Genomic DNA, 42,890 nt, shown 5'->3' on the forward strand with positions numbered 1-42,890 from the left:
ACGGCGACGGCTCCGGTGAGGTCGTGCAGGGGCAGGGCGTGTCGCAGGAGTCGGCCCTGGGTGATGGCGGCGAGGAGGACCACCCGGGCACCGGTCCCGAGGAGCCGGATTCGGAGGCCGACGAGGAGGACGACGAGGAGTACGAGGCCTTCTACCACGAGTCGGAGGACGGCGACGGCTCCGGTGAGGTCGAGCAGGAGCACGGCGCGTCGCAGCAGTCGGCCGGGGAGGCCGACGGTGGTGGCCTCCAGCAGCACGGCTCGGATCCGGCCGAAGGGGTGGACCGCAGCAGGGTGCTCGACCTCCTGCGGCTTGCGCGCCTCGGTGCTCCGGCCGACGAGCAGGCCCGGCCGACACAGGCCGGTGACGCTCCGGGGGCCGAGCAGGACCTGTTCGTGAAGCTGGCGGCGCTCGACCGGTCGAAGTCGGCGTTGGAGGCCCTCGCCGGCGGGCCGGTGTCCTGGCAGTCCGGGCCGTTCTCCCTTGATCCGGCCGTGGCCGTCCGGCTCGGCGTCACCGAGATGCCCGCGGAGCCGCAGTCCGCCGTCGGGCTGACACCCATCGTCGGCGCTTCCGCCTTCGGCCCGTCGGGACCGGTCCCGGCCACCGCGCACGCGGTGACCGCGGTCGCGGACCGCGTCGAGGAGATGGTGGCGGCGCTTGCGGTCAGCAGCCGGGTTTCGGGGATCGAACTGGTGGACCCGTCGACGGACGCGCTGTTGCGGGAGCGCCTGGAGCAGGCGACGGCGCTGCTTCCCGAGGACCACCGGTTCTTCAGGGTGGTGGCGCACTCCGACCGTCCGGATGGCGTGCCGACCTGGCAGGGCACGCGGCTCGCTCCGGAGGAGATGGCCCACCTCCTGGTCCGGCTGCGGCCGAGCACGGGATGGGAGGACAGGAGGGCCGTCCAGCTCGCGATCTGCGGTTCGGGCGGCACCGAGGCCACCGCTGAGCGGGCGGCGGCCGGTGCCGCCGGAACCCATCCGCCGTCCGCGGATTCCCCCGCTGAGCGGTCCGCCTCCTACGCCGGGCAGGTGCTGCGGGCGCTGAGCGGGCTGCTGCCCGGGCGGGAGCTCCATGTCCTCGCCCCCGCCGGAACCCTCTGGGTGGTACCGGAGGTGACCGGGCCGCACACCGTCGATCTCGCCGCGCGCGGGGACCTGCTGGTGACCGAGACGGTCGGCTTCGACGCGCAGGGCGTGCCGCGCTTCGTGTCCGGCGGGTCCTGGCAGCACCTGTGGATCCCCGCCGGTGCGGAGGAGACGCTCTGCGCCACGTACTCCGGTCACCTGCCCACCGACGGCAGTTGGCCCCCGAACGCCGTGACCGCGCCGGAGGGTTTCCGCCCGCTGCCCGGCGATGGCGGCGCGGTCGAACAAGGCGGGCCGGGCCTGCCCGCGGGGCTGGTGCTCCACCGTGGCGACGCGTGGCAGCCGCCCGTGGCGGAGGAGGGCGGGGCGAGCTGCAGCGTCAGTTTCACGGTGTCCGACGACGGCCGGATCGAGCTGCCGGTCGTGGACGGGCAGCAGGCGCACTGGTCGTTCGACGCGACCTCGCCCGACGCGGCCCGGTTCGTCGGGCAGCTCGTCGACGACGTGCTGGGTCCGGCGGTTGCAACGGGGGGCGGGGAGGTGGTGCTGGGGGTGACGGCGCCACCGGACGGCTACGGCTATCAGGAGTTCCGGGACGCGGTGGAGCGCCTGTCACTGTTGTGGGGCCGGGCGATCCGCCACCCCGGGCCGGGGGCGACCACCCACCGAGACGAGGAGGGCAGGCTCTCCGCCTGGCGGGACGGGGAGGAGCCACTCGTCCGCACCGTCCACGCGTCCTCGCGGTCGACCCCGCAGGACGAGCCGGCGTTCGGCGCCCAGCTGCTGGAGCTGCTGCGGACGAACCAGCGGATCCGCCGTGACACCGGTGAGGACCGCCTGTCCGTCCTGCTGCGGCAGGTCCGGGACCTGGAGGCGGTCAGTGCCGTCCGGGTACTGACGCACCTGTCCCACCTGACCGACCAGGAGGCGAATGCCTTGGTGCGCAAACGGGACGCGGACCGTCGGTGGGAGCGGCGGCTGCGGCGGCCGGCGGCCCCGTCGATCAGTCCCGGTGAGAGCGCAGACGCGCTGGCGCCGCTCCGCTCGCTGCCGGTCGCCGACTGGGAGACGGCGTTCGCGGACGGCGGCACCGACGGCGAGGCCTGAGCCTGAACCCGCCGGGCCGGCGGGCCCGTTGCCAACGGGGAACGCCCGGGCAGCCGGGCGCACCTGCGAACGCCTGGGAGGCGATGCTGTCATGGCCGACGAGATGGAGCCCGACGCCGAGGCGGAGCCGTTCCGGCTCGCCGCGGTCTTCGACCTGGTCGACCCGGTCACCGGTCCGGCCTTCGCCGCCGACCACCCGGTCATCGTGGACCCGCGGGCCCGCGACCCGCTGCTCGCCTACTTGCGGGCCGGTGCGCCGGTGCTGATGACTCCGGCCCTGATGGTCGACGTGGTCGACCCGTCCCGCACGGCCGCCGTCCCGATGAACTTCCGTACTGACGGGCAGTGGATCTGGACCGACACCATCACGTACTACCTGGCGGAGCACGGGCTCGCCCCCGAGCCGGCACTCCTGGCACACCTGCTGGCGGTGGGCTCGTTCGGGTGGACACCGGACGCGCGGACCGTCGAGCGGGCCGCGGCCTTCGTGCTCACCCCGCCCCGGACCGAGGACGAACCGGTCTGGCACGCCTGACCGCCACGCCTGCGGACGACGTGAACTCCGAACTCCCCGCCGTCCGTCGAACGCGTTGTCAGAACAACGGGTCGGGCCAGGGGGCCATGGTGGAGACGGATCGGTACGGCAATGCGGGCGAGCCGCCCAGGGCGGTGGCCGTGGGATACCAACTGCCGACGGTGGCCTGGGCGCAGGAGAGCCTGGAGGCGACCGGCGACCGCCCGGTACCCGGGCCGGTCCGGTCCGCACCGGCCGCCCGGATCCGTCCGGGCGGCTTCGAGGCGCCGGACGCGGCGGGTTCCGGCGCGAGCGGGGCACCGGCACCGCCGGCCGTGATCGTGACGGCCGGCGCGACGGACGCGGGCACCGCACGGCGCCTGCGCTCCGGCGCCGTGGCAGCCCGGGTGGCACCAGCGCCCGCACGAGGAGTGTCCGCACCTGGCCGGCTCTCCCGATCCGTGACCGCCGCCGCGGTGATCTGCGGCCTGGTGCTCATCGGACTGGCCCTGCTGCTCGCGCGTCTCTGCGTGGACCCCGGCCAGCAGCGCGGCCCGATGGGTCCGCCGCACCCGGCCGCCGCGACCGGGCCGACCGCCGCGGGTGCCGCGTGCGCCGCCGACCCGGGTGCCCCGGCCACCTGTGCCTGACCACACGAGCTGAACGACGAAGGGGAAGCGGGCATGACGCGCCATCTGTTGACGGTGTGCGGGGACCGGTTGGACGGTGCCCACCGAACGATCGGCGAGGCCCTACGGGTGGCGCGCAACGGAGCGGTGATCACCGTGCGCCCCGGCCGGTACGAGGAGAACCTCGTGATCACCAAGATGGTGACCATCACCGCCGAGGACGGCCGTGGCAGCGTCCGGATCACGCCCAGGCGCGGTTCCGCGATCCAGGTGGCGGCCGACGCGGTGCAACTGACCGGTCTGGTCCTGCACGGCCAGGACGAGGAACTGCCGGCCGTTGACGTCTCGCGCGGCCAGGCGGCCGTGCAGGACTGCGAAGTGGTCGGCAACGCCTGGACGGCCATGTTGACGCGCCGCCAGGGAACTCTGGCGATGCGTGGCTGCCGGGTCGTCAACCCGGCCGGCGCGGGCATCGTGGAGACCTCCGGCGGAACCAGCGTGGTCGAGGACTGCGTGATCGAGCACCTCGGCACCTCCGCCGTGGTGATCGGGGAGCGGGCCGACCCGGTGGTGCGCAACTGCGTGCTGCGGGACGCCCGCGGCAACGGGGTGTGCGTCAACGGCGAAGGACGGGGGGTGATCGAGGACTGTGAGATCTCGGGCACCGACAAGCCCGCCGTCGCGCTGGAAGAGCACAGCTCCACCCGGCTGCTGCGGACCGCCGTCCGGGACACCGCGGTCGGGGTCTACATCAGCTCCGCGTCCCGAGTGGTGCTGGAGGAGGTCACCGTCACCGGCACCACCGGGCACGCCATCGCGCTGGCCGGCGGCACCGACCCGCTGCTCAGGCGCTGCCGTACGTCCCGGACGGGCGGCAACGGGTTGCACGTCACGGGCCGTTCGCGCGGCACTTTCGAGGAGTGCGAAGTGCGTGGCGCCGACCTCGCGGGCATATGGGTCGGCGAGTGGGCCAGTCCCTCGTTCGTCCGTACGTCGGTGGCGGACTGCAAGCAGGCCGGCGTCGAGCTGGTCGACGAGAGCGCGGCCGAGTTCGACCGGCTGGATGTCCGGGACGTGGCCGGCGCCGGGGTGAGCGTGCGCGACGGTGCCAACCCGCTGCTGCGGCGGCTGAGCCTGGTCGACACCCGTGGCCACGGGGTGGAGGTGCTGCGCGACGGGCGGGGCCGGATCGAGGCCTCCGAGGTGTCCTCGCCCGGCAAGGCGGGCGTACGGGTGGCCGAGGGCGCCAACACCTATGTCGGCGACACCCGGGTGCGGGGCGCCGGTTCGGCCGGGATCTCGGTGGGTGCGACCGGAACCGTCGCGCTGCGCGACTGTGACCTGCTGGAATCCGCGCAGGACGGGGTGGTCGTCGAGGACGGCGGAGAACTGGCGATGACCCGCTCGCGGATGCGCGGCAACCGGCGGCACGGCATCCTGATCGCGGACGGCGCTCGGGCCAGCCTGAGCGGATGCGAGGCGGCGGACAACACCGCCGACGGCATCCGGATCGATTCAGCCGAGCCGGTGCGGGTCACCGACTGCACGGTCGCCGGGAACCGCGGCAGCGGCCTGCGGCAGACCAGGCCCAGTACCCGGCTGTCGGTGGAGAACCTCACCAGCCGGGACAACCGGGTCGCGGACGCGCACGGTACGGCCGACGCCGGCAGCTGGCCCGCCGGTCCGGGCCACGACCCGGGTTCCGCGGCGGCCGCCGTCGGGGAGCCCGCGGCTGGGGAACCGGACCGGGTGGACCCGGAGAGCCCACTGGCGGCCCTGCAGTCCCTGGTCGGCCTGGACGGAGTCAAGGAGCAGGTCGCGACCCTCGTCAATCTCAACAAGCTCGCCCGGCGCCGCGAGCAGGCCGGCCTGCCGAGCCTGCCGATGAGCCGCCACCTGATCTTCGCCGGGCCGCCCGGCACCGGAAAGACCACAGTGGCGCGGCTGTACGGCAGCATCCTGGCGGACCTGGGCGTGCTGCCCAGCGGACACCTGGTGGAGGTGGCCCGGGCGGACCTGGTCGCCTCGATCGTCGGTGGTACCGCGATCAAGACCACCGAGGTGTTCAACCGGGCGCTGGGCGGTGTGCTGTTCATCGACGAGGCCTACACACTGTCGGCGGGCTCCGGCGGCACCGGCCCGGACTTCGGCCGCGAGGCCATCGACACGCTGGTGAAGCTGATGGAGGATCACCGCGACGAGGTCGTGGTGATCGTGGCGGGCTACTCGGCGCAGATGGGCGACTTCCTGGCCTCCAATCCCGGCCTGGCCTCCCGCTTCAGCCGCACCGTCGAGTTCCTGAACTACTCGGTGGAGGAACTGGTCACCATCGTGGAGCGCAGCGCCACCGGCCACGGCTACGCACTGGCCGACGGCACCCGTCAGGCCCTAGCCGCCCACTTCGAGCGGATGCCCAAGGGAGCCGACTTCGGCAACGGACGGGCCGCCCGCAAGGTGTTCGAGGAACTGGTCGACCGCCAGGCAACCAGGCTGGCGACGTCGACCGAGGTCGGCGACGTCGACCTCGCGCAGCTCGTCCCCGCCGATGTCGGCGTCGAGGCGGCCGCGGCGGCGGCCCGGGCCCCCGCCCCCGACGCGGAGGAGGCCAGCACGGTGCTGCTCGACCGACTGCGCGCCATGATCGGCCTGTCCGCCGCCAAGCAGCAGGTCGAGGACCTGGTCAACCTGATCCGGCAGGTCCGGCGCCGGGAGCGCGTCGGCCTGCCGACCGCCACCATCAGCCACCACCTGGTGTTCGCCGGTCCACCCGGCACCGGCAAGACCACGGTGGCCCGGCTGTACGGCGAACTCCTGGCCGAGCTGGGCGTGCTGCCCGGCGGCCAGCTGGTGGAGACGGCCCGGGCCGACCTGGTGGGCCGCTACATCGGCCACACCGCCCAGCTCACCCGGGAGGCGTTCGAACGTGCCCGCGGTGGTGTGCTGTTCATCGACGAGGCGTACACCCTCACGCCCCGCAACGGCGGCAGCGACTTCGGCCAAGAGGCGGTGGACACCCTGATGAAGCTGATGGAGGACCACCGCGACGAGGTGGTGGTGATCGTGGCGGGCTACCAGGAGGAGATGCAGGGCTTCCTGGCCTCCAACCCCGGACTGGCTTCGCGGTTCTCCCGCCGGATCGACTTCGAGCACTACACCGACGAGGAAATGGTCGCGATCGTCCGGGCCCAGGCCGAGGCGGCCGGCTACACCTGCGCGCCGCAGACCCTGACCGCGCTCGGAGAACTGTTCGCCGCCGTGCCGCGCGACCGCAGCTTCGGCAACGGCCGGTTCGCCCGGCAGACGCTGGAGGAGATGATCACGAGGCAGGCCGGCCGGCTCAGCCGGCTGGACATCGGCGACCTGGCCGAACTGAGCCTGCTGCTGCCGCAGGACCTCGCGGCGCAGCGGATCGGTGGTACGGCATGACCGGGTGCCGCGCGTTCGCCGCGCTGCTCGCGGTGGGACTGCTGCTCGCGGCGTCGGCGCCGGCCGGCGCGGATCCGACGGCCCCCGCCGCCTCGACGGCCCCCACCGCCTCGACGGCGCTGCCCCACATCTCGCAGACTCTTGATCCCGCGCAGCACGGGTGCCTCGCGCCCTCGGACGCCCGGGACGGCGGCGTGCCCTGGCCGCAGACCTTCCTGCGCCCGGACCGGGCCTGGCCGTTGAGCGAGGGTGCGGGCGTGACGGTGGCCGTGCTCGGGTCCGGAGTGGACGACTCGGCGGGGCTCCTCGGCGGGCGGCTCGCGCTCGGCCCGCGGCTGCCCGGGACGGGAGACGCCGGGCGGGACTGCGTTGGCCACGGCACGTTCGTCGCCGGACTGATCGCGGCCGGCCACCGGACGGGCACGGCCGCCGTGGGCGTTGCGCCGCGGGTCCGGATCCTCGCGGTGGCGGTCACCGACGGCAGCGGGGCCACCACCGCCGACCTGCTGGCGGCCGGCATCCGGGCCGCGGCTGACGGCGGCGCCCGGGTGATCGACGTGGCCGTACCGGCGGCGACCGGGAGCGACGGCCTGAGCACCGCCGTGCGGTACGCGGTCGGCAAGGGCGCACTGATCGTGGCACCGGCCGGCGCCGACGGCGGGCCGGATGCCGGGGCGCCGGTGTACCCGGCCGCCGATCCGGAGGTGCTTGCGGTGTCCGACCTCGGGCCGGACGGCAGGCCGCGTGGCATGGGCCGGTCCGTCGGCACCTCCCAGGCCCGGGTCGACCTGCTGGCGCCCGGCGACGCGGTGACCGGTCCGGGGCCGGGCGGCACCGGGGAGTTCACGGCCACCGGTCCGAGTTACGCCACCGCCTTCGTCGCGGGTACGGCCGCCCTCGTCCTCGGCTACCATCCCTCGCTCGGCGAGGCGCAGCTCGCCCACCGGCTGGAGGCCACCGCCTACGCTCCCGGCACGCAACTGCCGGATCCGCGCCTGGGCTACGGCACCGTCGACCCTCCTGTGGCGGTCGGTGCCGTCCTGCCCGAGGAGTCCGGCTCGGCCGCGCGGCCGGCGCCGGCACCGGCGGGGCTGACCATGCCGCAGCCGCGGGCGGAACGCTCCGGACGGCAGGCGCTCGCGGTCGCGGGTACCGCGGCCGGTGTACTGGTGCTGGTCGCCGCCGCACGTGCTGTCGTCCCCCTTGGCCGACGGCGGGGGTGGCGTCCGGGCCGGTACACCGCGCAGTCGTAGGGCGCGACTCCAGCCACCGGCCGGGCGTGCGGCCGCGTCTCACTGCGGCGGACCGTCGTGGTGCGACCCGGCGCGGGGTCGATCGGTCGACCCGTCCGGCGGGCGCCGTCTGGGCCCACCGGCCGCTGCGAGGACGGCCGTTGCGGCAGGAGCGGTGAACCGCCCCGGACACCGGGTCCGTTCGTCCACAGCAGCGGGCCGTTCGTTGGCAAGTAGCCCATTCTCCAAGGAGATTCACGTCATGAGTTGTTCGGTTGGACTCGCCCGCCGGTACGCGTCGGGTGCCGCTCTGCTGGTCGGAGCCTTCGCCCTGAGCGCCTGCTCCGGCAACCCCACGGCCGCCGCCCCGGTCGTCCTCACCCCCACGGCCGCCGCTTCGGCCGCGACCACTGCCGCGGCCACTGCCGCGGCCACCACGGCCGCAGCCACCACCGCCGCGGCCGGCGCTGCCGCTGCGGCTCCCGCGCCGGCGACGTCGCCGGCCGGTGGTTCGACGCCGGGCGGCGGCGCGTGCGCCTTCGACTCCCAGCACCCGCACACCTACGCGGTGGACGAGGTCAACCGCCAGGACGGTGGTGTGCTGGCCGTGGCCACCCCCGGACACTGGCGTTGCGACAGCCCGGTGCACGTGACCTTCGTCGCGGACGGCAGCAGCCAGCCGATGACGGTGTCCGCGGACGTGGTGATCGCGGTGACGGCGCCCTTCACCGACGATTCCCACCCCAGCGCGATGACCGTCGATCAGTTGGCCGCGGCCTTGCCGCGGTACCGGCAAGCCCTGTTCGAGTTGACGACCGACGCCCAGGGGCGGATCGTTCGGATGGAGTCCGTCTACCAGCCGTGAGGCGGGTCGGCCCAAGCCGCCGTCCGGCGCCGGAGCACACCGCCCGGCGCCGGACGGCTTTCGCTCGTCACGGGTGTACCGGGCAACGGAGTTGCCAGAAGAGCAAACGGCCCGCCGGTGACCTGGACGGTGACGGGCGGGCCGGTGCGGTGGAGGTCAGCCGTGCCGGCGGGCCCGGCGCGTGTACCAGCCGAGTGCCAGTCCTCCGGCGATGAGCGCCACAGCGCCGCCGACGAGCGGCACGGTGTCGCTCGTGCCGGTGTAGGCCAGCACGGGCGCGCTGGACGGGCTCGGCGCGTCGGCTCGGCTCGGGGTCGACGACGTGGGGCCGGGGGTCGGGCTGGTGCTGCGGACCTGGCTCGGCGTCGTGGTCGGGGTGCCGGACGGGGTGGTGCTGTGGGTCGGGCTCGGTGTCGCGGTCGGGGTGCTGGAGGGGGTCGAGCTGGGCGAGGGGCTCGGGGGCGGGGCCGGCAGACAGCCCTTCTCGGTGCCGAGAGTGACCGAGGAGGTGAGTTTCTCACCCTTGTCGGTGGTGACGGTGACGGTCCACACCGCACCGGCGCCGGTGTAGGGCACGATCTCGTCGGTGGTGCCCGCGGCCGGGACGTGGCCGGTGACGACCGGGGTCGAGGCCGGGCCGGTGAGGGTGAAGTCGGCGCCCGCGGAGTAGGCGTCCCGGACGGTCAGGGTCATCTTCCCCGGGTGGTTCCGGCACGACGCGGTCAGCGTGATGCTGCCCGGTGGCCAGGCGAAGGCGGTGGTGGTGCCGGCCGCGGTGGCGAGTGCCGCCGCGCTCAGGACGACGGCGGCTCGGAGGCGCTTCATTCTGGGTTCTTCCTGTCGGATGGCGGCGATTCCGCGCAAGGGACGGAGCGGGCGGCTTGCAGGGGCGCTCACGCGTGGTGCCGCCGGTGGTCCGGCGCCGAGACCGGGCACGCCGGGTCGGCCACCGTGGATCGTCAGCCGCCGCAACCGGTAGGACGAGCCCCGGCCGACAGGTGGTTCACCTACGGCGCGGCCGGCGCGCAGGCGGGCGCACCGAACAGCCCGACGACCCGGTGGACGGCCGCGTCGGTGCTGCCCGCCCGGTGCACCGCGGCGATCGCCGTCTCCAGGTGCGGCGAACTGCCGTGCAGCGGGCGGTGGACCACACCGGGCAGGCCGAGCGAGCGCACCTGCTCCGGCGCCAGGACCACGCAGAGGCCGGCCGCGACGTAGCTGAGCAAACCGGGCAGGTCGTCGGCCTGTCCCAGTGGCCGGGGCGTGAACCCGGCCTCGGCGCAGGCGAGCGCGACCTGCAGGGCGAGCCCCGGCAGGGCGCCGGGACGAAGGACGGCGAAGTCGTGGTCGGCGAGGTCCGCGAGTGCCAGGGAGTCCTGTGCGGCGAGCGGGTGGCGCTCCGGCAGCACGGCGATCAGCCGCTCGACACCGACCTGGCGGACCGTCAGGTCAGCGCTGCCCGCGACGGGGAGTCGGACCAGGGCGAGGTCCAGCGTCCCGGCGTGCAGCATCTCGACCAGCTCGACCGACGAATGCTGGCGCAACTGCAGCCGCAGCCCGGGGAGTTCCGTGTGAACGAGGCGCAGCAGATTCGGCACGTAGTGGTAGCCGAGGCTGCTGATGAAGCCCAGTCGCACCTCGCCCTCCTGCCCGCTGGCGACCCGTCGCGCCCGGTCCACCGCCGCGGCCTGGGCCTCCAGCAGCCGCCGCGCGTCCTCGGCGAAGGCCCGCCCGGCCGCAGTGAGCCGCACCCCGCGCGGCGCGCGCTCGAACAGGCTGACGCCGAGTACCCGTTCCAGTCGCTGGATCGCCTGGCTGAGCGGCGGCTGGCGCATGGAGAGGCGGTCGGCGGCCCGTCCGAAGTGCTGTTCCTCGGCCAGGACGACGAACTGCTCGAGGAGTCGTTGGGTCAGTTCCATATGGTGAAGCATATGGGATGCCACATCAGAAAGTATTGGACGATATGACTTCCTCGGAGTTGAGTGTCAGTCAGTCGATCGGCGACCGGCCGGTCCACGGACACCGGAGGACGGCGATGTCGCCGGAACAGGAACGGATGGCGGGCCCGGGCCCGCTCGCCGGAGTGCGCGTGGTCGAGCTGGCCAGCGTGATCATGGCGCCCTACGCATCCCAGCAGCTGGGCGACCTGGGCGCCGACGTGATCAAGGTCGAGCCGCCGGCCGGGGACATGACCCGGCACCTCCCCCCGCTGCGCCACCCCGGCATGGGAGTCGGTGCGCTCAACCTCAACCGGAACAAGCGCAGCGTCGCGATCGACCTCAAGGCCCCCCAGGGCCGCGATGCCCTGCTGTCCCTCGTCGCCACCGCGGACGTGTTCATCACCAACGTCCGCCCGCAGGCCCTGGTCCGCCTCGGTCTCGACTACAACGAGGTCGCCGCGGTCAACCAGCGGCTGGTGTACGTCAACGCGCAGGGGTTCCGCAGCGACTCGGCGCTGGGCAACCAGGCGGCCTACGACGACATCGTGCAGGCCGCCTCAGGCCTGGTGTGGCTCAACGAACAGGTGAGCGGTGAGCCCTACTACGTGCCCACGGTGCTGGTGGACAAGGTGTGCGGGCTGGTCATCGCGCAGTCCGTGCTGGCCGCGCTGCACCACCGCAACGCCACTGGCCTCGGCCAGCACGTCGAGGTGCCGATGGCCGACACCATGCTGGCCTTCAACCTGGTCGAGCACCTGGCGGCCGCCACCCTCGACCCGCCCGAGGGACCGATCGGCTACCCGCGTGCCCTCAGCTCCCAGCGCAAGGCATCCCGGACGGCGGACGGCTGGATGTGCATCCTGCCCTACAGCGACCGCAACTGGCGGGACTTCTTCGGCTTCGTCGGCCGCCCCGAGCTCGCCGACGACCCCCGCTTCCGCTCACTCGGCGACCGGGCCCGCCACGCCGACGAACTGTACGAACTGGCCGGCCAGTTCGCCGCCCGGCACAGCAACGCCGAGTGGCAGCGGTTCTGCGACTCGGTCAGCATCCCGGCCGCGCCGGTCCTCAGCCTGACCGAGGCCGCCACCAGCGCGTACGCGCAGGACGGCGGCCTGCTCCAGCGGGTCGAGCACCCCACCGAAGGCGGCTACCACCTGATCGGCCACCCCGTGCGCTTCTCGCGCACCCCGGCCGGCCTGCACCGGCACTGCCCCCGGATCGGCGAGCACACCGAGGAAGTGTTCACCGAGCTCGGCCTGCCCTGTGCCCACTGACCAGCCGTCCACCATGAATCGAGCAACCGTCATGACCGAGCAGGAACCCCTGCACGTCGAGCACCGGCCGGGCGGCGTCGTCGTGCTGACCCTCACTGACCCCGACCGCCGCAATCCGATGACCGGCCGGCTGACCGAGCAGTGGCGCACCGCCGTGCAAGCCCTGCGCGAGAGCCCCGACCTGCGGGCCGTCGTGGTGACCGGCACCGGCCCCGCGTTCTGCTCCGGCGCCGACCTCGGAGATCTGGCCGCCGGCCACGACCTCGGCCTCGCCGCCGCCAGGGCCCACCTCACGGCGTTCTACCGGACCTGGCTGTCCGTGCGCGACCTGCCCGTGCCCACCATCGCCGCCGTCAACGGCCATGCGATCGGCGCCGGCCTCGCCCTGGCACTCGCCTGCGACCTGCGGTACGCCGCCGCGGACGCCAAACTCGGCGCCCCCTTCGTCCAACTCGGCCTGCACCCCGGCATGGCCACCACCGCGCTGCTCGCCGAGGCGGTCGGCCTGCCGCGGGCCCGCGAACTGCTGTTCACCGGGCGCCTGGTGGACGGCACCGAGGCCGCCGCGCTGGGCCTGGTTCACCAGGTCCTGCCCGCGGACCGGGTGCTCGCCACCGCCCTCGCGACCGCCGACGGCATCGCCGCCGCGGCGCCGCTCGCGGTGCGGCTGACCAAGGACGGCCTCAACCGCGGCCCGCTGAACGTCGAGCAGGCCCTGGCCTGGGAGTCCCTGGCCCAGCCGGTGACGACCGCCACCACCGACTTCCGCGAGGGCGTCCGGGCCCGCCGGGAACGCCGCACCCCGCACTTCACGGGCCACTGACCCGACCCACCACCAGAGGAGCATCGCGATGACCCCGCCCAGCACCGGCGCCCGCGCCGTCCAGTTGCCGCCCGAAACCATGCAACTCCGAAGGGAAGTGAGGGACTTCCTCGTCGATGAGCGGGCCGCCGGCACCGTCCTGGGGCGCCCCGACTCCTGGCTGACCGGCTGGGACCCGGCCTTCACCCGCCGGCTCGCCGAGCGCGGCTGGGTGGGCATGGCGCTGCCCACCGAGTACGGCGGCGGCGGACGCGGCAACCTCGAACGCTACGTCGTCATCGAGGAACTGCTCGCGGCCGGCGCCCCGGTCTCGGCCCACTGGGTCGCCGATCGACAGGCCGGGCCGTCGATCCTGCGCCACGGCACCGACCGGCAACGCCGCCGCTTCCTTCCGAAGATCGCCGCCGGCCAGTGCTTCTTCTCCATCGGCATGAGCGAACAGGAGGCCGGCTCGGACCTCGCCGCGGTCCGCACCCGGGCCGAACGGACTCCCGGCGGCTGGCGATTGACCGGCACCAAGATGTGGACCGGCGGTGCCCACCTGAACGACTACGCCATCGTGCTCGCCCGGACCGGCGACGAGTCCGAGGACCGCCACGCCGGGCTCAGCCAGTTCATCGTCGACCTGCACGACCCGCGGGTGCGGATCGAGCCGATCCGGCTGCTCAGCGGCGAGCACACCTTCAACTACTTCCACCTGGAGGGCGTCGAACTCGGCGACGACGCCCTGCTCGGCCGGCCCGGTGACGGCTGGCGGCAGGTGACCGGCGAGCTGGCGCTGGAGCGCAGCGGGCCCGAACGGTTCCTGTCCACCGTGCCACTGCTCACCGCGCTCGTCGAACAGCTGCGGCGGGGCGCCTGCACCCCCGCCCAGCACGCCCGGGTCGGCCGGCTGACCGCCCGGCTGTCCTCGATCCGGCAGCTGTCGCTGGGCGTGGCCGCCACCCTCCAGGCCGGCCGCCCGGCGGACGTGCAGGCCGCCCTCGTGAAGGACCTCGGCACCCGCTTCGAGGGCGAACTCGTCAACGAGGTACGGGAGATCCTCCCGACGACCGCCCGGACCGACACCACCAAGGGCAGCTACCCCGAACTGCTCGCCACCGCGATCCTGCACTCCCCGGGCTACACCCTGCGCGGCGGCACCAACGAGATCCTTCGCGGAATCATCACCCGAGCCCTGGAGCTCTCCTCATGACGACCGACCACCTCCACACCCGCGCCGCTGCCGTGCTCGCCCAGCACCCGGGTGGCGTCCTGGACGAGCCCGTCGACGCCGCGCGCGCCCTGTGGGAGGGCCTGACCGCCGCCGATGCCCTACCCGCGCCGGACGCGGAACCGGCCGACCTGGTCGCCCTCGCCCGCGAGGCCGGCTACCACGGTTGCCCGGCACCGCTCGCCGAGACCCTGCTGGTCGCGGTCCCGCTGCTGGCGCGGGCCGGGCTGGCCGTGCCGGACGGGCCCCTGACCTTCGCCCGCGGCCCGCTCGACGTCCGGTTCGCCAACGTCGACGCGGCCAGCCGGGTCGGCCCGCTGGGAGCCACCGGCACCGACGACGCGGTGCGCGTCAGCGGCGCGCTCTCCCGGGTGCCCTGGGCACGGGCCGCGCAGGCCGTGGTGGTGCTCACCGAGGGCCCCGGAGGGCCGGCCCTGCTGGTGCTCGAACCCGACGAGTACCAGCTGCTCGCGGGTGCCAACCTCGCGGGTGAGCCCCGGGACGAGATCCTGCTGACCGATGCGGCCGTGCCCGCCGAGCGGGTCCGCCGCGTCCCGGCCGCCGTCCTGGCCGAGGCCGAATGGCGCGCGGGCCTGGCTCGGGCCGCGCTGATCGCCGGCGGAGCGCGGCGCTGCGTCGAGCTGACGGTGCAACACACCACGGCCCGTTCCCAATTCGGCCGTCCGCTCAGCCACTTCCAGGCCGTCAAGCAGGAGGAGGCGAAACTGATCGAGGAGGCTGCCCTGGTCGGCGCTGCGGTCGAGGCAGCAGCGGCCGAACTCGGCGACCCGGTCGGCGCCTCCTTCGCAGCCTGGACCGCCGCGGCGCAGGCCGCCGCCTCGGTCGGAGAAATCACCCGAATCGCCCACCAGCTGCACGGCGCGATCGGATTCACCGAGCTCAGCCCGCTGCGCCTGGCCACCACTCGGTTGTGGTCCTGGCGGGACGAGGACGGCGATGAGCAGGACTGGTCGGCACGGATCGGCCGGCACGTGGTGGAGAGCGGCGCGGGCGGCCCGTGGCCGCTGGTGACCGGACCGTTGACGGCCTGACCAGGGGTAAGACCGAGAGAGCTCGGCCGGGAGGACATCCCGGCCGAGCTCTTCGCGCGATGCCCCCGCCTGCGGCCGCAGGCGGGGATAACGCTCATCCGGCGGCCAGCGCGCCGGCCTCCAGCACCGGGCGCAGGGCCCGCACCGCGTAGAAGTTGCGCGACTTCACCGTGCCGGGCGGCACCCCGAGCACGTGGGCGACGTCCGTGAGCGACCGGCCCTTCACGTGCAACTCGACCAGCACCTCGCGGTGGTGCGGCTTGAGCCGGGTGAGCGCGACGTCTATGTCCCGGGCCGCCAGCACCTCCTCGTACGGGTCGTGCTCCGCCGTTCGCTCCTCGAGGGTCTCGTCGGAGACCTCCTGCGGGCGGGCCGCCGCCATCCGGTAGTGGTCGATCGCGATCCGGCGGGCGACCGTGAACAGCCAGGGCCGGCCCTGCTCGGCGCCCTTCGAGAACGCCTCCGGATGGCGCCAAGCCCGCAGCAAGGTCTCCTGGAGGATGTCCTCGGCCTTGCCCCGGTCACCGCTGGTCGCCCGCAGCAGGACGCGCAGCAGGTACGGGCCGTGCAGCCGGTAGAGCGCGGCGAGTGTGTCCTCGTCCAGCGTTCTGCGCACCCCGGACCCGGACTCCACCGCGACGCCGCCCTCCGTGCCGTTCGCCTGCTCGGCCTGCATGGCCACCACTTCCCGTTCATCTCACCGAGTCGTCCGCAGGCCGGCCCGTCGTTCGGGCGTGCGCCTGCGCTGTCGCAACGACGCTCCTCGGGCCTGCCAACACGTTCCCAACGGATGGCCAAACGGGACGCCCGGTGCCGCGTTGGCGCGGTTGGCGGTCGGCGCACTGGTGGTTGGCGGCGTCGCGGCGCGGGCGCGAGGAGCCGGTCAGCGCCGCTCGCGCAGGGCGGCAGCCAGCCGCAGCACGCCGTCCTCGCCGTGACGCTGGATCACGAGCGTGATCCAGTACACGGCAGAGCGACGCTGACGCGGCGTCCAGTGGGCAGCCGACGGATAGTCCTCCAGTACCATCGCTTCGGCGATCAGCCGCAGCGCCGCCGTCGGGATGGGCAGTGCCCCGGTCGCGAGGTCGCCGGACACCAGCCGGCGGGCGACCACGACGAACTCCTCGGCGGAGGCGAACGGAACGTCCTGGAAGGTGCCGACGGGCTCCGGTGGACCGTCGAGGTGCTCCGGAGCGGCGCCGGACATCCAGGAGGCGATGAGCCGGCCGACCCGCTCGGCGCCCACCGGTCCTGCGCCGCCTCGGTCGTCCGCGCTCATGAGACCTCCCGTCGGGTCGGATGTGTCGGCAGCTCTGTACCAGCAGACCCCGTCCAGGCGGCCCGTTCCACCGGGACCGCCGCGACCCGGGTGGGCGACGGGCGTGCAGCGGCACCGTCTCCGGAGCGAACGTGCGGGCCTCTCCGAACAGTTCACCACGGGCCGGCTGGGCCCCGTGAACGGAACCCGGCCGGGCACCCGTCGACCAGGTGGGACACCGCGCGCCCGCGACGGTCGTCCCGGCGGACAGCACCCGGGCGCGCAGGCACCGGACAGGCGACAGGAGGGACCACCGATGGCGGGCGGAGACGAACAGAGCGATGACACGGTCGTCGTGCGGCGACTCGCTGCGGACGGCGACTGGGACGACGCACCCGACTACACCCCCGCGGGCTGGCCGCCGCACACCGAGCACACCCCACGACGCGAACCCGCCCCCGCCGCGCCCGAGCAGCGCACCCGTCGGACCTGGGCCGAGCCACTGGACGCCCTGGGCACCGTGCTGATCCCGCCCGCCGAACGGCCGCGGCACCGCCGGGCGGACCCGCCCGCTGCACCGGACCGGGACGCACCTGCGACCGCGACCGCTCCTGATCCGGCTCCCCATGCCGCCCCCGCCGCCGAGCCGCCCCGCCCGGCACCGACCCCCGGAGCTGGCCATGACCACGCACCGCCGGCTGAACTGTCCGCGGAGCGGCTGCTGCGCCGGCACCGCCAGCTGCCGGACCTCCCGCACCTCCCGCACCTCCTGCACCTCCCGCAGCTGCCGCAGCTGCCGCACTTCGCCGACCGCCTGCACCGCCGCGGCCGGTCCCCCGACCGCGGCCTCGGACCGAACCCGATCCGCATCCCGCTGCACCGGTGCCACCGGGTCGCGGTGATCAGCCTCAAGGGCGGCGTCGGAAAGACCTCCACCACCCTCGCACTCGGCTCCATCCTCGCCGCCGAGCGCTCCGACCGGGTCATCGCCATCGACGCCAACCCCGACTCGGGAACCCTCGGCCGACGCGTCCGCCCCGAGACCACCGCGACCATCCGTGACCTGGTCGCCGCGCTGCCCACCGTCGACAGCTACATGGACGTACGCCGGTTCACCTCGGCGACTCCGACCGGCCTGGAGATCCTCGCCAACGACGTCGACCCGGCCGTGGCGAGGGCCTTCGACGACCGCGACTACCGCAGCGTCGTCAACCTGCTCAGCCGTCAGTACCCGATCGTCATCACGGACTCCGGCACCGGCCTGATGCGCAGCGCGATGCGCGGCGTGCTCGACCTGGCGGACCAGCTGATCATCGCGGCCAGCAGCAGCGTGGACGGCGCGACCAGCGCCAGCACCACCCTGGAGTGGCTCTCCGCCCACGGCTACCACGACCTCGTACAGCGCAGCGTCATGGTGATCTCCTGCGTCCGGGAGACCGGGCGGCTCATCCGCGTCGACGATCTGGTCACCCACTTCAGTACCCGCTGCCGGGACGTCGTCGTGGTGCCATTCGACGAACACCTGGCCGCAGGCGCCGAGATCGACCTGCAGAAGGTCCGGCCCCGGACCCGCAGGGCGTACCTCGAACTCGCCACTCTGGTCACCGCGGAGATGCAGCACGCCGAACGCGCCGCCGACGGCTGACCAGCGAGCACCTCCACCCCGGCGGTTCCTGACGGGCGCATGAGCCATACTTGTCCCTGCGACGGAAGGTGCAGAAGGCGAATCCCGACCCGCGTCCGGGACCGCTGCGGGCTGCCCCCGGTCATCCCGGTGCCGGGCGGGGCCGCAGGGAACTGAGGGGTACGTGTGCGGGTGACACTGCTGGGGCCGGTCGAGCTGGTGGCCGAGGACGGCGGGCCCGTCGAACTGCCTGCGGGCAAACGCCGGGCCGTGCTCGCCCTGCTCGCCGCGAACCTCAATCGCGTGGTCAGCCTGCCGCAGTTCTTCGACCTGATCTGGGGCCAGGACCCGCCACCGCAGGTCCGGGCCGCCCTTCAGGGCCACATCGCCGGTCTGCGCAAGACTCTCCAGCACACCTCCTTCCGCCTGGCCACCGAACCGGCCGGCTACGCGCTGCGCGGTGACGCCGAGTCGGTCGACCTGCTGAGATTCGCCCGACTGGTGGCCGCCGCCGACCGGACACCCGACGACGCCACCGCCTGCGAGCTGCTGCGCGAGGCGCTCGACCTGTGGCACGGCCCGGCCCTGCTGGGCGTGCCCGAGTGCGAACTGCTCGACTTCCTGGGCACCGACCTGAACGAGTCACGGCTGAGGGCACTGGAGGCACTGGGCGAGCGGAGCCTGAACCTGGGCCGCGGCGCGGACGTGCTGCGCCTCCTCGAACCCGCGGTGCGCGAGCAGGGGATACGGGAGCCGCTGGTACGCGTGCTGATTCTGTGTCTGCAACAGGACGGCCGCCAGGCGGAGGCACTGGAGGTCTACCACGCGGCCCGCCGCCGACTCTCCGAGGAGCTGGGCGTGGCACCTGGCGCAGCGCTTCAGGGAGCGCTGGCCACCGTGTTGAACAGCAGCACGCCGCTGCCGCCGGCTACCAGCCGGTCCGCGCCGCCGCCACCGGCGCGGCCGGCGCCGTCGGTGGCCCCCCGGGAACTCCCGCGCCTGCCCGGTGGCTTGATAGGCCGGAAGGAGGAACGCGAATGGCTCCGGGCGCAGTGCGGCCCGGCGGGCGAGGGCGCCCGGCTGGCCGTGGTCTCCGGACCGCCCGGCATGGGGAAGACGGCGACCGTGCTGCGCTGGGCCCACGCCGAAGCCGACGGCTTCCCGGACGGCCAGCTCTTCGCCGACCTGCACGGCTTCGATCCCGACCGGCGCACCGACGTGCGCGGGGTGCTGCGCGGATTCCTGCGGGCGCTCGGCACCGCGGAGCGGGACATCCCGTCATCCCCGGAGGAGTGCCGGCACCGCTACCAGGAGCTGACCCGGTCGCGGCGCCTGTTGGTGGTCCTCGACAACGCCGCGTCCGCCGAGGATGTCCGCCCGCTCATCCCCGCCGGCCCGGCCTGCTCCACCGTGGTCACCAGCCGGCGCATGCTGAGCGACCTCGCGGTCCTGGACGGCGCGGCCACGCTCGTCCTGCGGGCCTTTCCGGTCGCCGACGCGTTGGAACTGATGGCGCGCACGATCGGCCCGGAGCGGGTGGACGCTCAGCCGGACCTGGCGCTGCGGGTGGTCGAACTGTGCGGCCGCCTGCCGCTGGCGCTGCGGATCGCGCTGGCCCGGCTGGCCGCCCGGCCGGCCTGGTCGGTGGCCGATCTGGTCACCGAGCTGGAGGACGAGCACTCGCGGCTGGAGGCGCTGGACACCACGGGAACCGTCGGAGTGCTCGCCGCACTGTCGAACACCCGCAGCCAGCTCGGTCCCGACGCCGCCCGGTTGCTCGCCCTGGCGGCCCTGCACCCGCTGGCCGAGATCGACGCGCCAACGGCCGCCGCGCTGCTGGGGACGGCTGAGCCGCAGGCCCGTCAGGCGCTGGACGACCTCGCCACCTTCCATCTGATCACGGAGTACCGCCCCGGGCGCTACAGCCGGCACGACCTGGTCCGTCTGTACTCCCGGCGGCTGCTGCAGACCGGGACCGCCGCTACCGAGCGCGGCCAGGCTCTCGCCCGCCTGCTCGACTACTACCTCGCCGCGACCGCGCAGGCGAGCTCTTGGACCAGCATGTACCCCGAGCTCGGCTACGGCCCGCTCGACGGAGCCGAGTACGCCCTGCCGCGGATGGCGGACACCGAGCAGGCGATCGGCTGGTTCCTGCAGGACGAGCCGGCCATCCGCGCTCTGGTCGAACTCGGGGCGGACTCGGAGGAGTTCGAACGGGCCTGGCGGCTGGCCTGCAACTGCGTGTCGCTCTACTACGGGACCGGTGCGATCCCCGACTGGCTCGGCTGCCTCAGCGCCGGCGTTCGCGCCGCGGGGCAGGCCGGCGACCCATGGGCGCTGCGGCTGCGGGCCGGTGTGGGCATGGCGCTGAAGGAGTCCGGGCGCTCGGCGCAGGCCCGGCAGTACCTGGAGAGCGCGTTGGCCGGCACCGACACCGCCCGGCCGTCGGTGGGCCTGGTGCTCTGCCGGATCGCCGCGGCCCTGGTCAGGGTGGCCGACGGCGACCGGGCCGCCGGCCTGGCGCTGTTCGACGAGGCCATGGCCACGAGCCGGGAGATGACCGACCCGCGGGCCGAGGCGGTGACCCTGTCGTTCGCCGCCAATGCGCTGTTGGAGGCCGGCGACGTAGCCGCCGCCCTGGACAGCGCGCGACGGGCGCTGGGGCTTCTGACGGCGGTGCCGGTCGCGGTGAACGTCACCCTGTGGACCCTGCTGGTCCAGGCCCGTGCGCTGCAGCGGCTGGACGTGCCGGAGGCCGCGGCGGCGTGGCAGGAGACGGTGACCCGGTGCCAGGAGTTCGGCCACTCCCGGTTCTTGGCGCTCGCCGCCCGCCAGTACGCCGAGCTGCTCGAGCAGCAGGGCGATCTCGCCCGGGCCCGGCGCCAGCTCGGCACCGCCCTCGCCCTGTGCACCGAGCGCCGGGACCGGGTCTCCGTCGCCGAGATCTCCGCGGCCCTGGAACGCCTCGACGCCGCCGAGGGCGCTGCCGCCGCACCTGCGCCCTGATCCCGGGCGGGCCCGTCGCCGTCCCATGGGCCGGTCGGAGGTGGCACCACGGCCGGCGGGCCCGCGGGCGCGCCGGCCCGGGCATGCCGACGCGCCCGCGGCACCGGGTGGGGTGCGGCGGGCGCGCGGGGGAGGGGCGTCAGTCCTGGCTGAGCCAGAGGTCGGGGCCGAACACCTCGTACGCGACGGCCGAGGCGGGCAGGCCGCGATCGAGGAGCGAGCTGCGAACGGCGCGCATGAACGGCAACGGGCCGCAGAGGTAGGCTCGCGCGTCCGCGGGGACCGGCAGTCCGGTGAGGTCGACCCGGCCGGTGCGCTCGGCCGGCCAGCCGGGCTCGGGCTGCTCGTACCAGACGTGCCCGGTGGCGCCGGGCAGCGCTGCGAGGAGCTCGTCCAGCTCGGACCGCAAGGCGTGGTGGGCTGGGGAGCGGTCGGCGTGCACAACGGTGACCGGGCGGGTGGAACCGGTGGCGACCAGGTGTTCGAGCATGGCGATCATCGGGGTGCACCCGATGCCCGCCGAGGCGAGGATCAACGGCGCGGTTCCGTCGTCGAGGCTGACGTCGCCGAATGGCGCGGAGAGCGTGAGCAGGTCGCCGGCCGCCAGGTTGGCGTGCAGCCAGTTGGACACCTCGCCGGCCGGGGAGCCGCCGCCGTGCACCCGCTTGACGCTGATCCGGCGCAGGTCGCCGCCGGGTGCACCGGACAGGCTGTACTGCCGCAGCTGGGTCGTGCCGTCGTCGAGCCGGACGGAGACCGTGACGTACTGGCCGGGGCGGAACGCCGGGACGGGCTCGGCGCCCTCCGGCTTCAGGATGAACGAGACGACGTCGGCGGTCTCGACACGGCGCTCGACCACCCGCCACGGGCGCCGGGTGTCCTGGCCCGCGACGCCGGACTCGGCGTAGAGGCGGCTCTCCAGGGCGATCAGTGCGTTGGCCATCAGCCAGTACACCTCGTCCCACGCGGCGGCGACCTCGGCGGTGACGGCCTCGCCGAGCACCTCGGCTATCGCGCCGAACAGGTAGGTGTGCACGGTGCGGTACTGGTCGGCGGTGATGCCGAGGGACGCGTGCTTGTGGGCGATGCGGGCGAGCAGGGCGTCCGGGCGCTCGTCTGGACGGTCGACGAGCATGCCCGCGAAGGCGGCGATCGCGCCGGCCAGTGCCGTGCGCTGGGTGCCGTTGGCCTGGTTGGCGCGGTTGAACAGGCCGTCGAGCAGTTCGGGGTGGTCGGCGAACATCGTGTCGTAGAACCGCGCCGTGATCTCCGGCAGGGCCGCGCCGACGATCGGCAGGGTCGCCCGGATGACGGGGGCTGAGTTCGGGGACAACATGGCACACCTCTCGGTTGGTTGGAGGGAATGAACGCATCGGTGCGCGGTCGCGCGGCGGCCGAGGGCACGGGCCGACAACGGCGCACGGTGACGAGGAATTCGTGAGGAGGCCACCGCCCGTCCGGGTCGGTCGGAGCGGGGCAGGGCGGTGGGCGTCCAAGGGCCGGCCTACGGGCTTCGAAGCGGGCCGGTGGGAGCGGAACGCGGTAGTGCCGCCTGTGAGTTGGGTCCAGCCGCGGCTTCTGGCGGCTCGGCCGGTGCGGGTCCGGCTGCTATTCGGGCTGAGCGGCGGTCACCGCCGCGGGCCGGTTCAGGCGGCCAACTCCGCACCGATGGCGGCGGGTCCGGCGGCCTCGGTGCGGTCGGCCGAACGGGGCCACGGCAGTTGGGCCGACACCCTGCGGAAGAGATCCAGCTGCGCGGCGGACTGCTCGATCCGGGCGACGGCGCGGGTGCTCACGCCGAGCGCGTCGGCGATCCGCACCTCGCTCCAGCCGCGCTGGCGCAGCGACACCACGGCGGCCGGGCGGTCGTGCTCGGCCACCTCGGCCGGGCGGCCGGCCTCCAGCCGCTGGAGCAGCTCCTGCCGGGGCGTCGCCGGCAGCTGGACCAGCTGGTGGAGGAACCGCCTCTCCTGGCCGGTCAGGCCACCCCAGATGCCCTCGGCGTCGCGCAGCCGCAGCGCCTCGCGCAGGCACGCTTCGCGGACCGGGCAGTCCGCGCAGACCTCCTTGGCCGCGGCGATCTGCGCGGCGGCTGCCGGGCCCTCGCTCGCCGGGAAGAACAGCTCGGGGTCGGTGTCCCGGCAGGGCGCGTCAGCGAAGAGGTCCGCGCCGGGACGGGCCGCGGCGGTCGGAGGTCGGTCGGTGGCAGGCATGACGAAAGTCCTTCCGCGCAGAGCGGGACACGGGACCGAAGGCGCTGCTCGGGGCCTTCGTCCGTCCTCTTCCCGAGGACGCTCCCACGGTAGGCCACTCAGTCGCTAATACGCAAATAGAAATCTAATTACGTATTTGCATAATTCATGGCTCGCATGTAGGGTGCTCCCATGCCTCCGAAGAACACCCCCGACCCGTCCGTGCCGCAGGCGGCTTCCGTCGCCCCCCGCCGCCCGCACCACCGCACGGTGGACCGCGTCGCAGCCATCCTGGACGCGGTCGCCCATGCGCCCACCGGTCTGTCGCTCAGCCAGCTGGCGGCCCGCCTGGAGGCGCCGGTCAGCTCGATCCAGGGCCTGGTCAACGGGCTGGCGGCGGTGGGATACCTGACTGAGGAGGGCAAGCGGTTCCTGCTCGGGCCGGCCACCTACGTGCTCAACCTGGCGGCCGGTCGCCGGCCGGCCGCCGGGGTCACCCAGGACGACCTGGAGGACCTGTCCGCCCGGACCGGGGTCGACGTCCTGGTCGCGGTCCGGGTCGGCGACAGCGTCGTCTACACCAGCCACGCCGGGCCATGGTCGATCCAGCGGCTGGCGTACCGTGCCACCGAGTACCGGGCCAGCCCGCTGCTGTGCACCACCGCCGGCTGGGCGATCCTGGCCTTCGCCGACGACCGCGACCTGCGCGCGCACCTGGCGACCGAGGGAGAGCGGCATCCGCGCGAGACGGCCGAGTTCCTGGACCGGATCGAGCACATCCGGCGCACCCGGGTCGCCTTCAGCCACGGACTCGGCGATCCCGACGTCTCGGCCGTCGCCGTGCCGTTGGGCGGCGACGGACCGGTGGACGCCGCGATCCTGGCGATAGGACGGCATGAGCAGGTGGACGGCCGCAGTACCGAGCTGGGAGCCCTGCTGCACGCCGCAGTCGACCGTTGGCGCAGCCGCCCGAAGTCGTAGCGGCCGTGCACCGGAAGCGCGAAGACGCGCGCAGACGACCCGGAACCCGGGTCGCCTGCGCGCGTCTTCGCGCTGCGAGGTGCTCAGTGCGGCAGCCACTCGGCCGTGCTGGAGCCGCGCGGCACCAGCACCGTGCGGTACGCGCCGGGGGTGGCGCTCATCTCCACCTGGTCGGTGACGCCCTGGTAGCTGCCGCACGGCGTCTCGGCGGTGAAGGTGTCGGGAGGCAGGTAGCCGTGCTCGCTGCCCGAGCCGGCAGTCGCCCGCGCGTACTCCTGGTCGAACGTGCCCAGCGACAGGATCCACAGCGCGACCCTGGTGAGCGAGACGTGGACCCGGTAGCTGCCACCCTCGGTGGCCCGCCGGAGCAGTGCCTGCACGATTCCGGCGGTGGCGAGCCAGGAGACCAGGTAGTCGTTGACCACGGCGATCGGCGACAGCCGGGGCTGGTCCTCCGCGCCCTCCAGGGACATCATCCCGGTGACGCAGCCGGCGCTCTGGTCGAATCCGACCCGGTCCGCCCACGGTCCTTCCGTGCCGAACAACGACACGGTCGCGTGGATGATGCCGGGCCGTACCTCGGCGGCCTGATCGGGTGAGAGCCCGATCGTCTCCAGGTAGCCGGGGCGGCGGTTGGCGTAGAAGATGTCGGCGCCGCGCAGCAGGTCGCGCACCTGCTGCGCGCCGGCCGCACTGCGCGGGTCGACCAGGCTGGAGCGCACGCCGACGTTCGCGGTGCAGTACAGGATGTCGTTCTCGTGCTCGTACGGCTTCCACAGGTTGAGCACGTCGGCACCGTGCAGTGCCAGGGTGCGGCCGATGCCCGCGCCGGCGATGACGTGGCCCATGCCGAGCGCACGGATGCCGTCCAGCGGGTCGGCGCCTCCCTCGGGCAGCGGCTCCGGGGCGCTGTCCGCGATCTTCTCCACCTCGACCAGCGGCTGGTGGGCGAGGAAGTCGCGGTATTGCGGTTCCGCCAGGAACTCCTTGAGTGTGCGGAGCATCGGCATCACCACCCCGGCCTCGGCACCGGCCCGCTCCAGCTCGGCGGCCTTCCAGCCGGCCACCGCCCGGGTGACGGCGGCGGCGTTGTCAGCGCAGTCCAGCAGTTCCAGCGCCCGCTGCTTGAGCCCCGGGTAGGCGTTCAGCGGCATCACCCACCGGCCGTCACCGGCCTGGTAGAAGGACAGGGCCATCGGGTTGTGCGGGTCGCTGGGGACGCCGGGCGGGAAGCCGTTGAGCGTCTCCCAGGTGAAGTCGTAGAACGGGCAGAGCCGGTGCGGGGCCTTGCGCAGGTCAATCGTGATGTCCTGGCCCTCGCCGCCGCGGGCCCGCCAGAGCTTGGCGAGCGCCACCGACTTGGCGACCAGGCCGATGCCGGCGGCGGATGCCAGCCGCAGGGTGGAGGGGACGATCGGGTCGGCGCCGTGGAAGGTCACCGTGCCGCCCGCGTCTGCGGGACTCATGCCCACGCCGGCCAGGACCTCGGCGAGTTCGGCGTGGACGTCGATCGGGGTGTTGTCGGGAGTGCAAGCGGCGTGCAGGCGTTCGTCGAGAGACATGACTGACTCCGGTTCCGAATCGGTCAGTTGGCGTCGCGCAGGGCGGCCATCAGGGCCAGCTGGTCGCGGTCACGGGCCGCGCCGAGCTGGTCGTACGTCCGGTCGCCGTAGGCCTCGCGCTCCTGGGCGCTCAGGGTGGCGATGGTCGCCTCGTCGAAGGATGGCTTGCCGAGCAGTTGCCACAGCATCTCCATGCCGGGGCCGAGGTGCTTCAGGAAGTGCTCGAAACCGCCCGGGCCGCCGCCGAGGTTGAAGGTGAGGAACGGCCCCCCGGCCGCCCAGCGCAGGCCGATCGAGCTGGTGACGATGGTGTCCAGGTCCTTGAGGCTGACGACCCCGGTGGTGACCAGGTGGACGGCCTCGCGGAACAGCGCGGACTGCAGGCGGTTGGCGACGAAGCCCGGGATCTCGCGGCGCAGGATCAGCGGCTGCTTGCCGACCTGGCGGTAGAACGCCGCGGCCTCCTCCAGGGTGTCGATCGCCGTCTGCTCGCCGGGGACGATCTCGACCAGCGGAATCAGGTGCGGGGGGTTGAACGGGTGACCGACCGCGACCCGGCTGGGGTCGGCCATCCGCGCGGTGAAGTCGGTGGCGCGGATGCCGGAGGTGGAGGAGAGCAACAGGGCATCGGGGCGGGAGGCCGCCTCCAGTCGGGCGAAGAGCTCCTGCTTGAGGTTCAGGTCGTCCGGGCCGCTCTCCTGGACCACCTCGGCGTCGGCGACCGCCTTCTCGACGTCCGACTCGAAGACCAGCCGGGCGGTCAGGTCCCCGGTGGGCAGGCCGAGCGCCGCCAGGGTGGGGGTGAGTGCGGTCAGCTGCGCCGTGACGTACTCCTCCAGGTCCGGGCGCGGGTCGCTCACGGTGACGTGCAGGCCGTGGGCGAGGAAGAGGGCGGCCCAGGAGGCGCCGATGGTGCCGGCGCCGACGACGGCGACGCGTGAGTAGGTCTTCTCTGAGGTGCTCATGACAGTGCCTTTCGTGGCAGAGGGGAGGGGCGGTGCGCGGTGGGGCGGGTCAGGCGAGGTAGTCGTGTACCAGGGTCGCCGGGGAGAGCGTGAGGTCGGTCAGGATGTGACTGGCCGAGACGACCTCCAGCACCGGCAGATCGGCCAGCGGAGCGATGGCGTGCGCGACCAGGTCGAGCCGGGCGGGGCCGCTCCAGGCGCCCTTGACGGTCAGCTCGGTGATCCGGGTGCGGACCAGCTCGGCGATCCGCGGGTAGCCGTCGTAGCCGGGCAGCATCTTGAGCATGAAGGTCGGGACGGTGAGCTCGGCGGCGGCCTGCTCGTGGTCCAGCGGACGCTGCTTGTACCCCATGGTGGCGGTTGCGACCCGCAGGCTGCCGTAGTCGAGGGTGCCGACCAGGGTGTCTGCGTCGGTGTACAGCGCCGGTCGACCCGCCTTCTTCGGGTACGCGCTGATCTCGCGCCCGCTGGCGATGGCCGCCGGGCTGTCCACGTACATCGCGTGCAGGTACTCGCCGTGCTCGCCGTCCAGCACGACCGGGATCGCCTGGCCGGCCTCGGTGTAGCTGCCGAGGCCCGTGGTGTCGGGCATCTTCATGACCTCGAACCGGACCAGCGGCTCGACGATCTCCAACGGCTCGGGGACCAGCCGGCGCAGCGCCACCGGGTCGGTGCGGTAGACGATGTTCAGGTACTCGCGGTCGGTGAAGTGGTAGGGACCGAACGGGAAGGCTGGGGCACCCAGCGGGGTGGTCATCTGGCCCTGGAAGATCTCCGTGATGTTCACGGGTGACGCTCCTGAAGAAGTCTCGGAAGTCGGTGCGGATGGTCAGCGGGGCAGCCACTCGGGCTTGCTGGAGCCGCGCGGGATCAGCACCGGCTCGGGGTAGCGGCTCGGGGTGTGCGAGTACTGCACCGGCGGGGCGAGGTGCACCAGCTCACCCAGCGGCGTCTCGGCGGTCATCAGCTCGGGGGCGGCCAGGCGGTGCGGGGCGCCGCCGAAGTCGATCGCCTCCTTGTCGAGCAGGCCGAGGGTCGGGTACCAGGCCGAGGTGCGGGCGAGGGAGAGCTTGACGTGGTAGCTGCCGCCTTCGGTGGCCCGCCGTACCAGCGCGGCGAGCACTCCGGCGGCGGCGAAGTACCCCATGATGAAGTCGTTCAGGATGCCGGTGGGCGGGAACTGGGGCTGCTCCTCGCTGCCTTCCTTGACCATGTAGCCGGTGAAGGCCAGGCCCTCCTGGTCGAAGCCCGCGCGCTCGGCCCACGGGCCGGTGTGGCCGTAGGCGTTGAGCGAGCAGTAGACGACCCCCGGGCGCAGGGCGGCCGCGTCCTTCGGCCCGAAGCCGGCTCGCTCCATCGCCGAGCCGCGCCGGTTCTCGATGAACACATCAGCTTCGCTGAGGAGTTGACGGAAGATCTCGGCGCCGGCGGGCTCCTTGATGTCGACCCGGGCCGAGCGCATGCCGAGACCGACCTCGGCCCAGTTGATGTCCTGCTCGAACTCGTGCGGACCGTTGACGTGCAGGACGTCGGCGCCGTGCTCGGCCAGGGTGCGGCCGACCACCATGCCGGCGATCACCTTGGTGTCCTGGAGCACCCGCAGGCCGGCCAGCGGCACGTCGGCCAGGGTGAACGGCTCGGGCGCGGAGTCGGCGATCTTCTCGATCGTGATCAGCGGCTCGGCGAGCACCGCCTTGCCCTGCGGGTGGGCCCGGAACTCCTCCTCGGTGCGCACGACGCAAAGGGCGATGTTCTTCTCGGCGCAGGCCTCCTCCAGTTCGAAGGCGTCCCACTCGGCGATCGCGGCGGTGACGGCGGCCTTGTCGTGCGGGACTCCGAGCAGTTGCAGGAAGGCGTCGCGCTGGTGCGGGAAGGGGCAGGTCGGGACGACCCAACGGCCGCCGCGGGCCTGGTACATGTCGAACATCAGCGGACTGATCAACCGCTCGCCCATCATCACCTCGCTGCCGCCCTCGGTGAGGGTGACCTCGCCGAGGTTGGGCAGGTACCCGTTCAGCTTGGTCCAGCCGGTCATGAACGGACTCAGGCTGTGCACGGCCGAGTTGAGGTCCAGCGCGAGGGTCTGGCGCTCGCTGCCGCGCTGCTTGGCGATGGTGGCGATGCCGGTGCCGACGGCCAGCAGCGGGATGCCGATCGAGGCGCCGAGCCGGGCCACCGACTTCATGACCGGGTCCTCGCCGGTGACCTCCACCGCGCCGACGGCGTCCTCCCGGGACAGCCCGATGCCGTCCAGGACCTCGTCGAGGTGGGAAATCAGGTCGAACTCGGGCTCGGTGTCGGGGCGGGGTGCGTCGGACATGGCTGTCTCCTGCGAAGTACGGACGAAGAGGGAGAGTTGAGGTCGCTTCCGGGCCTCGGCCCCGGTTTCCCGGGGTGCTCTCACCGTAGACCTCAGGGAACAGTTACGCAAATAAAAATCTAGATACGCATATGCGTAATTCCCTCCTCTATCTCTGGCGTCGCCCGCCGGGGCTCAGGCGTCGAGCCGTAGGTCGACCGAGCGCCCGGTCCGCCGCCGGACCACCAGGATCGCGATGCCGACCGCCAGCCAGCAGGCGTCGCCGATTTGCGCGTGCGGGCTCGCCTTTCGGGCTGGAAGCCACCCAGCACATCCGGCACGCCCGAGCCACTGCATCCACGCGCCAACTCGAAGAGCGGCACATCAAGGCCCTGGTCGAACTGGACTACCATCGGGCTCTGTTCGTCCTGGGCGCCGAGGAGAGCGACCGGGACTGGGGGCGGGCCTACCCGGAGGACCGGCGCTCCGTGGAGTGGGCGGTCGACCACTTGGCCCTGATCGGCGACGAGGAGGCCGACCGCCGGGCCGAGGCCGCCGCGAAGCTGCACAACGGATACCACCCGAAGGACAGCCCGGACGGTGTGGAACTCTCGGACGACCCGGTCTGCTGGAGGGAGGCGTTCAGCGCTATCCGCGAGGACGGACTCGGCATGGGCCAAGGGTCGGGATTGTGCTTTGCCTGCGGCTGCGATCGCAACTCGTCCATGTCCTACCACCTCGCTACGATCGAGTACGCCAAGGCGCGCTGGGGCGACGACTGGCCCGCCGCCACCACACGCCACGAGGCGGGCTGCCACCGCTACACCGCGAGGTGTCCTTCTACCGTTGCCACTCGGCCACCCCGATCGGCCTCGCCGACCGGGCTGGTGGTCAACGGGCGCGACCCGCTGGACGACGACACCGTCCATGCCCTGAGCGGCGAGCCCACCCTCGCCCAGCTCCAGTCCGCCCTGTCCATCCCGGTCGCCGACCTGCAGCGTGCCCGCCTCACCACCGTTCAGGTCTTCGCACAGGAGCAGCAGGACGAGGTGCTTCGCACGGTGGAGAGCATCTACGGTAACCTCGCCCACTCTGCCCGGGACTTCCCACTGGACCGGGAACAGGCGGCCGTGTGCCGACTCACCGAGGCCGACGACCCGGGCATCGATCCCCTGTGGGACGACGTGCTGGATCCGCTCATCTCCCTGGCCGAACAGAACACCCTGGAGATCGGCTACTACCTCGACCACCGAAACTGACCCACACCGCGGCCGCTTCACATATGGACTGCACGTGACCACTGCAAGGGAAAGCGTCGATCTCCCTTGCCCCCGCCGCCGACCGCACTCCCGCTCCACCCGAACGGGACCTCATCATCGATACCACCGGCCTGCCCGGGCCGACATCTGTGTCCGGACCGCCGTCGGCCGGTTCGCCGGTGTCCCGTCGCAACGAGGTTTCACCGGCCTCAGCGGTGTGGATTGCGGGGCGGGCTGTCGTGGAAGCGGCAGTAGCTGGACCCCTAGCAGGCGGCGAGCGGGCCGAGGGGGATGCGCTGACCGCTTGAGGTCACCATCGTTTCCTGACGGCGCACGCGCTGCGGGTCGCCGCCCGGGGTGCCCGGACCGCGACCCGCAGCGGCCGCTCAGATGCCGAGCTTCGCGTTCAACTCCCCGGCCTCTTCGAGCTCGAGGGCGTCGTCGTAGGTGCCGATGAACGCGCCGTCGACGAAGAGCTGGGGAAGGTCCTTCTTGCCGCTGCTGGCCTTCATCTCCGCGTGCATGTCAGAGTCGGCGGCGACGTCCTTCTCGATGTAGGACACCTTCTTCTTGGCCAGCAGGAACTTGAGCGACTCCTGGTCCTTCTTGACCTTCAGCAGGCCCGTGGCACTGCTGGTGTAGATGACGACGTCTGCCATGGACAACTCCCAAAGAGGCTGTGGCTTGGTGATATCCGCGTGTTCCGGCCTACGTCATCCCACCGCATCGTGATCGCCGACCGTGGCATGTTCGCGCTCAGCTGATGACTCGTCACCTACGAGCATCCGAGCGCGTGCCTGAACGAGCGGGGCCGGCCTCCGACCTCATCGCGGTCGGGGGCCGGCTCACGGCGTCGCGGCGGAACATGACAGCGGGGACACGTTCGCACGAATGCGCCCCCGCCGTTGGGCTGATTGTTGTTCAGTGGTCGTGGCGATCGCAGTGCTCATGGCGCCTGTCGTGGCTGCGGGTGTGTCCAGTGAACGGTGTGACTCGGGTGGTGTGAGTTACTGGCGGCCGACGGAGAGACGGCCGTCGAAGGCGATGTCGAAGGCCTGCAGTGCGGGCTTCCAGCGCATGGTCCAGCGTTTGCGGCCCGCACCGGTGGGGTCCAGGCTCATGACGGCAATGTAGACGCACTTCAATGCGGCCTGCTCGTTCGGGAAGTGTCCGCGGGCGCGGACGGCCTTGCGTATGCGGACGTTGACCGACTCGACCGCGTTGGTGGTGCACACGATCCGGCGGATCTCGGCGTCGAACTGGAGGAAGGGCACGAACTCGGCCCAGGCGTGCTCCCAGAGCCGCACGATCGCCGGGTACTTGTCGCCCCATGCCTCCTGGAACTCCAGGAAGCGGTCTTCGGCGGCTTTCGCGGTCGGCGCGGTGTAGATCGGCTTGAGCGCCTTGGAGATCTTGTCCCGTCCTGGCGGGCCGCGTATCGAAAGGATGCCCGCATCAGGTGGACTACGCAGGTCTGGGTGATGGCCTGCGGCCACACGGTCTCGATGGCGTCGGGCAGGCCCTTGAGCCCGTCGCAGACGACCATGCACACGTCCGCGACGCCGCGGTTGCGGATCTCGGTCAGGACCTGGAGCCAGTACTTGGCGCCTTCGCCGCCGTCGCCGGCCCACAGGCCGAGGATGTCGCGGGCGCCGTCGACCGTGACCGCCAGGGCGACGTAGATCGGCCGGTTCGCCACTTGTCCGTCGCGGACTTTCACGTGAACGCAGTCGATGAAGATCACCGGGTAGACCGAGTCGAGCGGCCGGTTCTGCCACTCCGTCATCCCGTCGATGACCTTGTCGGTGATGGTCGAGATGGTGGTCTTGGACACGTTCGCGCCATAGACCTCGGCCAAGTGGGCGGAGATGTCACCGTGCGTCAGACCGCGCGCGGACAACGACAACACCATCTCGTCCACGCCGGTCAGGCGGCGCTGTCGCTTCTTAACGATCTGCGGCTCGAAGCTCCCCTCCCGATCGCGGGGGACCTCGATCTCGACCGGCCCTACCTCGGTCAGCACCGTCTTCGACCGCACCCCGTTGCGGGAGTTGCCGCTGCCCGCGCCGGCCGGGTCGTGCTTCTCGTAACCGAGGTGGTCGGTGATCTCGCCTTCCAGGGCGGACTCCAGCACGCGCTTGGTCAGCTGCTGGAGCAGCCCGCCCTCGCCGGTGAGTTGCAGGCCGCTCGCACGGGCCCGGTCGACCAGCTTCCCGATCAACTGATCGTCCAGCAGGTCCGTCGGCAGCTCGGCCGGCTGGACCTCTTCAACCGCCTCAACGGAGACAGTCACGTCGCTCATCAGGTGCTACTTCCATGATCGGGAGTTACACCGTTCAAAGTACAGACCCGAAACGGACTTAACGTCCTCTCAGAGCAGCGGCCGTTCGGTGGACTGCCGGCACCGCGTGAGAGTGACAGTCAGCCGACATGGAATCTCCGGGCCTTGCTGGACGGGTCGCCACTGGAGAGTGAGATCGACGCGCGCCTTCGGGTCTCACAGTTCGCAGAAAGGGGAATTGCAAGGATGGCATCGGAGATCAAGGGCCACACTCACCCAGCTGGCAAGTCAAGTACATCCTGGACTGCAGGTGGCCTTTCGGCGGTGATCGGAACCGTATTCACTGCGGTTCTCTTGGCTCCGCCAGCCGTCGCGCAGAGCAGTATCAACACGGCTGCTCGCCACAGCTCAGTCATGCTTGGCTACCAACCCAGTGGCCCCGACCATTGCACAGATGACGGCGATTGGTGGAGCAACGACCGCCATTGCCTCCGTGGTCCGACGGGGCCCACCGGCCCGAAGGGGAACACCGGGCCGCAAGGGCCCACCGGTCCGACGGGGGCCAGCGGACTTACCGGGCCCACCGGCCCGAAGGGGAACACCGGGCCGCAAGGGCCCACCGGTCCGACGGGGGCCAGCGGACTTACCGGGCCCACCGGCCCGCAAGGGCCCACCGGGCCGCAAGGGGACACCGGGCCGACGGGGGCCAGCGGACTTACCGGGCCCACCGGGCCGCAAGGGGACACCGGTCCGACGGGGGCCAGCGGACTTACCGGGCCCACCGGCCCGCAAGGGGACACCGGGCCGACGGGGGCCAGCGGACTTACCGGGCCCACCGGGCCGCAAGGGGACACCGGGCCGACGGGGGCCAGCGGACTTACCGGGCCCACCGGGCCGACGGGGGCCAGCGGACTTACCGGGCCCACCGGACCGACAGGGGACACCGGGCCCACCGGACCGACAGGGGACACCGGGCCCACCGGACCGACAGGGGACACCGGGCCCACCGGACCGACAGGGGACACCGGACCCACCGGACCGACAGGGGCCGGCCTGACTGCAACCCATGAGGAGGCGAGCGCTTCTCAGGCCCTCGGCCCGAACGGGCAGACCACGCTGACCGCTACTTGCCCAGCAGGCAGTGTCGTTCTGGGGGGTGGGTGGAACATGTCCGCAGACGGGGTGTTCATCGTGGCGTCGCAGAGAAGTGGTACCTCGAGCTGGTCCGTAACGTTCACCAACCGTTCGGCCGGTGTCGTCGTTGTCAGAGCTCTCGCCGAATGCGCCCCCTAGCCTGAATACCAGTGACTTAAGCGTCTCAGGCTCGTGGAACTTTGGTTGGAGGTTGGTCGGGGTTGTCCTGTAGTGCGGTGCGATGGTGACTGCTTCGGCGGCGTCGCGGGTGGGCTGGGGTCAGAGACGGCGAGCATCCCGGAGAACCGTCACACCAGCCCCTCTGACCAGCACGTTCGAAGATGGCGACGCTTCATTGTGTGCGGATCAGCGGGCGATCGAGATCGCGAAGGGCGCGAATCCGCTGGAGCGGATCACGTGCGGTACGAACAGTATCGCGGCCTCCGTGGCGCGGGCGGTCTGGACCCCGCCGAGATCAGTGATCCACTCCTTGCGCCAGCCGAGGTGGATGAGCAGTTCACGGACGGTCTGCTTGGCCTGCGGGTCGTCGCCGGAGAGGAAAGCGTCGGGCGCCTGGGTGAGCGTGGCCGGCGCGGTCATCACCGGGAAGAGCATGGTGTTGAGTGTCTTGACGACGCGCGTTGCCGGGAGCGCTTCCTGAAGTTGCTCGGCGAGGCTTGAGCCGGGGTAGATCAGGTCGGCGGGCAGTCCGTCCGGTCCGTCGACGGTGGCGTTGGAGACGTCGACGAGGATCTTGTCGCGCAGTTCCTCGTGCAGGGCGACGAGCCGATCCAGCGAGCCGGCGCCCGGGGTGGCGTTGATGACGATCCGGGCTGTCCGGGCAGCATCGGCGGCGGCGCCCGGCGCGCGGTCCGCCACGGTCACCTCATGCCCTGCCCGGGTGAGGGCTGTGGCCAGACTGCCGCCGACGCGGCCGTTTCCGAGAACTGCGATCGTGGTCATGATGATCTGTTCCTTCCGTGCGTGCAGGTTGTGGTGCCCGGTCAGCGGGAGAGCGTGGCGACGGCCTCGGCGTGGACGCCGGGTGCGGTGGCTAGGAAGCTCTCGCTCTGCGGGGTCCAGGGGCGGCCCTGGGCGTCGGAGATCTGTCCGCCGGCCTCGGTGACGAGCAGCGCCCCGGGCAGCAGATCCGCGCGGGCGCCAGCGAACTGCCAGAAGGCGTCGATCCGGCCGGCGGCCACGTTCAGCAGGTGCAGGGTTGCGGGCACGGCGGTGCGGACGACGAGCGCGTCGAAGAGCATCGCGGTGATCGAGGAGCCGACGCGCCGCACGACCTTCTGGTCCTCGTCCGGCCGGGCCTGGCTGGTGGCCACGATGCTCAGGCCGAGGTCCGCGGTCTTGGAGACATGCAGCGGGCGGCCGTCGAGGTAGGCGCCCGCGCCGGTGAGCGCAGTGTAGGTCTCGCCGGTCAACGGCAGGTGGACCGCGGTGAGCACCGGCTGGTTCTCACGCACGAGGGTGGCGGTCACCGCCCACTCCGGCAGGGCGTGCAGGTGGTTGACGTTGCCTTCGGCCGGATCCACGACCCACCATTCGCCGGGCGGCAGCGCCCCGCCGTCCAGCTCGTCCTCCACCCAGCCGGCGTCCGGACGCAGGTGCGTGAGGTGGGGGCGCAGGATGTCGAGGGCCGTGTCGTCGTTGACGGCGAGCGCGCGCATCAGCTCTTCGCGGGTCTGGTAGCGGACCACCTCGCCGAATCGCTCGCGCAGCGCCGAACCGGCCGCACGCACGGCGATCGCGGTCTGACCGAGGAGGTCGGCGTCGGAGGCGGCGACGTCAGTGGTCTGAAGCATTTCGGACATAGTGAACTCCCTTGTGAAATAAGAGGAATGAGGCCATTCGGGCCGAACTGTGCGCTCTGTTCAGCGCTCTGGTCTCGAAGGTATCCAGCCCCTTGATTAACTTCAAATGCATGTAAAGCACGGCTAGGATTACTCGCATGCAATTAGATTTGAACCTGCTCGCCGCGCTCGACGCGTTGCTGGAGGAGGGCAGTGTGGCCGGGGCAGCCGCACGCCTGCACGTCACCGCCCCCGCGATGAGCCGGAGCCTGGGCCGAATCCGGCGCACGACCGGGGACCAGATCCTGGTGCGCACCGGCCGCACCATGACGCCGACGCCGTATGCGATCGCCGTCCGGGAACAGGTGCACGAGCTGCTGCACCAAGTCCAGGGGGTGCTGGCCCCGAGCCGCGAACTCGATCTGGCCACACTGGAGCGCACCTTCACACTCCGCTGGCACGACTCCCTGGTCGCCATGAGCGGCCCCGCACTGCTCGCCGCCGTACGCGCACGGGCGCCGGGCGTGCGTCTGCGCTTCGTCGCGGAATCGAGCACCGACACCCCCGAGTTGCGGCGCGGCCAGGTTGATCTCGAGGCGAACGCCAACCGTCCCAGCGCACCGGACATCCGTGCCGAGAACGTGGGCGAGAGCCCCCTCGTCATCGCCGTGCGGCCAGAGCACCCTTTCGCCCGCGTCAAGACCGTCACCGCAGAGCAGTACGCCGCCGCTGAGCACGTCACGGTCTCGCGACGCGGAAACCTCAGCAATCCCCTCGACGACGCCCTCGCCCGCCTCGGCCTCACCCGCCGCGTGGTCGCGACCGCGCCCACCGAAGCGGCCGCGCTGGAGTTCGCGCGCGACTCAGATCTGGTGATCAGTGTCCCCGAAGCCACCACGCGCTCCGCGGTGACCGACCTCGGCCTGGTCGTTCTCCCCCTACCGCTGCAACTGCCGTCGGCACCGATCTACCTGTCGTGGCATCAGCGCTACGACACCGACCCCGCACACGCCTGGCTGCGCGGATTGGCACGAACCACGCTGACCGTGCTCGGCGCTTCGTAGCCGATGACCCGCGCACGCAACCACCGCGGAAGAAGCCGCCCTGGGCGGATGCGACCGCTGTGGAGAGTGCACGTGATCGACGCGGGCGCGGCCGCGGGGCCGGGGACGGTGGAGTCGGCTCAGGAGGCCGTCGCGGGAACGAGGTGGTCGAGTCCTTGCGCACTGCCCGTCGCCGCCTCGACCGAGCGGGGCAGCATGATGCCCTCGTAGGCGCGGACGGCGGCGCCGACGCTGGATTCGGTGACGAGGGCGTGGGCGAGGTCGGAGCCGTCGAGCATGGCGAGATTGGCGCCCAGCCCAACCGGGGGCATCAGGTGCGCGGCGTCGCCGAGCAGCGTGACGCCGGGAACGTGTTCCCAGGTGTGCGGGGCAGGCAGCACGAACAGAGACCGGTTGATGAACCCGTTGTCGCTGTTGCGCAGGATGTAGCGCAGGCTCTCGTCCCAGCCGTCGAACATCCTCAACAGGTGCGCCTCCACAGCTCGTTGGTCACCGAGGTCGACACCGGCGGCCGCGTGCCAGTCCTGCGGCTCGCGGAACGCGATGTAAGCGCGGATGTGGCCGTTGCTGTTGCGCTGCGCGACCAGGGTCCTGCCGACGCCCTTCGCCAGCATCGATCCGTTGCCGACCAGACGGGCGAGGCCGGGGTGGCGGGTGTCGCACTGGTCGAACCCTGTCTCGACAAAGGTGACACCGGTGTAGTGGGGTGCGGCGGGCGACAGGGCCGGGCGGACGCGTGACCAGGCACCATCGGCACCGACCACCAGGTCGAACTCCTCGGCAGTGCCGTCATTGAAGAGCGCCAGGCAGGTGCCGTCCGACTGGGGGGCGACCTCGCTGACGGCACGGTCCCACCACACCGTGCCCTCGGCGAGCGACTCCAGCAGCAGGCCGCGCAGTTGGCCCCGGTCGATCTCCGGCCGGCCGCCGCCGGGGGTCGGTCCCTGCTGCGCCAGGAGAGCGCCGGTGGCGAAGTCGAGCACGCGCCACTCGTCGCCCTCGGGGCGGGCGAGGGCGTGGAATCGGTCGAGGAGCCCCGCCGCGTCCAAGGCGGCCTGGCCGGTGTCGGCGTGCATGTCGAGGGTGCCGCCCTGCGGGCGGGCGTCTGCGGAGGCCTCGCGTTCGAAGACGGTGACGGAGCGGCCGTGTTGCTGCAGGACTCGGGCGCAGGTCAGTCCGCCGAGGCCGGCGCCGACGATCGCGATGCGGGGGTCGCGGGCAGGGGTCATGGTGTCCTTCCGGTGGTGGGTGGGCCGCCGGGAGGCCCGGCACCACCAAGAAAGCACACTCGATCAATAAGTGCAATGACTACACTTTCATAGTGGATGCACGTCGAGGTACGGTGTGTGAGTGACCGAACCAACCGGGCGCCGCGAGCGCAAGAAGGCCGAGACCCGCCAGTCCCTGGCCGACGCCGCACTCGAGCTCTTCCTCGAACGCGGCTACGACCAGGTCGGTGTCAAGGACGTCGCCGACGCCGCCGACCTCTCGGTGACCACCCTGTTCAAGCACTTCTCCGGCAAGGAGGCCCTGGTCTTCGACCAGGACGAGGACCTGGAAGCAGAACTCGTCGCCGCCGTGCGCGAGCGCACTCCGGGCCAGTCGATCCCGCAGGCGCTGCGCGAGCACCTCCTGCTGAAACAGACCCAGTTCGCCGTCCACGCCACGGACCCGCGCTTCGCCGACTTCACACGCCTGGTGCAGGAAACCCCTGCGCTGCGCGACTACGCCCACCGCATGTGGACGCGCCACGAAGCGGCCCTGACGCGAGCCATCGCGGAGGCCGTAGGTGCACCCGAGGACGACGTCAGCTGTGCCGCCCTGGCCCACTTCGCCCTCGAAGCCCGCAGCCTCATCCTGCGGCACGCCGAACCGCGCCGAGCCGCCGACGAGGCATTCGCCCTGCTCGAACACGGCTGGGCAGCCTCCCATCCGGGCAACTGACCCGGTCTGCGAGGACCCCTGAAGCTTCGCCATCTTCGAACGTGCTGTTCAGAGGGGCTGGCGTGACGGTTCTCCGGGGTGCTCGTGCTGATCGTGGGCAGGAGTCTGCGGTCTTGATCGTCCGCCGGCCGTCTGTCAGCGGTTGACTTCGAGATCGGTCAGGACGAGCAGGGCCCGCAGGAGCGCGGTGGCGCGGCCGGGGTCGGTGCGGAGCTTGGTCAAGATCCGCCACGCTTTCAGGTTCGCGAAGCCGTGTTCGACGGGGGCGCGTCCGGCGGCCAGGACCCGGTTGGCCTGCTTCTGGCCGGGGGTGAGCTTGCGGGCGCAGGTGGCCTTGAAGCCGGTGACGATGACCAGGTTACCTCCCGGAGCAGCGCAGCACCGACGATTCGGACGCAGGCGCGGCCCGCGCCCGGGTCCTGCAGCTCGGAGAGGCCGCTGTGGACTGGGCCGACACGCTTCGTCTCGGCTGTACCGAGGAGGAGCCGACCATCATTCTCGACAGGCTGACAACGGCCTGAGGCCCAGGCCGAACATAAACGGCGTTTACGTTGCGGACGCGCACGAAGACGCGATGGCCCTAGCGACCGGCGGTCTTCGAAGGCGCGAGCCACGCGAACTAAGAGGGCGTTAAGTCCGTTTTTGATAGCGGCCGCGTCCGGGTTGGTCGAGGACTCCCTGGCGGACGAGTCGTCCCAGGCGGGAGCGGGTGACGTTGATCGAGGGCTCGTCGGTGGGAAGCCCGAGGAGTTCGTGTAGCTCGCGAACTCGGAAGACCTGCCCGGGGTGCTCGTTGAAGGCGGTCACGATGCGTTGGTAGACGGTGTCCGTGTCCGAGGGAACTGGTTGCTGGTCGGGTGGGGTGAGGCCGTTGATGACCTTGCGGGTCGTGGTGAGCTCGGCCAGGCGGGCCTCGGCGTCGACGAGCTCGGTGGTCAGGCGTCGATCTGTTCGCGCAAGCCGTCGGCTCGTGTGGCCCACTGCCCGTCGGTCAAGTCCGTTGAGTACGGCATCCGTTCCATGCACCAACACCAACATGCACACGACATACGCGTCAGCCCGAACAGCTCCGTACACACGAACGGGCGACACCAGATCATCCAGAAACGGACTTAACGTCCTCTCACGACCGCGGCTTGACGAACATAGGGGCATCAAGCACAAATGCCACGGCCTGCTCGCGATCGCGCTCACCGATGACAAGGGCCGCCTGGTCTGGGTGAGCGCGGTCCGACCCGGACGCACCTCGGAGATCACCGCGTGCCGCCACGACAAACTGACCGCCATCTGCGCGCGGCCGGCCTCGGCGCGATCGCCGACCTGGGCTTCGTCGGCCTCGACGACAGCGGCCCGGACGCCGACCCGGCGGTGATCACCGGCTACAAGGCGGCCCGCAACCGGCCCCTTATCCGGGGGCAGAAGCTGTCCAACAAGGCGCTGGCCGCGGGCCGGGCCCCGGTCGAGCACGGCTTCGCGCACCTGAAGAACTGGCGCGTGCTCGGCAAGGTCCGCACCGACCCGAAGTGGGCGACCGCGCTGGTGCGGGCCCTGCTGGTCCTGACGAACCGGGAAGTCGCCCGCTGACCGACGATCTTCACCGAAGCCATCCGCCCGGAACCAGCGTGAGCGCCCCGACGCCGACGCACGCCAGGCCCTTGACCTGCCACTTCACGATGCACACCACTCAATGGCATCGGCGCCTGGTCCAGATGACCGCCGGGGCCGGTCTGTGGACCTGCCCCGGCTCGCCCATCCCGGCCGGCTTCCGCAGCGCCACCTGCCAGGCGACGGGCGCGGCGGCCAGAGCGCCCGGCTCATGCTGCGCCGCTGAACCAGCGTTGACACCGGACGGCACCAGCGCACACTCCACTGTGCGCGGTGCCGTCCGGCGCATCCGACGCCTTGCTCGACCAGCCGGGCAGGGTCGCGCCTGATCAAAACAGGTTGATCGAAATGATCTTCCTGGCTACGCTGCCCGAAGTAATTCCCTGAACCCGGAGGCTGTGCCATGGAGCTGAGCAATCGTCACACCACCCTGATCGGCGCCGCCACCGTGGCCCTCGCAGCCGCCGCGGTCGTAGGAGTGAGCACGGGCGCGCTGCCCACCTCGTCCCACGGCATCGTGGTCGAGGCACACATGGCACTCTCGGACCCCACGGTCGCGGACACCCAGCCCACGAACGCCACCGACGGCCTGGTCGTCCCGGACCACGGCTACGTCGACCGCCTGGTCGTCCCGGACCACGGCTACGTGCAGTGAGTCGCCGCCGCCCTGACTGCAACCAGCTGATCGCGGGCGGGTTGACGTGCCCCCAGGCAGGGCGGCCCCCGTGGCAGCAGATCCCGTGAACCCCACCCCCGACGGCACCGCGCTGGCCGGCCAGTCCGGTGACCGGGCCGGCGCCAAGGCGAGCGACCCCGCCGTCCGGCTCATCGCCGAAACCGCCGAGCGGCTGGTCCGGCTCTGGGCCTCCCGCCCTGAGCTGCACCACGCCGGATGGGACCGGCCGTTCCGGCCGCTCGGCGAGCTGCTGCCCGAGCAGGACGTCGAATTCGCCGCACGGAACCCCCAGATGGTCCCGCTGCTCTGGTATCCCGCGCTGCGTCACGGTACGTCCCGGGCGCCCGTGATCGACGTCTTCGACCATCTGCCCGCCGAGTTGGGCCCGCCGATCCCCCGGCGCCAGGAGCTCTCCCGCATCTACAGCTGGGCGCTGGCCTCGCGTACCGCCCTGGACTGGATCGGCGACTGCCTGGACGGGCGCGGCCTGCTGGAGGCTGGCGCCGGCAGCGGCTACTGGGCGTGGCTGCTGCGCGCCCGGGGCGTCGACGTCCTGGCCACCGACGCCGAGGCCCGCGCCGAGCGCAACGGCTGGACCGACCGATTCCAGTTCACCGAGGTCCGTCCGGGCCGGGCCTCCGAGGACGCCGCCGCACACCCCGAGCGGGTGCTGGCGCTGCTCTGGCCCCCGCACCGCGACCCGATGGCCGCCGACACCCTGCGCGCATACCAGGGCCCCGGCCTGCTCTACCTCGGCGACGGCGCCGGCGGGATCTGCGCCGACGAGTCCTTCTTCACCGAGCTTGCCGCCCGCTGGCGCCCGCTCTCCCGGTGCCCGCTGACACTGCGCTGGCTCGGCAACCGCGACACGGCCACCTTCTACGTCCGGCGCTGACCAACCGGCCCCGGGGAGACATCGGCCGCGACGGTGGTCGCGGGTGTGCGCCCCAGGAGCGAGCCCGCGCACACCGCAACCGTGATCGGCTACACCACACGGCGGGACGCCATCCTTCTTGGCCTTTCCGACATCGCCGCGCGGCCGTAGACGGGCAAGGCGACTAGCCAGACGGCAACCGATCCGATCAGGCCGGATGGGCGGCATGAGCGACGATACGCCGAACATGGCCGTGTACCGGCGCCAGCGCGAGCAGGCTGACCCGGTGGACCCACAGCAGCAGGCCGCCGCGGCGTGGGCCGCGGCAGAGAAGGCCGGCTACGAGGTTGTGGGGGTCGATGGCGTCCGCGTCGATGGGGAGTACTCGCCGACTGATCGCTGCCTGGCTACGCCCCGGCCATGGGTTGCGGTCAGGGATGTGATGTACGGGTTCCAGCGGAATCGGTGTGCGCAACGGGGGCGACGTCGAAAGGAGTAGCTGGAGAGGACTGACCAGCCCGCCGACCATTGACGGCCATGCGTCAACGGCGCTTGATCCGGATCGCTGATCGATGACTCAGAGGGGGATTCCTGAAGCTCAAGTCCGTTGTCGCTGTTGTCGGTTGGCTGGTCCTGGGTGCGGGGCTGCTGTACGTGGCGGTGCCGAGCTCGGCCGCTCCGGCGGCTGCGCCGCTGGTCCATAAGTACGGCGGTACTTCGGGGGGTCTATGGGGTTCGTCAAGGAAATCGGGCTGCGTTCGGGCGGGCCGGCAGGAGGATCCGGAACTGCGGGTGGCGGGGGCGAGGCCCGCGTAGGACGCGAGGTGGGCGGCGGTCGGGAACGCGCTGGCATCGCCGACGTCGATCAGGACCCGGGCACCGGTCCGGGTTCCGATGCCGGGCATGGAGGTCAGGACTTTCGAGAGCGGATGCTCGTCCAGCAACTCCTGGATCCGCTTCTCCAGGAGTTTGCGCTGGTCGAGGACGGCTCGCAGCGAGCCGGCCAGGCTCGGCACGATCAGCGCGGCTGCCTCGGTGCCCGGGACGACGACGGTCTGCTCGTCGAGCGCGGTGAGGATGTCCTCGACGAGGCGCTCGGAGCCTGGTCCAGCAGGGCGATGCCGGCCTCGTTGTCGTGCACGCTCGCGGCGAGGACCACCACGCCGATGATCAGGCCCAGCACGTCGACGGCCAG

General features: G+C 72.1%; 35 protein-coding genes and 2 pseudogenes. 19 read left to right on the forward strand and 18 right to left on the reverse strand.

The annotated features are described in order from the left end of the window. From ACZ5ON_RS32935 to ACZ5ON_RS32960, 6 genes are all read left to right on the forward strand, one after another. Positions 1-2,198: hypothetical protein (locus ACZ5ON_RS32935; RefSeq protein WP_465600396.1), on the forward strand; the 2,198-nt coding region annotated here is incomplete at its 5' end. Between the two features lie 91 nt (positions 2,199-2,289). Continuing rightward, the gene (locus tag ACZ5ON_RS32940; protein ID WP_465600398.1) at positions 2,290-2,733 is read left to right on the forward strand and encodes a hypothetical protein; all 444 of its coding nucleotides are present in this window, start codon (positions 2,290-2,292) and stop codon (positions 2,731-2,733) included. A gap of 86 nt (positions 2,734-2,819) precedes the next feature. Next, positions 2,820-3,362 (forward strand): hypothetical protein, encoded by a 543-nt coding sequence (locus ACZ5ON_RS32945; RefSeq protein ID WP_465600400.1) that lies wholly within the window; start codon positions 2,820-2,822, stop codon positions 3,360-3,362. A gap of 33 nt (positions 3,363-3,395) precedes the next feature. After that, positions 3,396-6,767, forward strand: a complete 3,372-nt coding sequence (locus ACZ5ON_RS32950; protein ID WP_465600402.1) for a right-handed parallel beta-helix repeat-containing protein — start codon at positions 3,396-3,398, stop codon at positions 6,765-6,767. After that, a complete protein-coding gene (locus ACZ5ON_RS32955; RefSeq protein ID WP_465600405.1) occupies positions 6,764-8,020 on the forward strand; it encodes a S8 family serine peptidase in 1,257 nt (418 codons plus the stop codon). Before ACZ5ON_RS32950 ends, ACZ5ON_RS32955 begins: the two co-directional genes overlap by 4 nt. A gap of 241 nt (positions 8,021-8,261) precedes the next feature. After that, a complete protein-coding gene (locus tag ACZ5ON_RS32960; protein WP_465600408.1) occupies positions 8,262-8,864 on the forward strand; it encodes a hypothetical protein in 603 nt (200 codons plus the stop codon). A 156-nt stretch (positions 8,865-9,020) separates the two neighbouring features. Here ACZ5ON_RS32960 and ACZ5ON_RS32965 read toward each other — a convergent pair whose 3' ends face one another. Continuing rightward, entirely contained in the window at positions 9,021-9,689 is a 669-nt protein-coding gene (locus ACZ5ON_RS32965; protein ID WP_465600410.1) for a hypothetical protein, read from the reverse strand. Between the two features lie 182 nt (positions 9,690-9,871). Further along, the gene (locus ACZ5ON_RS32970; RefSeq protein WP_465600411.1) at positions 9,872-10,783 is read right to left on the reverse strand and encodes a LysR family transcriptional regulator; all 912 of its coding nucleotides are present in this window, start codon (positions 10,781-10,783) and stop codon (positions 9,872-9,874) included. Between the two features lie 116 nt (positions 10,784-10,899). On the opposite strand from ACZ5ON_RS32970, the gene ACZ5ON_RS32975 reads away from it, so the two are divergent. Genes ACZ5ON_RS32975 through ACZ5ON_RS32990 form a run of 4 tightly spaced genes read left to right on the forward strand, consistent with a single transcriptional unit; the run spans position 10,900 to position 15,169 of the window. Further along, entirely contained in the window at positions 10,900-12,081 is a 1,182-nt protein-coding gene (locus ACZ5ON_RS32975) for a CaiB/BaiF CoA transferase family protein (protein WP_465600414.1), read from the forward strand. Positions 12,082-12,112: 31 nt separating this feature from the next. Next, positions 12,113-12,904 carry an enoyl-CoA hydratase/isomerase family protein gene (locus tag ACZ5ON_RS32980; RefSeq protein ID WP_465600416.1) on the forward strand — a complete coding sequence of 264 codons (792 nt, stop codon included), beginning with the start codon at positions 12,113-12,115 and terminating at the stop codon, positions 12,902-12,904. 28 nt (positions 12,905-12,932) lie between these two features. Further along, positions 12,933-14,099: an acyl-CoA dehydrogenase family protein gene (locus ACZ5ON_RS32985; protein ID WP_465600419.1), complete on the forward strand. Its 1,167-nt coding sequence runs from the start codon at positions 12,933-12,935 to the stop codon at positions 14,097-14,099. Beyond that, positions 14,096-15,169 carry an acyl-CoA dehydrogenase family protein gene (locus ACZ5ON_RS32990; RefSeq protein ID WP_465600421.1) on the forward strand — a complete coding sequence of 358 codons (1,074 nt, stop codon included), beginning with the start codon at positions 14,096-14,098 and terminating at the stop codon, positions 15,167-15,169. Before ACZ5ON_RS32985 ends, ACZ5ON_RS32990 begins: the two co-directional genes overlap by 4 nt. Positions 15,170-15,263: 94 nt before the next feature. Here the strand turns inward: ACZ5ON_RS32990 and ACZ5ON_RS32995 are convergent, their stop codons facing one another. Further along, entirely contained in the window at positions 15,264-15,845 is a 582-nt protein-coding gene (locus ACZ5ON_RS32995; protein WP_465600475.1) for a sigma-70 family RNA polymerase sigma factor, read from the reverse strand. 207 nt (positions 15,846-16,052) lie between these two features. Beyond that, complete coding sequence (locus tag ACZ5ON_RS33000) at positions 16,053-16,448, reverse strand: hypothetical protein (protein ID WP_465600422.1); 396 nt, start codon at positions 16,446-16,448, stop codon at positions 16,053-16,055. 295 nt (positions 16,449-16,743) lie between these two features. Here ACZ5ON_RS33000 and ACZ5ON_RS33005 point away from each other — a divergent pair, with 295 nt between their 5' ends. Beyond that, on the forward strand, positions 16,744-18,072 hold the full coding sequence (locus tag ACZ5ON_RS33005; protein ID WP_465600424.1) for a MinD/ParA family ATP-binding protein: 1,329 nt from the start codon (positions 16,744-16,746) through the stop codon (positions 18,070-18,072). 165 nt (positions 18,073-18,237) lie between these two features. Then, positions 18,238-21,057 carry an AfsR/SARP family transcriptional regulator gene (locus ACZ5ON_RS33010; RefSeq protein ID WP_465600427.1) on the forward strand — a complete coding sequence of 940 codons (2,820 nt, stop codon included), beginning with the start codon at positions 18,238-18,240 and terminating at the stop codon, positions 21,055-21,057. A 139-nt stretch (positions 21,058-21,196) separates the two neighbouring features. Here the strand turns inward: ACZ5ON_RS33010 and ACZ5ON_RS33015 are convergent, their stop codons facing one another. Further along, positions 21,197-22,393: a globin domain-containing protein gene (locus tag ACZ5ON_RS33015; RefSeq protein WP_465600430.1), complete on the reverse strand. Its 1,197-nt coding sequence runs from the start codon at positions 22,391-22,393 to the stop codon at positions 21,197-21,199. 310 nt (positions 22,394-22,703) lie between these two features. Next, positions 22,704-23,270 carry a WhiB family transcriptional regulator gene (locus ACZ5ON_RS33020; RefSeq protein ID WP_465600433.1) on the reverse strand — a complete coding sequence of 189 codons (567 nt, stop codon included), beginning with the start codon at positions 23,268-23,270 and terminating at the stop codon, positions 22,704-22,706. 171 nt (positions 23,271-23,441) lie between these two features. On the opposite strand from ACZ5ON_RS33020, the gene ACZ5ON_RS33025 reads away from it, so the two are divergent. Beyond that, positions 23,442-24,230 carry an IclR family transcriptional regulator gene (locus tag ACZ5ON_RS33025; RefSeq protein ID WP_465600435.1) on the forward strand — a complete coding sequence of 263 codons (789 nt, stop codon included), beginning with the start codon at positions 23,442-23,444 and terminating at the stop codon, positions 24,228-24,230. Between the two features lie 83 nt (positions 24,231-24,313). Here the strand turns inward: ACZ5ON_RS33025 and ACZ5ON_RS33030 are convergent, their stop codons facing one another. Genes ACZ5ON_RS33030 through ACZ5ON_RS33045 form a run of 4 tightly spaced genes read right to left on the reverse strand, consistent with a single transcriptional unit; the run spans position 24,314 to position 29,077 of the window. After that, positions 24,314-25,792 carry a CoA transferase gene (locus ACZ5ON_RS33030; protein WP_465600438.1) on the reverse strand — a complete coding sequence of 493 codons (1,479 nt, stop codon included), beginning with the start codon at positions 25,790-25,792 and terminating at the stop codon, positions 24,314-24,316. Positions 25,793-25,815: 23 nt separating this feature from the next. Then, positions 25,816-26,757, reverse strand: a complete 942-nt coding sequence (locus ACZ5ON_RS33035; RefSeq protein ID WP_465600440.1) for a 3-hydroxyacyl-CoA dehydrogenase NAD-binding domain-containing protein — start codon at positions 26,755-26,757, stop codon at positions 25,816-25,818. Positions 26,758-26,806: 49 nt separating this feature from the next. Further along, a complete protein-coding gene (locus ACZ5ON_RS33040) occupies positions 26,807-27,538 on the reverse strand; it encodes an acetoacetate decarboxylase (RefSeq protein WP_465600477.1) in 732 nt (243 codons plus the stop codon). Positions 27,539-27,586: 48 nt separating this feature from the next. After that, entirely contained in the window at positions 27,587-29,077 is a 1,491-nt protein-coding gene (locus tag ACZ5ON_RS33045; protein WP_465600443.1) for a CoA transferase, read from the reverse strand. Between the two features lie 467 nt (positions 29,078-29,544). Between ACZ5ON_RS33045 and ACZ5ON_RS33050 the strand changes: the two genes are divergently transcribed. After that, entirely contained in the window at positions 29,545-30,315 is a 771-nt protein-coding gene (locus ACZ5ON_RS33050) for a hypothetical protein (RefSeq protein ID WP_465600446.1), read from the forward strand. A gap of 386 nt (positions 30,316-30,701) precedes the next feature. On the opposite strand, the gene ACZ5ON_RS33055 is transcribed toward ACZ5ON_RS33050, so the two are convergent. The 4 genes and pseudogenes from ACZ5ON_RS33055 to ACZ5ON_RS33070 all read right to left on the reverse strand — a co-directional run bounded on the left by ACZ5ON_RS33055 (position 30,702) and on the right by ACZ5ON_RS33070 (position 35,553). Next, the gene (locus ACZ5ON_RS33055) at positions 30,702-30,974 is read right to left on the reverse strand and encodes a glutaredoxin (RefSeq protein WP_465600448.1); all 273 of its coding nucleotides are present in this window, start codon (positions 30,972-30,974) and stop codon (positions 30,702-30,704) included. A gap of 348 nt (positions 30,975-31,322) precedes the next feature. Continuing rightward, positions 31,323-32,608, reverse strand: a pseudogene (locus ACZ5ON_RS33060) (IS256 family transposase). Positions 32,609-34,096: 1,488 nt separating this feature from the next. Next, positions 34,097-34,693 (reverse strand): NADPH-dependent F420 reductase, encoded by a 597-nt coding sequence (locus ACZ5ON_RS33065; RefSeq protein WP_465600450.1) that lies wholly within the window; start codon positions 34,691-34,693, stop codon positions 34,097-34,099. Between the two features lie 41 nt (positions 34,694-34,734). Beyond that, positions 34,735-35,553, reverse strand: a complete 819-nt coding sequence (locus ACZ5ON_RS33070; protein ID WP_465600453.1) for an inositol monophosphatase family protein — start codon at positions 35,551-35,553, stop codon at positions 34,735-34,737. Positions 35,554-35,690: 137 nt separating this feature from the next. Between ACZ5ON_RS33070 and ACZ5ON_RS33075 the strand changes: the two genes are divergently transcribed. After that, on the forward strand, positions 35,691-36,596 hold the full coding sequence (locus tag ACZ5ON_RS33075) for a LysR family transcriptional regulator (RefSeq protein WP_465600456.1): 906 nt from the start codon (positions 35,691-35,693) through the stop codon (positions 36,594-36,596). Between the two features lie 119 nt (positions 36,597-36,715). Here ACZ5ON_RS33075 and ACZ5ON_RS33080 read toward each other — a convergent pair whose 3' ends face one another. Further along, the gene (locus ACZ5ON_RS33080) at positions 36,716-37,825 is read right to left on the reverse strand and encodes an FAD-dependent oxidoreductase (protein ID WP_465600458.1); all 1,110 of its coding nucleotides are present in this window, start codon (positions 37,823-37,825) and stop codon (positions 36,716-36,718) included. Between the two features lie 121 nt (positions 37,826-37,946). Between ACZ5ON_RS33080 and ACZ5ON_RS33085 the strand changes: the two genes are divergently transcribed. After that, positions 37,947-38,540 carry a TetR/AcrR family transcriptional regulator gene (locus tag ACZ5ON_RS33085; RefSeq protein WP_465600461.1) on the forward strand — a complete coding sequence of 198 codons (594 nt, stop codon included), beginning with the start codon at positions 37,947-37,949 and terminating at the stop codon, positions 38,538-38,540. 135 nt (positions 38,541-38,675) lie between these two features. On the opposite strand, the gene ACZ5ON_RS33090 is transcribed toward ACZ5ON_RS33085, so the two are convergent. Together ACZ5ON_RS33090 and ACZ5ON_RS33095 are read right to left on the reverse strand one after the other, a co-directional pair. Then, a complete protein-coding gene (locus ACZ5ON_RS33090) occupies positions 38,676-38,939 on the reverse strand; it encodes a transposase family protein (protein WP_465600479.1) in 264 nt (87 codons plus the stop codon). A gap of 231 nt (positions 38,940-39,170) precedes the next feature. Continuing rightward, positions 39,171-39,521 (reverse strand): hypothetical protein, encoded by a 351-nt coding sequence (locus ACZ5ON_RS33095; protein ID WP_465600464.1) that lies wholly within the window; start codon positions 39,519-39,521, stop codon positions 39,171-39,173. A gap of 279 nt (positions 39,522-39,800) precedes the next feature. On the opposite strand from ACZ5ON_RS33095, the gene ACZ5ON_RS33100 reads away from it, so the two are divergent. From ACZ5ON_RS33100 to ACZ5ON_RS33110, 3 genes are all read left to right on the forward strand, one after another. Then, entirely contained in the window at positions 39,801-40,124 is a 324-nt protein-coding gene (locus ACZ5ON_RS33100) for a transposase family protein (protein WP_465600467.1), read from the forward strand. A gap of 424 nt (positions 40,125-40,548) precedes the next feature. Continuing rightward, complete coding sequence (locus ACZ5ON_RS33105; protein WP_465600470.1) at positions 40,549-40,800, forward strand: hypothetical protein; 252 nt, start codon at positions 40,549-40,551, stop codon at positions 40,798-40,800. Between the two features lie 70 nt (positions 40,801-40,870). After that, positions 40,871-41,716 (forward strand): hypothetical protein, encoded by an 846-nt coding sequence (locus ACZ5ON_RS33110; RefSeq protein WP_465600472.1) that lies wholly within the window; start codon positions 40,871-40,873, stop codon positions 41,714-41,716. A 752-nt stretch (positions 41,717-42,468) separates the two neighbouring features. On the opposite strand, the pseudogene ACZ5ON_RS33115 reads toward ACZ5ON_RS33110, so the two are convergent. After that, positions 42,469-42,890 (reverse strand): annotated as a pseudogene (locus ACZ5ON_RS33115) (transposase); the annotation flags it as partial.

It is taken from the genome of Kitasatospora sp. NPDC032150 (assembly GCF_055579945.1).

What these genes read in the sequence shown, in the direction of transcription:
- ACZ5ON_RS32940 (WP_465600398.1), top strand. Translation starts at nt 2,290, where the DNA reads ATGGCCGACGAGATGGAGCCCGACGCCGAGGCGGAGCCGTTCCGGCTC.
- ACZ5ON_RS32945 (WP_465600400.1), top strand. Translation starts at nt 2,820, where the DNA reads ATGGTGGAGACGGATCGGTACGGCAATGCGGGCGAGCCGCCCAGGGCG.
- ACZ5ON_RS32950 (WP_465600402.1), top strand. Translation starts at nt 3,396, where the DNA reads ATGACGCGCCATCTGTTGACGGTGTGCGGGGACCGGTTGGACGGTGCC.
- ACZ5ON_RS32955 (WP_465600405.1), top strand. Translation starts at nt 6,764, where the DNA reads ATGACCGGGTGCCGCGCGTTCGCCGCGCTGCTCGCGGTGGGACTGCTG.
- ACZ5ON_RS32960 (WP_465600408.1), top strand. Translation starts at nt 8,262, where the DNA reads ATGAGTTGTTCGGTTGGACTCGCCCGCCGGTACGCGTCGGGTGCCGCT.
- ACZ5ON_RS32965 (WP_465600410.1), bottom strand. Translation starts at nt 9,689, where the DNA reads ATGAAGCGCCTCCGAGCCGCCGTCGTCCTGAGCGCGGCGGCACTCGCC.
- ACZ5ON_RS32970 (WP_465600411.1), bottom strand. Translation starts at nt 10,783, where the DNA reads ATGGAACTGACCCAACGACTCCTCGAGCAGTTCGTCGTCCTGGCCGAG.
- ACZ5ON_RS32975 (WP_465600414.1), top strand. Translation starts at nt 10,900, where the DNA reads ATGTCGCCGGAACAGGAACGGATGGCGGGCCCGGGCCCGCTCGCCGGA.
- ACZ5ON_RS32980 (WP_465600416.1), top strand. Translation starts at nt 12,113, where the DNA reads ATGACCGAGCAGGAACCCCTGCACGTCGAGCACCGGCCGGGCGGCGTC.
- ACZ5ON_RS32985 (WP_465600419.1), top strand. Translation starts at nt 12,933, where the DNA reads ATGACCCCGCCCAGCACCGGCGCCCGCGCCGTCCAGTTGCCGCCCGAA.
- ACZ5ON_RS32990 (WP_465600421.1), top strand. Translation starts at nt 14,096, where the DNA reads ATGACGACCGACCACCTCCACACCCGCGCCGCTGCCGTGCTCGCCCAG.
- ACZ5ON_RS32995 (WP_465600475.1), bottom strand. Translation starts at nt 15,845, where the DNA reads ATGCAGGCCGAGCAGGCGAACGGCACGGAGGGCGGCGTCGCGGTGGAG.
- ACZ5ON_RS33000 (WP_465600422.1), bottom strand. Translation starts at nt 16,448, where the DNA reads ATGAGCGCGGACGACCGAGGCGGCGCAGGACCGGTGGGCGCCGAGCGG.
- ACZ5ON_RS33005 (WP_465600424.1), top strand. Translation starts at nt 16,744, where the DNA reads ATGGCGGGCGGAGACGAACAGAGCGATGACACGGTCGTCGTGCGGCGA.
- ACZ5ON_RS33015 (WP_465600430.1), bottom strand. Translation starts at nt 22,393, where the DNA reads ATGTTGTCCCCGAACTCAGCCCCCGTCATCCGGGCGACCCTGCCGATC.
- ACZ5ON_RS33020 (WP_465600433.1), bottom strand. Translation starts at nt 23,270, where the DNA reads ATGCCTGCCACCGACCGACCTCCGACCGCCGCGGCCCGTCCCGGCGCG.
- ACZ5ON_RS33025 (WP_465600435.1), top strand. Translation starts at nt 23,442, where the DNA reads ATGCCTCCGAAGAACACCCCCGACCCGTCCGTGCCGCAGGCGGCTTCC.
- ACZ5ON_RS33030 (WP_465600438.1), bottom strand. Translation starts at nt 25,792, where the DNA reads ATGTCTCTCGACGAACGCCTGCACGCCGCTTGCACTCCCGACAACACC.
- ACZ5ON_RS33035 (WP_465600440.1), bottom strand. Translation starts at nt 26,757, where the DNA reads ATGAGCACCTCAGAGAAGACCTACTCACGCGTCGCCGTCGTCGGCGCC.
- ACZ5ON_RS33045 (WP_465600443.1), bottom strand. Translation starts at nt 29,077, where the DNA reads ATGTCCGACGCACCCCGCCCCGACACCGAGCCCGAGTTCGACCTGATT.
- ACZ5ON_RS33055 (WP_465600448.1), bottom strand. Translation starts at nt 30,974, where the DNA reads ATGGCAGACGTCGTCATCTACACCAGCAGTGCCACGGGCCTGCTGAAG.
- ACZ5ON_RS33065 (WP_465600450.1), bottom strand. Translation starts at nt 34,693, where the DNA reads ATGACCACGATCGCAGTTCTCGGAAACGGCCGCGTCGGCGGCAGTCTG.
- ACZ5ON_RS33070 (WP_465600453.1), bottom strand. Translation starts at nt 35,553, where the DNA reads ATGTCCGAAATGCTTCAGACCACTGACGTCGCCGCCTCCGACGCCGAC.
- ACZ5ON_RS33075 (WP_465600456.1), top strand. Translation starts at nt 35,691, where the DNA reads ATGCAATTAGATTTGAACCTGCTCGCCGCGCTCGACGCGTTGCTGGAG.
- ACZ5ON_RS33080 (WP_465600458.1), bottom strand. Translation starts at nt 37,825, where the DNA reads ATGACCCCTGCCCGCGACCCCCGCATCGCGATCGTCGGCGCCGGCCTC.
- ACZ5ON_RS33105 (WP_465600470.1), top strand. Translation starts at nt 40,549, where the DNA reads ATGGAGCTGAGCAATCGTCACACCACCCTGATCGGCGCCGCCACCGTG.